The sequence below is a fragment of the Cellulomonas hominis genome, from assembly GCF_901521055.1.
GTDB classification, from domain to species: Bacteria; Actinomycetota; Actinomycetes; order Actinomycetales; family Cellulomonadaceae; genus Cellulomonas; species Cellulomonas endometrii.
Genome location: NZ_CABEGA010000035.1, coordinates 1 through 47,772, shown reverse-complemented (window position 1 = coordinate 47,772; position 47,772 = coordinate 1). Strand labels below are relative to the sequence as shown.

Here is a 47,772-nt window from a genome sequence, read left to right as displayed (position 1 = left end):
GCCGCCGCCCGTCCCAGGGTCCGTCCCACCGCCGTCGGCGCCCTCGCCGCCGCCCGACCCGTTCCGCACCTCGTGGACGGTGCGCGAGAACCGGCTGGTCCCGCGGGCCAGGTCGTGCCCGACGGAGTCCGCGGTGAGCTCCGCCGTGGTGCGCGTGTGCCCGTCGGCCGCCACCCAGTCCTCCAGCCGCAGCCGCCCGTGCACGACCACGGGATCGCCGCGCCGCAGGCTCTCCGCGACGTTCTGCGCGAGCTGCCGGAACACCTTGACCGTGAACCAGCTGGTGTCCGCGTCGACGTACATGTCGCGTTCCCGGTCGTAGACCCGCGGGGTGCTCGCCAGCCGGAACTTCGTGAAGGGCACCTGCCCCTCGTCGCCCCGGTAGACGGTGGGCTCGTTGCCGACCCAGCCGACCACCGTGAGGTCGAGCTCGTTGACCGCCATTGCGTCCTCCTCGTCCGTGCCGGCACCCGGTCGGGCCGGCCGTGGACGACACGCTGGCCGACCCGCCAGACCCCGCGCTCCCGGCCCGGCTCCGCCCTGGGGACCACGCGACCGCGCCAGCGCTGTGGACGGCTCGGCGCGCCGTGATCGTGCGGTCAGCCCTGCCGCGCACCCGCCGCGAGCTCGCGCACCCGCCGGTGGTCGGCGAGCACGGCCCGGGTCGGCGCGGCGAGGCACTGCTCCGCCACGCCCTCCAGCGCCCGGCGGCCGTCCTGCCGCACCCGCTCCGCCCGGCGCACCGCGGCCGACCGCCGCGCCCGCACCGCGAGCACGGCGCACAGCACCGTGAGCACCACGAGCCCGGCGGCCACGGGCCACAGCAGCCGCACCGCCTCGGACGGACCGCCGCTCCCGAGCGCGACCCCGCCGCCCACGGCCGCCACCACCACGGCGGCGACGCCGAGCACGAACGCCAGCACGGACAGGGCCGCCGCGAGCCCCGAGCGCCGGGCGACGACCGCCACGTGGGACAGCGCCTCGTCCGCGGCGGACCGGATCTGCTCGGTCTCCGCCAGCCCGGTGCGCACGGACTCCGCCCACCGGCGCGGGAGCCGCGCCGTGACGGCGTCCGCCCACTGCCCGCGGGCCAGCGCGACCGTGCCGGGCTGCACCGAGACGAACGAGGGCAGCGGGTCCTCGCTGCCCCGCACCACGGCGGCGACGGCGTCGGCGATGGCGGGCAGCCCCGCGGCCTGGGCGAGCGTCACGGCCACGGGAGACACGTCGAGGGCGTCGGCGGGCGGCTCGGCATCGGCGACCTCGCCCTCCAGCAGCCGGGCCGAGTCCACGATCTCGGCGGACGCGCGCCGCGCGGCGAGGCTCTGCCGGCCGACCACCTCGGCGAGCGCGTCCCGCATCTCCGCGATGCCCTCCCCGGTGCGGGCGGAGGTGGTGCGGACCGGCACGCCGGTGAGGCCGTCCTCGACGAGCAGGCGGGCCACGTCGGCGACCAGGGCGTCGCGCTGCTCCGGCGGCACGGTGTCGACCTGGTTGAGGACGACGAGCATCGCGCCCTCGTGCCCGACGAGCCGGCGCAGGTACCCCGAGTGCAGCGCGTCGTCGGCGTACTTCTGGGGGTCGACGACCCACACCAGGAGGTCCGCCATCGGCAGCAGGCGGTCGACGGCGGCGCGGTGCGCGGGCTCGATGGAGTCGTGGTCGGGCAGGTCGAGCAGCACGAGGCCGCGCAGCGGCGCCTCGGTCTCGCCGTCCAGGGCGCTCTCGCGTTCGATGCGCCGGTCCGGGTCCACCTCGAGCCAGTCGAGCAGCGCGTCCCCGCCGGTGCCCCACACGCAGGCCGTGGCCTCCGCGGTGGTGGGCCGCTTGACGCCGACCTCCGCGAAGTCGAGGCCGCAGATCTCGTTGAACAGGCTGGACTTGCCCGAGCCCGTGCCGCCGAGCAGCGCGACGACGGTGTGGTCGACGCCGAGCGCGAGCCGGGACCGCACCTGGTCGCCGATCGACCGGACGCGGGCGGCGGTCGCGGGGTCCACGCGGTCGCCGGCGACGACGAGCGCCTCGTCCAGGCGCGCGAGGCGCCGGGTGAGCGCGGCGGTGTCGCTCCGGGCGTCCTGCTCGGGGGCGACGCCGGTGGAGCGGGACGTCGGGCTGGCGGGGTCGACGACGGTCGCCGCGGCCTGGCCCTCGGGCGCGGGTCCGTCGGTCGTCGGCCCGGTCACGTCAGCCCCTTGATCACGGCGAGGCGGAGCCGCAGCAGCGACGCGGCGTCCGGGGCGAGCTCCGGCCGGTCGAGCACCGCGGCGGCCGCGGCGCCCTCGCGGTCGGCCTGGGCGGCGGCGTGCTCGACGAGCCCGCCCCGCAGCGTCCCGACGGCCCGGGTGCCGCGCTCCCCCAGCAGGTCCACGAGCATCCGCTCGGCGGCCTCCAGCCCCGCGGCGGCCGCGAGCGCCAGCGCCGCGAGACCCTCGTCGCCGAGCGCGCGCTGGGCAGCGGCCGCACGCTTCGCGGCCGTGGCGGCGGCGCGTCGGGCCGCCCGGTCGGCACCGGCCTGCACGGGGCTCGGCGTGGTCCCGGTCAGCACCTCGACGGCGCCCCCGACCCAGTCCCGCGCGGCGCGCTCGACCTCTCGCGGCCGGTCGGCGGCGCGGTCGGTCGCCGACCACAGCGACGCCGCGGAGGGAGCGCCCGCGGGCCCGGCCGCGAGGGCGTCCCGGAGCGCCCGCTCGGTGGCGGCACCCACGGCGGCGAGGGTGGAGGACGCCGACGACACGAGGTCCTGCACGAGCGGCAGCACGGCGGCGCCACGGTCCCGGCCCGCGCGCCGCGAGCGGTCCACCCGGCCGGAGCCGCGCACGACCCCGGCCAGCGGGCCGCCGGGGGCGGTGAGCTCGGCCCACCGCGCCTGCGCGGCGCCCTGGGCGACGGCGCCGCGGCGGACGGTCCGGCGGGCGTCCTCGGCGGGCTCGCGCGTGGCGTCGGCCAGCAGCGAGCGGATGGTCGCGGCGGCGGCGGCCTGCCGCTCGACGGCCTCGGCGAGCTCGTCCACCCAGGGCCGCAGCGCGGCCAGCGAACCGCGCAGGGTGCGGGCGACGACGGTCCGCGCGCGGTCCGGGCCGGCGAGCATCGTCAGCCACCGGGTGATCGGTGCGATCAGCGCGGCGTCCAGCGGCCCCTCGTGCGGGCCCAGGTCGGGGACCACGAACAGCGGCGAGCCCTGCATGTCGTGCCCGCGCAGCCGCTCCAGCAGGTCGCCCCGCACGGTCGGCAGCGACGCCGGGTCGACCCGGTTGAGGACCATCGCGACCGACGCGCCGCGCTCCCGCGCCCCGCTCAGCACCCGCCACGGCAGCGCGTCGCCGTACCGGGCGGCGGTCGTCACGAACAGCCACAGGTCCGCGGCCTCGAGCAGCCGGTGCGCGGCCCGGCGGTTGCCCTCCTCGACGGAGTCCAGGTCCGGGGCGTCCATCAGCGCGATGCCGCGCGGCACCCGGTCGGACTCGACGACCGCGACCGCGTCGGTGACGGGGTGCTCCCGGACCAGCTCCGCGTCCTCGGGGTGGTGCACCAGCACCGGCCGGCGGGTGGTCGGGCGCAGCACCCCGGCGACGCTCACCTCCGTGCCGACCAGGGAGTTCACGAGGGTCGACTTGCCCGCCCCCGTGGAGCCGGCCACCACGACGATCGCGGGTGCGGACAGCCGGCGCAGCCGCGGCACCAGGTGGTCGGCGAGCTGGTCCACCAGGCGGGTCCGCGAAGCGCGGTCCGCCGTGACCCCGGGCACCTCCAGCGGGAAGCCGGTGGCCCGCACGTCACGCAGCAGGTCGGTGAGCGCGTCCAGCAGGGACGTGGCGGCGAGCGGCCGGTCGAGGACCTCCCTCGCGGCCGTGCTCTCCGCCTGCGCGCTCACGGCCTCATCCTCGCCCGTCCGGGGGACGGCGGCCAAACCTACGCGCCGTGTGACCTGCGCGGGAATCCGGCCGGGCAGCGCGCGGGCCGGCCGGGCAGGGCGGCACCGGGGAGCCCCGGCCGCGTAGGCTGGTGCGCCGGACGGGCACCGTGCCGCGCGAGGCCGCCCCGGACGCGCCTCCATAGCTCAATGGATAGAGCAACGGCCTTCTAATCCGTCGGTTGCAGGTTCGAGTCCTGCTGGGGGCACCCACCGCGCGAGGCCCGACCCTGCGCCGGAGCACCACGGGGCCGGCCCCTGGCCCTGCCGCGGCTCGACCGGTGCGACACCCGGCTGGGGCTACCTCGGGGTGATGGTCACGTCGACGGTGTCGCCGACGTCCTTGCCGAGCGCCTTTCGGACCTTGGCGCTGAGCGACACCATGTGCCCGCCGGTCCCGGTCACCATCGCGCCGACGTCCTCCAGCAGCACGTCGTCGACGGCGGCGTCGACCCGGACCGTCCGCCCGGTGCCGAAGAACTCCGCGGAGTCGGGGATCGCGACACAGCTCCAGGTCTCGCCCTTGACCTCGACACCGATCGTCGTCCGGAAGCTCAGCTGCTCTGCGCCCATGACCGCAGCGTATGCGGGGCCTCGCCCTCGACCACGGTTTGCAGGAACCGGCTCGCTGCCGTGCAGGATCGACCGCCTGCCGCTAGACGAACCGGATCTCCTCGACGAGGTGCTGGACGCTCGCCGCACGGTCGGCGGCCGCGGACTCGCGCACGACGGCCTCGGCGTCGTCCCGGCCGCGCTGCTCTCTCAGGTCGCCGTCGATGTCGCCGAGCAGGGCGACGAGCTCGTGAGCCAGGCCGTCACGCAGCTGGCCCAGGGTGGTGTTCCCGATCAGCAGGCGCCGGTCGGAGACCTTGAGCGTCACCCGCGGGTAGCCGCGCTCGGCGAGCCGGTGCGTGCTGTCGCGCCCCTCGATCGCCGTCTTCTCGGGGTGGGTCACCTGGCGGGTGAACACGACCGGAACCGTGTACGTCGTCGGCTCGTCGTCGGTCCCCAGCATCGCGGGCAGCCCGCTGACCAGGATCGACGCGAGCCGCAGCGTGTCGTCGCCGGTGGCGGCCGCATCGGCTGCGGCACGAGCCCCGGGCACGACCGGTTCACCGGTGCGTACGGAGGTGGAGGGGGAAACGGGCTGGACGGGCATGATGCCCTCCGATGCTGGATCCGGGTCGTCGCCTCACGGAGAGGTCCTCGATACCGGGCTGCTGCCAGTCTACGTCCGGCACCTGGCCACTCACCCCGCCACCGCCGCACGCACCCGCCCGCCGGGGATCGCCGCGACGAGCTCCCGCGTGTACTCCTCCTGCGGGTCGAGCAGGATCTGCTCCGCGGTGCCCTGCTCCACGAGCCGCCCGTGGTGCAGAACCCCGACCTCGTCGGCGACCTGCCGGACCACCGCGAGGTCGTGCGAGATGAACAGGTACGTCAGGCCGTGCTCGGCCTGCAGCCGCACCAGGAGCTGGAGGATCTGCGCCTGGACGGACACGTCGAGCGCGGACACCGGCTCGTCGAGCACGACCAGGTCCGGCCGCAGCGCCAGCGCCCGGGCGATCGCGACGCGCTGCCGCTGCCCGCCGGAGAGCTCGCGGGGGCTGCGCCGCAGCACGTCGGGGGGCAGCGCGACGTCCTCGACGAGCTCGCGTGCCCGCGCGGACCGCTCGGCGCGGGCGCCGATCCCGTAGGCGCGCAGGGGCTCGGTGATCACCTGCTCGACGGTGAACCGCGGGTCGAGCGACGCGTACGGGCTCTGGTAGACGACCTGGAACCCGCGCCGGAGCCGCCGCAGGGCCTCGCCGCGCGTCGCGGTGATGTCCTGGCCCCGGAACAGCACGCGGCCGGACGACGGGTGCTCCAGGCGGAGCGCGAGCCGCGCGGTGGTGCTCTTGCCCGACCCGGACTCGCCGACGAGGGCGTAGGTGCGGCCGCGCTGGACGCGCAGGCTGACGCCGTCGACCGCGAGCACCTCGCGGGACGCGGCGCCGCGCGGCAGCGGGAACGCCTTGCGCACGTCGGCGAGCTCGAGCACCGGGACGCCGTCCCCGGGTGCCGCCGCGGGCACGGGCACCGCCGCGGGCACGGGCACCGACGCCGGCGCGACGAGCCGCTCGCTCGCGAGGCTCGGGGCCGCCGCGATGAGCGCCTGCGTGTACGGGTGCTGCGGCGCGTGCAGCACCTCCTCCGCGGTGCCCTCCTCCACCACCACGCCCTGCTCGAGCACGACGATCCGGTCGGCGCGGTCGGCCGCGACGCCGAGGTCGTGCGTGATGAGCAGCAGCGCCGTGCCCTGCTCGCGGACCAGCTGCTCCAGGTGGTCGAGGATCCGCCGCTGCACCGTGACGTCGAGGGCGCTGGTGGGCTCGTCGGCGACGAGCAGGCGCGGCCCGGCGGCGATCGCGACGGCGATGAGCACCCGCTGGCGCATCCCCCCGGACAGCTGGTGCGGGTACTGGCGGGCGCGGGCGGCGGGGTCGTCGATGCCGGCGCGCCGCAGCAGCTCGACCGCGCGGCGGCGCGCCTCGGCCCGCCGGGCGAGCCCGTGGATCACGAGCACCTCCGCGACCTGGTCGCCGACGCGCTGCACCGGGTTGAGCGAGACGGTCGGGTCCTGGGGCACCAGCCCGACCTCGCGGCCGCGCACCGCCTGCAGCTCCTTGTCGGTCAGCCGCGAGACGACCCGGCCGGCGAGCCCCACGGTGCCGCCGGTGACGGCGCCGCCCCGGGCCAGCAGGTGCAGCGCCGCGTGCGCGGTGGTGCTCTTGCCGGACCCGGACTCCCCCACCAGCGCGACGACCTCGCCGGCGCGGACCGTGAGGTCGACCCCCCGCACGGCGCGGTAGGTCCCGCCGCCGGCCGTCCGGTACGCGACCTCCAGCCCGCGCACCTCGAGCACGGGCTCCGTGCCCCGGTCCTCCTGCGTCACTGGTCGTCTCCCGTCGTCTCGAGGGCCCGCGCCACGCGGTTGGCGGCCAGCACCACCGCGACGATCACGAGCCCGGGCAGGGTGGTCAGCCACCAGGCGGTGGCGAGGAAGTCGCGGCCGCCGGAGACCAGCGACCCCCACTCCGGGGTGGGCGGCGGCGTGCCGTAGCCGAGAAAGCTCAGCGCGGACACGGCGAGCACCGCCGCGCCGAGCTCCAGCGCGACGAGCGCCAGCACCGGCCCGGACGAGTTCGGCAGCACGTGCCGGAGCAGCACCGCGTACCACCGCGACCCGGACGCCCGCGCCGCCTCGACGTAGACCGAGGTGGACGTGCGCAGCACCTCGGCGCGCATCACCCGCGCGAACGTCGCGACCGCGCCGATGCCGACCGCGACGGCAATCTTCGCGGCCCCGGTGCCCAGCGCCGTGATGATCGCCAGCGACAGCAGGATGCTGGGCACCGCGAGCAGGACGTCGACCAGCCGGCCCACCACGTCGTCCACCCACCCCCGCAGGAACCCCGCGAGCAGCCCGAGCAGCGAGCCCACGACCAGGCCGACCGCGACCGCGAGCGTCGTCGTCCGCAGGGACAGCGAGGCGCCGTGCACGACGCGGGTCCAGACGTCGCGACCGAGGTGGTCGGTGCCGAGCAGGTGCGCGGCGGACGGCGGCTGCAACCGGTCCTCGGGCACCCCCGTCAGGGGGTCGCCGGACGCGAACACCCCGGGTGCGACCGCCCACGCGGCGACGAGCAGCAGCACCAGGCCGGCGAGCACCAGCCCGGGCCGTCGGACCAGGTACCGGGCGGCCCGCGCGACCCGCGGGCCGGTGGACCCGGCCCCGCGCACCCGGCCGTGGCGCAGGATCGACCGGGCGTCCTCGCGGTCGGTGATCTCGATCTCGTCCGGCGTCCGCGCGAGCGGGCCGGACACGGCGGCGCTCACGCGGCCACCGCCCCGACGCGACCGCGGGACTGGATCCGCGGGTCGAGCAGCGGGTACAGCAGGTCGACGAGGAGGGTGGTGACCACGAACACCAGCGCGGACAGCACCACGACGGCGAGGACCACCGGCACGTCCTGCTGGTCGACCGACTGCACGGTGAGCCGCCCCAGCCCGACGCGCGAGAACACCGTCTCCGTGACGACCGCCCCGCCGAGCAGGGAGCCGACCACCACGCCGAGCATCGTGAAGGCGGGGACGGCCGCGTTGCGCAGGGCGTGCCCGAGGTGCACGCGCAGCCGCCCGGCGCCCTTCGCCCGTGCGGTCTCCACGTACGGCTCGCCGAGGGTGCTGCGCAGGCTGCGGGACAGCACCTGGGCGAGCTGCGCGCCCGGCGGGACGGCCAGCGTGACGGCGGGCAGCACCAGGCTGCGCCACCCGTCGTTGCCGATCGCCGGCAGCAGCCCCGCCCGGAACGACACCAGCTGCAGCAGCACGAGGCCCACGAAGAACGTGGGCAGCGCGACCCCGAGCGGCGGCAGCGCCGACAGCGCCTGGCGCAGCGCCCGGCTGCGCGGCAGCACCGAGGCGACGGCGAGCACGGTGCCGCCGATCACCGCGAGCGCCAGCGCGGCACCCGTCAGCTTCAGGGTCTCCGGCAGCGCCTGGGCGACGAGCGTCCCCGCCGGTGCGCCCGACTGGTACGAGGCCCCGAAGTCCAGCCGCAGGGCCCGCCACAGCGCGTCGGCGTACTGCACGAGCACGGGCCGGTCCAGGCCGTACTGCGCGCGCAGGTCGTCGAGCAGCGCCGGGTCGACGTCCTGCACCTCGCCGCCGGCGCCGGCCGCGAGCGCGGCGGGGTCGCTGGGCAGCAGGTAGAGGACGAAGAACGCGAGGGTGAACGCCGCCCAGAGCACGAGCAGGCCCTGGGCGGCGCGCCGCAGGAGGTACCGGGCCATCAGCGGGCGTCGACCCACGCGTCGTAGAAGTCCAGCCGGCTGGAGCCCTCGAACGTCAGGCCGTGCACATGCTCCGCGGCGGCGATCGTGGTCGACAGCTCGTACACCGGGATGGCGTGGCCGTGCTCGATCAGCAGCCGCGACGCCTCGGTGACCAGCTCCTCGCGCTCGGCGGGGTCGGTGGCGGCGGCGGACCGGTCGAGCAGGTCGTCGACCTCCTCCGGAGCCCGCTTGTTGATGTTGCGGGCGTTCGCGGAGAACACGGTCCGGAGCACGTCCGGGTCGGACCGGGTGAGGTTGTAGTAGTCGAAGTCGAAGTCCCCGTCGGCCTTGATCGCCGTGGACTCCGCGATCTCCACGTGCTGGAGCTGCAGGTCGACGCCGATCTGCCGGAGCTGCTGCTGCACCAGCTCGAGCGGCGCGGGGTCCTGCCAGAACGTCACCGTGGTGGACAGCCGCTGGCCGTCCTTCTCGCGGACGCCGTCGTCGCCGACCTCCCAGCCGGCGTCGTCCAGCAGCTGCTCGGCACCCTCGGGGTCGTAGGCGAGGTCGTCGGCGAGGGACTCGAACAGCGGCGTGGAGTGGGACAGCACGCCGGACGCGGCCTGGTCGCGCTCGGTCAGGACGGTGTCGACGATCTGCTGCCGGTCGATGCCCTTCGAGATGGCGACGCGGACGGCCTCGTCGGACGCCAGCGGGCTCGACTCGTTCGGGAACAGCTGGTACGCGACGCCCGGGTTGGCGCGCTGCTCGAGCCAGAACCCGTTGCCGTCGAACTGCGCCTGGTCGACGGGGTTGATCGCCGCCGTCGCGTCGATCTGGCCGGACTGCAGGCTGCCCGCGCGGACGGAGGCCTCGGGGATGACCTGGAACGTCACGGTGTCCAGGTAGGCCTCGCCGGTGTGGTCGTTCGCGGCCGAGCCCCAGGCGTAGCCGTCGACCTTGGACAGCACGACCTCCTGGTCCTGCGTGTACGACTCGACCGCGAACGGCCCGGAGCCCACGTAGTCGCCGGCGCACCGCTGCTCGGGCGTCAGCGTCGCCGACGCGGGCGACAGCAGGCCGAGCGAGAACGTCGAGCTCGCCTGCAGGAACTGCGCGCTCGGGGCGGCGAAGTCCACGGTCACGGTCCGCTCGTCGACGACCGTCGTGCCCTCGTACCCGACCAGGTACTGCGAGCCGAGCGACGCCGTGGCGCCCAGGGCGACGATCGTGTCGAAGTTCGTCTTCACCGACGCGGCGTCGACGGGCGTGCCGTCGGCGTACACGGCGTCGTCCCGCAGGTGGAACGTGTAGCTCGACGCGTCGTCGCCGACCTCCCAGCTCTCGGCGAGCCACGGCACGATCTCGCCGGACTCCGGGTCCTGGGCGGTCAGGGACGCGACGGTCTGGCGGGCGACGGCGATCGCGTCGTTGTTGCCGACCTGCTGCGGGTCGATGCAGCGGGAGTCGACGGTGATCGCGAACCGGAGGTCGCCGCCCTCGACGGGCTCGGCCGACGCGGCGGCGTCCGTGGGGCCGTCACCGCCGGAGCCGCCCGCGCCGCCGGAGCACGCGCCGAGCAGCAGGGTCGTGGCGGCGAGGGCGGCCGCGGCGCCCGAGCGGGCGTCCCGCCGGCGGGGAGGTGTGGTCATGCTGAGCTCCTGGTGGTCGCCGGCAGGGGCCGGCCGGCGCGGGGCCGGAGCGCGCGGGGGCGCGGTCCGGCGGCCGTTGCCGTGCTTACCCGTCCCGCGGTCGCGGTCGGGTCAGGTCGTTCCCGGAGCACCCCGTCACGTCGAAGGGTTGCTGGCCAGCGAGCCGGGCCTTGGTGCTGGCGCTCGTCACCCGGGGGTGAGGGAACCCGCGGCGGCGGGGCCGGTCAAGGAGCCGCCGCGGGGTTCTCACATGCCGGATCCGGGTGTCGCCGCGGTGAACCCGGCCGCCCGCCGCGGGTCCGCCGCGCTCCACAGGTCGGTCGTCACCTCGGCCCTCACGAGCGGCGCGACCTCCTCGGCGAACCGGCGCAGCACGTCCTCCTGCTCCGCCGGGTCGAGCAGGTGGTTCACCGAGACGGACTGCAGCACGTGCCCGTAGGACGCGTGGTAGTCGAGGATCTTCTCGGCCACCCGCTCCGGGGACCCGACCAGGGCCGGCCCGCGCTCCACCGCGTCCTCCAGCGTGCGGAAGCTCGGCGCCCTCCCGACGGCGTCCGCCCCGTACCCGCGGCGCGCGGCGGCGTCCACCTGCCCCTGGTACAGCGGCCGGTACTGGGCGACCGCCGCCTCGGTGGTGTCGGCCAGGAACAGGCCGCCGGACCCGGCGCCGACGAACGCCGCCGCCGGGTCGTGCCCGTGCGCGGCGTACCGCTCGCGGTAGTGGTCGATCAGCACCTGGTAGTTCTCCCGCGGCTGCAGCGCGTTCGCCGTGACGACCGGGTCGCCCCACCGCGCCGCGAGCTCGACCGCGAACCGGGACGTCGCCGACCCGTGCCAGATCCGGAACGGGCCCGCGTACGGGCGGGGCAGGGTGGTGGCGTGCTCGAGCCGGTGCCGGTGCCGGCCCTCCCAGGTCACGTCCTCCTCGGACAGCAGCAGCCGGAGCAGCTCGTAGTTCTCCTCCAGGTACTCGTACTGCCTGCCGACGTCGAGCCCCAGCAGCGGGTACTGCAGCACCTCGTTGCCCTTGCCGATGACGATCTCCAGCCGCCCGCGGGACAGCTGGTCGACGGTGGCGAGGTCCTCCGCGACCCGCACGGGGTCGAGCAGCGCCAGGACCGTGACGCCGGTCGACAGCAGGATGCGGCTGGTCGACACCGCGACCGCCCCGAGGATCACCGTGGGGGCGGACGACAGCACGTCGCCGGCGTGCCGCTCCCCCACGGCGAAGGAGTCGAACCCCAGCTGCTCGGCCAGCACGGCGTGCCGGACCGTGCGCGCGAGCCGGTCCGCCGGCGGCACCGCCCTCCCGGTCACCGGGTGCGGCGGGTTGAAGACGATGTCGAGCAGCTGGAACCGCACGCCGCGTCCCGCTCAGGCCGCGGCGGCGGCAGCGGCGGCGTCGCGGGCGGCGACCCCCTCGCGCACGAGCGGGATGACGTACCGGCCGAAGTCCACGGCGTCGTCGAGCAAGTCGTACCCGCGGGCCGAGATGATCCGGACGCCGCGGTCGTAGTACGCCAGCAGCGCCTCCGCGACCTGCTCCGGCGTGCCGACGAGCGCGTTGGAGTTGCCCGCGCCGCCCGTGGCCCGGGCCGTCGCGGTCCACAGCACGGAGTCGAACCGGTCGCCCTGCGCCGCGATCTCCAGGAGCCGCTGCGACCCCGCGTTCTCCGGCTTGTCGACCGGGTGCCGGGGGCTCAGCACGCCGCCGAGGGCCGCCTTGCGCGCCTCGATCCGGTCCAGCACCCGGTGCGCCTTCTCCCAGGCGAGCTCCTCGGTGGGGGCGATGATCGGCCGGAAGGCGGCGTGGATCCGGGGCGGGGTCGCGCGCCCGGCTGCGGCGGCCTCGGCGTGCACCCGGTCGATCTGCTCCCGCGTGCGGTCCAGCGGCTCGCCCCACACCGCGAAGATGTCGGCCTCGGCCGCGCCGACCCGGAACGCCGCGTCGGAGGACCCCCCGAACGAGATGGTCGGCACGTGCCCGTCCACCGGCCGGGTGTCGAGGCGGAAGTCGTCGAAGTCGTAGAACCGGCCGTGGTGGTCGAACGGCTCGGCGGACGTCCACGCCTGCCGGACGATCTGGATGTACTCCTGGGTGCGCGCGTACCGCTCGTCCTTGGTGAGGGTGTCGCCCTCGCGCTGCTGCTCGTGGTCGTTGCCGCCGGTGATGAAGTGCACCGACAGCCGCCCGCCCGACAGCTGGTCGAGCGTGGCGAACGTCTTGGCGGCGTAGGTCGGGTACGAGACGTTCGGCCGGTGCGCGAGCAGCAGCTCGATCGACTGCAGCCGGGCGGCGGTGTAGGCCGCGAGCGCCGCCGGCTCCGGGCCGGACGACCCGTAGGCGAACAGCACGCGCGTCCAGCCGTTGTCCTCGTGGGCGCGCACGATGCGCTCCAGGAACGCCGGGTCGAACGGGCGGGTGGTGGCGGCGCGGGTCTCCGAGCCGTCGTTGGCGGTGGCGATGCCGAGGAACTCGACGGGCATGGTGGTGCCTTCCTGCGGGTGCGGGGGGATGTGCCGGGCGTTCAGGCCTGGTCGGCCGGGGCGGCCGGCTCCGTGGCGGGCAGGCCGGCGGCCTTCCAGGCGGGGAAGCCGCCGTCGACGTGCGACACGGTGTACCCGCGCGCGGCGAGCTCCTCGGCGACCGGTCCGGAGCCGGCGTTCGAGCCGCAGACCACGACCACCGGGGTGTCGATCGAGATCACCGGCGTGCCCACGGGCCCGAAGAGGGCGTCCAGGTCGGTGCGGTCCGCGAGGGTCGCGCCCGGGATGTCGCCGTGCGCCGCGCGGCCGCCGGCGGACCGGACGTCGATCAGCAGGGCGCCGCGCTCGATCTCGGCGGCGGCCTCGGACGCGGGCCTCAGGGGCGGGGTGCTGGTCATGGGTGCTCCTTCATCAACGGACTGGCGTGTCAGGGGTCGGGTGTGTCAGGGGTCGGGCGTGTCAGGGGGACGGGCTCGTCAGGGCGTCGGGCGTGTCAGGGGACGAGGACCGGCACCGCGCCGGCCGTGGGGGTGGGCGAGACGGGGCGCCGCCACGCGTCGGCGAGCAGCGCGAACGACCGGCGCGCGTCGGCGGGGTCGTGCGTGGCGGTGGTGACCAGGAGCTCGTCGGCGCCGGTCACGCGCTGCAGCGTCTCCAGGCGGGCGACGACCGTCGCGGGGTCCCCGACCACGCGGGTGTCGACGCGGTCGGCCACGAGCGCCCGCTCGCCGGCGTCCCGCGCCTCCCACGGCACGGCGTCCCCGGGCCGCGGGTAGGCGACGGCACCCGAGGCGCCGCGCCGGATGGACAGCACCCAGTCGGTGAACGGGGTCGCCAGCTCCCGGGCGCGCTCGACGGTGTCCGCCACCAGCACGTCCGCCGACACGACGACGTACGGCTCGGCCAGGACGCCGGGCCGGAACGCCGCGCGGTAGGCGGCGATCGTGTCGAGCGTCGTGGCGGGACTGACGTGGAAGTTCGCGGCGATCGGCAGCCCGAGCTCCCCGGCCACCCGGGCGCTCTCCCCCGCGGACGACGCGAGCACCCACAGGTCGAACGCCGCGCCCTCGACCGGCGGGGACACGTGCCGGGTGCCGTCCGCCTCGGCGTACGTCCCGGCCCGCAGGCCCAGCACCAGCTCGAGCTCGTCCCGGAACGCCGCCGGCGTCCGGGACGCCCCGACCACGCGCTTCTGGGCGAGCAGCCGCTCCCGCTGCACGGAGTCCGACGCGTCGAACGGGGGCGCCGCGGGGACGTACAGCCCGTCGACGACCCGCGCCCCGACGCGGGGGCGCTCCGGGGCGGGCACGGCCGCGGGGGCGACGGCGTCGCCCTCCCGCTGCGGCGGCGGCGTGAACGCCCGCCCCAGCCCGAGGTCCACGCGCCCCGGGTGCAGCGCGGCGATCGTGCCGAACTGCTCCGCCGCGACGAGCGGGCTCGTGGTGCTGAGCAGCACGGCGCCGGACCCGACGCGGATCCGCTCCGTGCGGGCCGCGACGGCGGCCGCCAGCACCGCGGGGGCGGCGGACCCGACGCCGGGCGACAGGTGGTGCTCGGCGTACCAGACCCGGTGGTAGCCGAGCCGGTCGAGGTCGACCGCGAGGTCGACGGCCGCGCGCACCGCCTGCGCGCCGGTGGCGCCCTCGGGCACGACGGCCAGGTCGAGCACGGACAGCGGGACCCGCTGGAGGTCGTCGGACATGGTTCCTCCTGGAGGACGGGGGTGCGGGGGCGGCGGTGTCAGGACGTCTTCGGCAGGCCCGGGGGGTTGGTCTCGGGCGCCTCGATGGCCTCGTCCTCCAGGCCCCAGCGCTCCAGGACCTGCTGGTAGGTGCCGTCGTCGAACGCGCCCTGCAGCGCGGCGGTCACGGCCTCGGCCGCGCCGGAGCCCTTCACCGTCGCGACGGCGATCTGCGCGGTGTCCGGCCAGCCGCCGTTGAGGGTGCCGACCACGGCGAAGTCCTGCGGCGAGACCTTGGCCTTGTAGGACGCGCTGGCGTTCGGGCCGAACGACGCGTCGATCCGCCCGGACTGGAGCGCGAGGATCGTGTCGCCGTCGTTCTCGAAGTACTCGACCTGCACGGGGTCCAGGCCGGCGTCCTGGTTCTCCTGGTCCCAGGCGAGCAGGATCTTCTCCTGGTTGGTGCCGGACCCGACGGCGACCGTGAGCCCGGCGATGTCCGACGGCTCGTCGACCTCGGTGATGTCGCTGTCGGCCTGCACCAGCCAGCCGAGCTGGTCGTTCCGGTAGGACGAGAAGTCGTACTTCTCCTTGCGCTCCTCGGTGACGGTGACGTTCGCGATCACGGCGTCGACGTCGCCGGACTCCAGCGCGAGCGGCCAGTCGGCCCACGCCTTGACCTGCAGGTCGAGCTCCTTGCCGAGGGCGTCGGCGACGAGCTGCGCGATGTCCGTCTCGTTGCCGATCGGGGTGGCCTCGTCGTCGGCGAGGAACGACAGCGGCGCGGTGAACGCGCCGACCGCGACCGTGAGGGTGTCCTTCGCGGCGAGCTCCGGCGGGAGCAGGGCGATCGCGTCCGGGTTCTCCTGGGTGTGGATGCGGTCCTGGTCGGGCGAGGTGTTCACCTCCAGGCCGGCGGCCTCGGCGGCGGCCTGGAGGTCACCCCCGGCCTCGCCCCCCTCGGCGGCGTCGGACGTCCCGCCGCAGGCGGCGAGCAGGGCGAGCACGGGGGCGACGGCCAGGGCGGCGGCGGCGGTTGCGGACCGGCGGCGGCGCGGCCGGCTCGGGGTGGTCGTGGGCATGGTGGTGCCTCTCGGTGGTGGGGAGGTGCAGGCAGACGGGTGCGGACGGGTGCGGACGGGGGTCAGCGGACCTTGTCGAGGAACGCGCGGGTGCGGGGGTGGGCCGGTGCGCCGAGCACCTGGGCCGCGGGGCCGTGCTCGACCACGACGCCGCCGTCCATGAAGACGACGGTGTCGGCGACGTCGCGGGCGAAGCCGACCTCGTGGGTGACGACCACGAGCGTCGTGCCGCCGTGCGCGAGACCGCGGATGACCTCGAGCACCTCGCCGACCAGCTCCGGGTCGAGCGCCGACGTCGGCTCGTCGAACAGCAGCAGTGCGGGCCGCATCGCGAGCGCCCGGGCGATCGCGACGCGCTGCTGCTGCCCGCCGGACAGCTGCCGGGGCCGGGCGTCGGCCTTGTCCGCCAGGCCGACCCGGGCGAGCAGGGCCCGGGCCTCGGGCTCGACCTCCGACCGCGGCCGGCCCTGCGCGGACACCGGGGCCTCGACGACGTTCTCCAGCGCGGTGAGGTGCGGGAACAGGTGGAAGTTCTGGAACACGAAGCCGATGCGCGTGCGCTGGCGCAGCACGTCCCGCTCCGTCAGCTCGCGCAGCACCTCCGTCCCGCCGGTGCGGCGCCGGGACGGGCGGATGCGACGCGTGTACCCGATCACCTCGCCGTCCAGCGCGACGAACCCGCGGTCCGGCCGCTCCAGGTGGTTGATCAGCCGCAGCAGGGTCGACTTGCCCGAGCCCGACGGGCCGAGGACGACGGCGACCTCCCCGGGGCGGACCTCCAGGTCGACGTCGCGCAGCACCTCGAGCGTGCCGTACGCCTTGTGCAGGCCGTGGATCTGCAGGTGCCCGCCCGCCGTGCGGTCGGCGGACCTGGCGAGGGGTGCCGCGTCGGTGGGCGTGGGGGTGCTCAGGGTCGCGGTCATGCCGGGCCTCCGGTGTCGCGGGTGGCGGCGCCGTCCCGGGCGCCGGTGCGGGTGAGGTGGCCGCGCCGGGCGGCGGCCAGGAACGACGGCGGCAGGTCCGCCGGCAGCGGCCGGCCGGTGAGCCGCCCGGCGGCGACGGCGAGCGTCCACCGCAGCCGCTGCAGGGGCGTCGGGGGCAGGGTGCGCAGGGCACCCTTCGCGTAGTGCCGCTCCAGGTAGTACTGGGCGACGGTCAGCAGGGTCGTGGTCGCGAGGTACCAGATCGCCGCGACGAGCAGCAGCGGCACCACCCGCTGGTTGCGGCCGTAGATCACGCCGACCGTGTAGAACAGCTCGCCGTACGCCAGGACGTAGACGACCGACGTGCCCTTGAGCAGGCCGATGGTCTCGTTGACCGAGGTCGGCACGATGGTGCGCATCGCCTGCGGCAGCACGATCCGCAGCTGCTGCCGGCCGCGCGGGATGCCCAGCGCCGCCGCGGCCTCGTGCTGGCCCTGGTCGACGCCGAGGATCCCCGCCCGCACGATCTCCGCGGAGTACGCGGCCTGCGACAGCCCCAGGCCGAGCACCGCGGCGCCGAACTTGTCGACGACGTCCAGCGTGTCGAACGCCACCAGCTCCGGGCCGAACGGCACCCCGAGCGACAGCTGCGGGTACAGGTACGCGAGGTTGTACCAGAGCAGCAGCTGCAGGATCAGGGGCACCGACCGGAACACCCAGGAGTACCCCCAGGAGACCGACTGCAGCAGCGGCGACCGGGACAGGCGCATGAGCGCGAGCACCGTGCCGAGGCCGAAGCCGATGACGCTGGCGACCGCGGTGAGCCGGAGGGTCGCCCACACCCCCTCGAGCACGGACGGCCACGTGAGGTACGTCGCGACGACGTCCCACTCCCACTGCGGGTTGGTCAGCAGCGAGCTGACGACCATCGCGAGCAGGACGGCGACGCCCGCGGTGGCGGTGCCGGGCGGGTCGGACGGGCAGGTCCGCGAGCGCCGGGGCGGTGGGCGCCGCGGGCGGGCGCAGGGCGAGGTCGGTCACGAGGTCACCAGCCACTTCTCGAAGGCGTGCGCGCCGACCGTCTCGGGGTCGGCGGCGGGGTCGAACAGGGGCGTGTAGCCCGCGGCGCGGTAGAGGCCGACGGCCTCGGGCTGCCGCGGGCCGGTCGTGAGGTAGATCCGCGGGTAGCCGCGCGCGGCGGCGCGCGCCTCGAGCTCCGCGAGGACGACCCGGGCCAGGCCCCGGCGCCGGTGCGCCGCGTGGGTCCAGATCCGCTTGAGCTCGGCGGTCCGGACCGCCGGCGTCCCGTCCTCGGTGCGCGCGCCGGCGCGGGTCAGGCGGGCGGGGTCCCCGAGCTCGGGCTCGTGGCGGCGACGGAACGCCCCGCCCGCCACGGGCTCGCCGTCGTCGAGCACGAGCACGAGCTCGCCGTCCGGCGGCGCGAACTCCTCGGCGCCGTAGTGCTCGAGCTCGTCGCGCAGCTGCGCCGGGGTCAGCAGCCGCTCGTACCGGGTGCCGTACTCGTGGGCGAGGCCGTCGAGCAGCGGGCGCACCAGCGGGTCGTGCAGCGCGACGGCGCGGACGGTGAGCCGGGCGGCGTCGGGGTGGGCGGCGGCGGGCTGCGCGGGCGTCGGCAGCTCGGTCGTGGTCATCGGATCACCTCGGGGTCGGTCGGGCGGAGGGCGTGGCGCCCGGTCAGGTGGTGGCGAGCGCGGCGGACGGGCGGAGCCGGAACAGCCCGGCGTGCTGCAGCGCCGGGACGACGCGGTCGACGAGCGCGTCGAGGTCGACCTCGGGCGCCGAGGGGCGGACGACGAACCCGTCGGCCGCGCTGGCGTCCACCCAGGCGGCCGCCAGCGCGGCGAGGTCGGCGCCCGTCCCGGCGAGCACCGGGACCCGCGCGCCGGCGTGGGCGGTCCCGCCGCCGTCCCCGGACCGGGCGAGCGCGAGCCGGGCGGCGGCGGTCTCCGGGTCGTCCGCGAGCGCCACGTCGACGTCGGCGAGCACCCGCACGGCGCCGGCCGGGCGCCCGGCGACGGCCGCCGCGTCCCGCACGAGCGAGCGCAGCCGCGCGCCCTGCGCGACGTCCGGGACGGCGATCCGCGCGACGTCGCCGCGCCGGCCCGCCAGCGCGGCGCCCGCCGCACCGGACACGGGGACGACCACGAGGGGCCTCCCGGCCGCGGGGCCGGGGACCGGGACGGCGGCCGCCCGGCCCCGCACCGCGAACCGCACCCCGTCGTGGTCGACGCGGAACCGGCCGTCGGGGTCGAGCAGCAGGGCGCCGGCGTCCCCGGGCCCGTCCCACTCCCCCTCGACCGCCGCCACGGCAGCCTCCGCGCGCGCCGCCCACTCGCGCTCGTCCGCACCCGACGCGGGGCCGGAGAGCAACCAGCCCGCGGGTCCCCGCCCGGCGCGCTGCACGCCCCGGACCGCCCCCGCCACGTGCGCGGGGTCGACGTGCTCGTGCGCCACCCCGGCGACGAGGGCGGTGCCGGTGCCGAGCGGCGCGACCCGGGCGGCGGCCACGGCGGCGTCGAGCCGGCCCGGGACCTGCCGGCGGCCGGGGTGCAGCAAGAACGCGTCGCCCAGCAGGACCAGGTCGAGCAGGCCGCGGTCGGCCCGGTGCACGAGCCGCGCCAGGCGCTCGCCGTCGAAGGGGCGCGGGACGACCACGCCGTGCGGGCCGTGGCCGCCGGGGCGGGCGCCCAGCGCCGTCAGGTCGACGGCGAGGACGACGTGCCGGTCCTCGGGGCGGGCGGGCTCGGGCGGCGCCGGGCGTGCGGGGGTGCTGGGCATGACGGGACTCCGTTCGCGGACGGCAGGACGGCGCGCGGCAGCGCGGACCGGGGTGCCGGACGGGGTGGGGTGCGGACCGGCGGGATGCGGACCGGCGGGCCGCGGCGCGAGGTCGCGCGCGGGGCGCTGCGCGCGCTCGGCGCGGCGGGGCGCGGGAGGTCAGCGACAGCGACAGGAGGCGGCGCGCGGGGCGACGGCGCCCGGCAGGCCGGCGGGCACGGCGCGGGGCCGTGCGGCGCGGGAGGACGGACGCGCGGTCGGCGTCGGCGTGCTCCTGTTCATACGTGCTCCTCGGTGCGCCCGCCGGGGGACGGGCTCGCGTGTTGCCCCACTGCCGGCGGCAGCGGGCCTGGTCCTCACCCGGGGCACCCACCCGCGCGGGGGGTTGCCGTCCGACGAGCCGGGGCTTGGTGTCGGAGCTCATGACCACCGGGCCTCACCGCCGGTGGTGCTCGGCGTGACTCGGTGCCGCGGAACTTATGGACCCCGCGCTCGCGAAGTCAACGAGCCGGGTGCGGCGTCTCGCATGGCGGAGCGATGTCACCGCGGGGACGACGCACGGTCCCGGATCGTGAGAACTCCCCCGCGCACCGTCGGCCCGCGCGCCCGCCGGTGCTAGACAGCCGCCCGAGGTCACGAGTCCCAGCGCCAAGCCCCGGCTTGCTGGGCAGCAACCCCACATCACGGCGGGGTGCTCCGGGAGATGACCTGGCCGTCGGCCGGGGCCCACCCCCCGATCCGCCGCGCGGCAAGCGTGATCGACCCGTCTGCGAGGCACCCCATGACGTCCCGTCCCCCTGCCGTCGTCGCCGTCTCCGGCAACCCGCGGCCCGGCTCCCGCACCCTCCAGGCCGCCCGCGCGGCCGCCGCCCGCGTCGCGGAGCACCTGACCGACGGCCCTGCGCCCGCCGTCACGACCGTCGACCTGGCGGAGCTCGCGGGCGAGGTGCTCGCCCCGGTGCACCCCGCCGCCGACGCCGCCCTGGCCCGGCTCGCCGCCGCCGACGTGGCGGTCGTCGCGACGCCGGTCTACAAGGCGTCCTACACCGGGCTGCTCAAGGCGTTCCTCGACCTGTACGGCCCCGACGGCCTCGCCGGGGTCGTCGCCGTCCCGCTGGTCGTGTCCGGCAACCCCGCGCACGCGCTGGCCGGGGAGGTGCACCTGCGGCCCGTGCTCGTCGAGCTCGGCGCCGTCGTGCCGACCCGGGCGCTCGCGGTCACGGAGGCGCAGCTGCCCGACCTCGACGCGGTGCTCGACGCCTGGCTGCTGCGGTCCGGCGCGGCCCTGCGGCGGTCGACCGGCCTGCCCGCGGCCGCGGCCATCACCCCCGAGGCCGTGGCGGTGGCCCGGTGACCGCCGAGCACACGGACCTGTCGGCGCTCGAGCGGCTGCTCGCCGAGCAGGACGAGCGGCAGCTGGACGCCCACGAGTTCAAGGCGGTGTTCCGCCGGCACCCCGCCGGCGTCGCCGTGGTGGCGCTGCGGCACGAGGGGCAGCCGGTCGGGTTCACCGCCACGTCCGTCATCTCCGTGTCCGCCGCCCCGCCTCTGCTCGCGTTCTCGCTCGCGTCCACCTCGTCGTCGTGGCCGGCCGTCTCGGGGGCCGCGACGCTGGCGGTGAGCTTCCTCGCGGACCACCAGCACGACGTCTCCGCCCGGTTCGCGACCAGCGGGATCGACCGGTTCGCCGCCGGCGGCTGGTCGTCGCTCGCGACCGGGGAGCCCGTGATCGACGGCGCGGTGTCGTGGGTGCGGGCGCGGGTGCTGCAGCGCACGCCCGTGGGCGACAGCTACCTGGTCTCGCTGCGGGCGCTGTCCGCGGGCTCCCCCGCCGCCGACGCAGCCGGGGACGCGGCCGGGCACGGAGTCCGCGCGCCGTCCCCGCTCGTCTACCACGACCGCACCTACCACCGGATCGGCGGGCACTCGGCGCTCTGACGCCCGGATCCCCGACCCCGCGAGCCCCTCGGAGGACCGCATGACCACCCCACCCCTGTTCGTCGGCGTCGACGTCGACGGCGCCGGCAGCCACCCCGCGGCCGCCGCCGTCACCGGCCTGAGCGGCGTCGACCTCGTCTCCGGCACCCGCCTGGCCGGGACGGTCCGCCGCGCGGAGAACGCCGGCTTCACCTTCGCGACCTTCGCCGACGCGGTGCTGCCCGCAGTGCCCGGGGCCACCACCTCGGCGCGGCTGGACGCGGTCACCCGGGCGGCGTTCGTGTCCCGGACCACCACCGCCCTGGGCCTGGTGCCGGAGGTGCCGACGACGTACCCGGAGCCGTTCCACGTCGCCGCGCAGCTCGCGTCGCTCGACATCGCCGCGTCCGGCCGGGGCGGCTGGCTGGCCGCCGTCACCCCGGGCGACGCGGCACCCGCGGCGTACGGCCGGCCGGCGGTGCCGGACCTGGACCGCGAGGCGCGGGACGTCGTCCAGGTCGTCCGCGACCTGTGGGACTCGTGGGAGGACGACGCGGTGATCCGGGACGTCGCCACCGGCCGGTACATCGACCGCGACCGCGTGCACCGCGTCGACTTCCGCGGTGCGACCTTCTCCGTCGTCGGCCCGCTCATCACGCCGCGGCCGCCGCAGGGCCAGCTGGTGGTGCTCGCGCGGGCGGGCGACGTCGCCGCCGGCCGGCCGGGCGAGGACCTGGTGGACGTGGCCCTCGTCGGGGGCGCGGACGTGGGTGGCGCGGACGTGGCCGGTGCGCTCGCCACCGCCCGCGAGGCCCGCGAGGCGACCCCGGGCGCACCGCTCGCCGCCGTCGAGATCGAGGTCGTCCTCGACACCGTCGACCGCACCGGGCGCGAGCGGCTCGCCGAGCTGGACGGCACGCGCCCGTGGTCGTCCCGGCCGGCGCTGCGGCACGTCGGCGACGCGGCGGGGCTGGTCCGGCTGCTCACCGAGCTCGCGGCGTCCGAGGAGTTCGCCGGCGTGCGGCTGCTCCCCGCGGTCCTCGACGTCGACCTGCCCGTGCTCGCCCGCGAGGTCCTGCCCGCCCTGCGCGCCGCCCGGCTCGCCGCGGCCCCGCGCGCCGGCGCGACCCTGCGCGACCACCTGGGCCTGCCCCGTCCCGCCCACCGCCTCGCCGGGTCCGCCCGGCAGCCCGCCTGAGGAGCCCGCCATGTCCGAGCACACCCTGACCCGCCCCGCGGCGCAGGTCCACTTCGGCGTCTTCTTCCAGGGCGTCAACCACACGACCATCTGGTCCGACCCCGAGTCCGGCTCGCAGACCGGCTTCGCGTCCTTCGAGCGCGTGGCCCGCACCGCGGAGCGCGGCCTGTTCGACGCCTTCTTCCTCGGCGAGGGCCTGCGGCTGCGGGAGAGCCGCGGCGCCCTGCACGACCTGGACGTGGTGGGCCGCCCGGACGCCATCACGCAGCTCGCGGCGCTGGCGGCGGTCACCGAGCGGATCGGCCTGGTCGCCACCCAGAACACCACCTACAACGACCCCGTCGACCTCGCCCGGCGCCTCGCCGGCCTGGACGTGCTGTCCGGCGGGCGCGCCGCGTGGAACGTCGTGACCACGGACAACGCGTGGACCGGGGAGAACTTCCGGCGGGGCGGCTACCTCGACCACGCCCGCCGGTACGACCGCGCCGAGCAGGTGCTGGCGACCGCCCGCCGGATCTGGGACGCCTGGCCCGACGGCGACGGCGACGTGGCCCGCGTGTCGGTGCACGGCGAGCTGCTGGACGCGGAGATCGACCCGACCACCCCGCGCAGCCCGCAGGGCCACCCGGTGATCTTCCAGGCCGGCGACTCACCGCAGGGCCGCGACTTCGCCGCCCGGTCGGCGGACGTGATCTTCAGCCGGCACGGGAGCGTGCTCGCCGACGCGCTGGCGTTCGCCGAGGACATCCGTGCCCGCACGGTCGCCGCCGGCCGGCCCGAGGACGACGTGAAGATCTTCCCGGGCACCGCCGTCGTGGTCGGGGACACCGCCGCCGAGGCCGAGGAGAAGGACCGCTGGGTCCGGTGGAACCAGGTCACCCCCGCCACGGCGCTGCACGTCGTCGGCACCATCTGGGGCGAGGACCTCAGCGGCTACGACCCGGACGGCCCGCTCCCGGCGCACGACCCGGTCGTCACCGAGCTCGGCGGCGAGGGCGGGACGTCGACCACCGGTGCCCGCACCCACGAGGTCGCGGCGCGGTGGCGGTCGGTCGCCGAGGCGGAGGGGCTGTCGATCCGGCAGCTCGTCGTGCGCGTCACCGGCGAGCGGGGGTTCGTCGGCACGCCGTCGGCCGTCGCGGACCGGCTGGTCCAGTTCGTCCGGACGGGCGCGGTCGACGGGTTCAACATCAGCCCCTGGATCATCCCGTCCGGGCTGGACGACATCGTCGACCGGGTCGTGCCGGAGCTGCAGGAGCGCGGGGCCTACCGCACGGCGTACACCGGCACGACGCTCCGCGAGCACCTGGGCCTGCGGGGGCCGCTGACCCGCCGCGGCCCGTCGGGCGCGCACCGCGCGGCGGACGCCCGCACCCCGGAGCTCGTCGCGCCCTGAGGCGACGGCCCGCGCCGCCCGGCGGCACGGATCTCACCCGCCGGGCCCGGGAACAATCGCGGCGTCCCGGACGTCATGCTCCCGTGGACACCTCGACCCCCGGAGGCCGCGTGCCCGACGACAGCCTGGCCGCCGAGATCGCCGCCGGCGAGCGCACGGACACCGGCGCGCACCGCGCCCTGGCCCGGTTGCGCGCGCGCCTGGACAGCAAGCCGTGGCTCCGGCTGACGTACAAGGTCGTGGTGACGGTCGTCGGCGGGTCGGTGGTGGCCGTCGGGATCGCCCTGCTCGTCCTGCCCGGCCCCGGCTGGCTGCTGATCTTCCTGGGTCTCGGCATCCTCGGCACCGAGTTCCCGGCGGTCCGCCGCCTCACGGACCGCTTCAAGGCCTTCGTGATGCGGGTGTGGCAGTCGTGGCGGGACCGCCGGGCGCGGCGCCGCGGCGAGGGCGCCGGCTAGGTCAGCTGCCCGCCTCGTTCCCGCACGCGTCGGCGGCGCCGGCGACGGGGTTCTGCGCCTCGAGCCGGTTCTCGGGGTCGAGCGCCCCGAGGACGGCCAGCGCGATCGCGTCGAGCTGGTCGACCTGCTCCGCGGTCAGGCGGTCCACCACCAGCCGCCGGACCTCCGCGACGTGCGTGGGGGCGGTCGCAACCACCTTGCGCCAGCCGTCCTCGGTGAGCGTCGCCAGCGTGGAGCGCCGGTCGTCGTCGGAGCGGGTGCGCGTGAGGTAGCCGCGCGCCTCCAGCCGGGCCGCGACGTGGGACAGCCGCGGCAGCGTGGCGTTGGTGCTGGCCGCGAGCCCGCTCATCCGCAGGGTGCGCTGCGGGGCCTCGGACAGCTTGGCGAGCACCAGGTAGTCGTAGTGGGACAGGTCGGCATCGCGCTGGAGCTGGTGGTCGAGCGCGGTCGGCAGCAGCTCGGCGACGGCCTCCAGCCGCATCCAGGCCTGCAGCTCGCGGGCGCTGAGCCAGCGCGGGTCGTCGGTCATGAGGCCATCCTACCGAAAGGTTGACGCTTCAACAGACCGCCCGGAGTCACGACGTCGCGACTCGGAGTTCACGCTGGAGCGCTGAGCGGCGAAAAACCCGTGACGGCGCGGTGCGCGCGGTGGAACCGTGAGGGTCACCGCGGTGAGTCCCGGGGGCCCGGCCAGGCCCCGTCCAGCAGCACGACGGAGACCACCACCATGCACCCCACCCTGACCTTCGACGTCCTCCAGCAGGACCTGCGCGAGCGCCGCGAGACGGTCGCGCTCGTCCGGCGTCGCACCGAGCGCGGCACTCGGTCCAGACCGTCCACCGAGACGCGCGGCCGGCCCCCGGAACGGGCCCGCCCGCACCGGTTGCGGGCGTTCCACGGCCTCGGCACCGCCGTCACGACGCTCCGCTGACCGCGCAGCAGCACCTCCATCCCGTGAGCCCGCCGGACCCCCGTCCGGCGGGCTCACCCGTACCCTGGGCGGGTGAGCACCATCAGCAACGGCAACGGCAGCGCCGACCGCATCGTCTGGATCGACTGCGAGATGACGGGGCTGTCCTCGACGGACGACGCCCTGGTCGAGGTCGCGGCCGTCGTCACCGACTCCGAGCTCAACGTGCTCGGCGAGGGCGTCGACGTCGTCATCGCCCCGCCCGCGGAGGCCCTGGAGCAGATGGGCGACTTCGTCCGGACGATGCACACCACCTCGGGCCTGCTCGACGCCCTGGCCGGGGGCACGACCCTCGCCGAGGCGCAGGCCACCGTGCTGGAGTACGTGCGCCAGTGGGTGCCGGAGCCGGGCAAGGCGCCGCTCGCCGGCAACTCGGTGGGCACCGACAAGGTCTTCCTCGACCGCGACATGCCCGAGCTCATCGGCCACCTGCACTACCGGGTGATCGACGTGTCCTCCATCAAGGAGCTGGCCCGCCGCTGGTACCCGCGCGTGTACTTCGCGTCGCCGCAGAAGCACGGCGGCCACCGGGCGCTCGCCGACATCCTGGAGAGCATCGACGAGCTGCGCTACTACCGCGCCGCCCTGCTCGTCCCCCAGCCGGGCCCGGACTCCAAGGCCGCCAAGGCCGTCGCCGCGCAGATCGAGGCGACGTCGGTGGCCGCCGCGCACCGCGCCTCGACGCCCGCGTCCTGAGGACCCCCGCGGACCCGGTACACTTTTCGTCGGCCCCGGTTCTCCGCGGGTCGTGGTGGCTATAGCTCAGGTGGTAGAGCGCCTGGTTGTGGTCCAGGAGGTCGCGGGTTCAAGTCCCGTTAGCCACCCCAGCAGAACGGGCGCCGTACCCCTCGGGTACGGCGCCCGTTCTCGTTCACAGCGCCACCCCCACCCTTGCCGTTCCACCCCACCGGGCGTACAGTTTTCTGTACAGGAGGTGCCACCGTGCGCACGATGAGCTACACCGAGTCCCGCGCCCACTACGCGGAGGTGCTCGACTCCGTCGTGAACGACCGCGAAGAGGTCGTCATCACGCGCGCCAACCGCGAGCCCGTCGTGATCGTCTCCCTCGAGGACTTCGAGTCCCTGCGCGAGACGGCCTACCTCATGCGGTCCCCCGCGAACGCGCGGCGGCTGCTCGACGCCATGGAGCGGCTCGAGGGCGGCGCCGGCGAGTCCCACGACCTCGTGGACGCCGACTGACCGTGCGGCTCGTCTGGGACCAGAACGCCTGGCAGGACTACCTCTGGTGGCAGGTGCAGGACCGCAAGGTGCTGCGGCGGATCAACCTGCTCGTGCAGGACGTCGTCCTGCACGAGAACGAGGGCATGGGCAAGCCGGAGCCCCTCAAGCACGACTTCGCCGGCTACTGGTCCCGGCGCATCACCGACGAGCACCGACTCGTGCACAAGGTGACCGACGGCGAGGTGCGCATAGCGGCGTGCCGCTACCACTACGGCCGCTGACGCCCTGGACGGGTACGGCGCCCGTCCTCGTTCCCGGCCGCCTCAGAGGCGGCGGGTGATCGCGTCCGCGAACCGCTCCACGGCCTCCGGTGCCTGCTCGAAGAAGAACGACGGCTCGATGAGCTCCAGCTCCAGCACGACGGGGTTGCCCTGGTCGTCCGGGATGAGGTCGACGCGCGTGTAGGCGAGCGGCTGCTCGACACCGGGGATGAGGTCGGGCAGGGCGTCGACGACCCGCTGACCGAGCGCGAGCTCGGCCTCGGACGCCTCGCGGGAGGTCATGACCTCGCGCTTGTAGAGGACGCCGTCCGTGGCGCCCTCGCGGTACGGGCCCTCCAGCAGCGGGGCCTTGCGGACCGTGTGGCTGAGCTTCCCGTCGAAGTAGACCAGCGCGGTCTCCCCCACGGTGTCGACCTGCTTGAGGTACCGCTGCACCATGACGTGCCGGCCGTCGTTCAGCAGGTTCTTCACGTGGGTGATGGCGAGCGCGCGCGACGGCGTCTGACCCGCGTCGTACCGGCCGGTGTCGCGGGAGCCGGCGCTGATGGTCGGCTTGATGACGAAGTCGCCGAACGCCGGGAAGCGCGTGTGGATGGCGCGGGCGTTGAAGTTGCGCGCGGGGTCCATCCAGATCGTCGGGACGATCGGCAGGCCGGCGGCCTCCATCGCGCGCTGGTACGTCTTGTCGATGTTCCAGGTGAGGACCTGCGCGGGGTTGACGAGGCGCGAGGACTGGCTGACGCGCTGCGCCCACCACCGGAAGTCGCGCGGGTGGTCGGTGTAGTCCCACGTGGACCGGACCACGACGGCGTCGTAGGACGACCAGTCGACGTCCCCGGAGTTCCACACGGGGGACTCGACCTCGAGGCCGCGCGCCCGGAGCGCCTCGACGAGCGGGGCGTCGTCCGGGTCGAGGTCGGGCAGGGCGGCGCAGGTGGCGAGTGCGAGGCGAGTGGTCACCCTCGGCAGACTACCCACGCGCCCCGGCGCTCGGCTCGGGCGCGTGCGCGGCGTGGTCGTCGGTGTCGTGCGCGTCCTGCGCCGCGTCGACCAGCCGGTGCAGCGCCGCGAGCAGCCCCGGCGCGTCGAGCTCCCCCACCACGGCCGCGCCCTCGTGCACGGCGACGCGCCCCGACGGCTCCGCGGCGAGGGCGCTGAACGCCGCGTCGAGCGGGTCGCCGACGCGGAGCCCGGCCCGCTGCGCGAGGCCGTCGTGACGGTCCTCGCGGCTCGCGGGCCGCAGGTCGGCGCGCTGCACGGTGCCGAGCGCCAACAGCCGGACGGCCGCGCCGGTGCCTACGAAGTCGGCGACCGCGGGGCTCGCCGGGGCGGCCAGCAGGCGGACCGGGTCGCACACCTGCTCCAGGTGCCCACCGCGGCTGAGCACCGCCACGCGGTCGCCCAGCCGCACCGCCTCGTCGACGTCGTGCGTGACGAGCATCACGGTCGTCCCGAGCTCCTGCTGGATCCGGCGGAACTCGCCCTGGAGCCGGCGCCGGCCCACGGGGTCGACCGCGCCGAACGGCTCGTCCATCAGCAGCACCGGCGGGTCGGTCGCGAGCGCGCGGGCGACGCCGACCCGCTGGCGCTCACCGCCGGACAGCTCGTGCGGGTACCGCCGCGCGTACCGGGACGGCTCGAGCCCCACCAGCTCCAGCAGCTCGCCCACCCGCGCGCGGGTGCGGCCGCGGTCCCAGCCGAGCAGCCGGGGCACGGTGGCGACGTTCTGCTCGACGGTCTGGTGCGGGAACAGGCCGACGTTCTGGATGACGTACCCGATGCGGCGACGCAGCGCGACGGCGTCGACCTCGGTGACGTCCTCCCCGTCCAGGAAGATCCGGCCCGACGTGGGCTCGACCAGGCGGTTCGCCATCCGCAGCGTCGTCGACTTCCCGCAGCCGGAGGGCCCGACCACGGCGAGCAGCTCGTGCTCCTGCACGTCGAGCGAGAGGTCGCCGACGGCCACCGTGCCGTCCGCGTACGCCTTGCGCACGTGCTGGAACCCGATCGCGACCGCCATGCCGACGACCCTAGCCGCGCCCCCCGACACCCGCGCCGCGCCGAAACCGCAGTGCTCGTGTCGGAGGTGCCGGGTAGCGTCCCTCCGGTGACGCGAGCCCAGCTGTCCGAGGCCGCCGCCGGCAGCCTCGCCGCGGCGTCGGACGGCGGCGCCCCCAACCCGTGGCTCTCGTGGGACTACGTCCAGCGCAACTGGGCGGACATCTCGCGCGCCCTGGAGCAGCACGCGAGCCTCACCCTGCAGGCCGTGCTCATCGCGTGCGCGATCGCGCTGCCGCTCGGGATGCTCGCGCACCTGCAGCCGCGGCTGGCCGCGCCCGTGGTCGGCGCCTCCGGGGTGCTGTACACCGTGCCCTCGCTCGCGCTGTTCACCGTCCTGGTCCCGTGGACCGGCATCGGCCGCACGCCCGTGCTGGTGGGGCTGGTGGCCTACGCGCTGCTCGTGCTGGTCCGGAACGTGCTGGTCGGCCTGGCCGGGGTGGACGAGAGCGTCCGCGACGCCGCGCGCGGGCTCGGCTACGGGCGGATCCGGCTGCTGCTGACCGTCGAGCTGCCCAACGCCCTGCCCGCCGTCGTCGCCGGGGTGCGGCTCGCGACGGTCACCACCGTCGCGCTGGTGACCGTCGGCGTCGTGGTCGGGTACGGCGGGCTCGGCAACCTCATGTTCCGCGGGTTCCGCAACAACCAGTACCACGCGGAGATCCTCACGGCGACCCTCCTCTGCCTCGCCCTGGCCCTCGTGCTGGACCTGCTGCTCTGGCTCGCCGGGCGCGCGGTGACGCCCTGGGCCCGGCGCGGACGGGAGGCCTGAGCGTGGACGTGCTGCAGGAGGCCCTGGCGTGGCTGAACGACCCGCTGAACTGGACCGGCCGCGACGGCGTGATCGCGCTGACCGTCGAGCACCTGCGCATCAGCGCGCTGGCCGTGCTGCTGGCCGCTGCCGTCGCGCTGCCGGTCGGCGTCTGGCTCGGCCACCGCGGGCGCGGCGGTGCGGTCACGGTCGTCGTCGCGAACACCTCCCGCGCCCTGCCGACGTTCGCGCTGCTGACGATCTTCGCGTCCACCGGCCTGTTCGGCGCCACGGCCACCATCCTCGCGGTCGCGGTGTTCGCCCTGCCGCCGATCCTCGGGAACACCGTGACCGGGCTGACGGAGGTCGACGCCGACGTGCGCGACGCCGCCCGAGGGGTGGGCATGTCCGGCGCGCGCTCGCTCGCCGTCGTGGAGCTCCCGCTCGCCCTGCCGCTGATCGGCGCAGGACTGCGCACCGCCACCACCCAGGTGCTCGCCACCGTGCCGCTCGCGGCGCTGGTCGGCGGCCGGAGCCTGGGCTCGATCATCGTCGAGGGCATGGCCCTGCAGCGGTACGGCCAGGTCGTGGCCGGCGCCGTGCTCGTCGCCGGGCTGTGCCTGCTCGTCGAGGGCGTGCTCGCGCTCGTGCAGCGCGCGCTCACGCCCGCACCCATGAGGGCCTCCCCCGGCCGGCGGCGACGCCGTGCCGCCCGCTCCCCGTCCCCGGAGCCCGTCGCGAGCACCTCGTGACGGCTCCCGACCGTCGGCAGGCGACCGCGCCAGGCCGACCACCCCGGACCGCCGCGCCGTCGGCGTCATCCGATCCGCGCCCCGCACCGAACACCGTGCGCACACCCCCGAGAACAGAGGACCCGCACATGAACGCACGTCGATCCACCCCTCGCCGACCCGCCCGGTCCGCTCTGCCCGCCGCCACGGCGGGCCTGCTGCTCCTGCTCGCGGCCTGCGGCGACCCCGGCTCGGGCGGCGGCACCGCCGACCCGACCGCGGGCGGCGACGCGTCGGGCACCGTCTGCGAGCCGGTGGCCGGCGACCAGCTCGTGGTGCTCGAGGACGACGAGGGCCTGCAGAACGCCGACAACGTGATCCCCGCCGTGAACGCCGCGGCGGCGCAGGCCGACCCCGGGCTCGTCCCGCTGCTCGACTCGGTGTCCGCCGCGCTCGACACGGACACGCTGATCCAGCTGAACAAGGCCGTCGACATCGACCGCCAGACGTCCTCGGAGGTCGCCGCGCAGTTCGTCGAGGACGAGGGCCTCGCGGCCGCCGACGCCTCGGCGGGCAGCGGGAAGAGCGTCGTCATCGGCGCCGCCAACTTCTCGGAGAGCGCCACGCTGTCCGAGATCTACGCCGCCGTCCTCCGCTCGGCGGGCTACACCGCCGAGGTGCAGACCATCGGCAACCGGGAGACCTACCTCCCGGCGCTCCAGAGCGGCCAGATCACCCTGACGCCCGAGTACGCCGCGACGCTCGCGGAGTTCCTCAACACCTCCGCCAACGGCGCGGACGCCGAGCCCGTCGCGAGCGGCGACCCCGACGCGACGGTGGCCGAGCTGACCACGCTCGGCGAGGCCGCCGGCCTCACGTTCGGGGCGGTGTCGGCGGCGCAGGACCAGAACGCGTTCGCGGTCACGACCGCGTTCGCCGAGGAGCACGACGTCACGACCCTGTCCGACCTCGCCACCGCCTGCGACGGCGGCGTGGTGCTGGCCGGCCCCGCGGAGTGCCCCGAGCGGCCGTTCTGCCAGATCGGCCTCGAGGAGACCTACGGGCTGACCGTCACGGAGTTCCGCTCGTACGACTTCGGCCTGATCGGCGACGCCGTCCGGCAGGGCGAGGCCTCGATCGGCCTGGTGCTGTCGAGCGACGGCTCGCTCGCGAGCTGACGCCACCGCAGCACCCCGCAGCACGCACGCACGAGGGGCAGGCCCGTCCGCGGGCCTGCCCCTCGTGTCGTCGCGGCCGCCGAGGCTCAGAGCCCCGCGGTCTCCAGCAGCCGCAGCCACACCTCGCTGACCGTCGGGTACGCCGGCACCGCGTGCCACAGCCGGTCGAGCGGGACCTCGCCGACGATCGCGATCGTCGCCGCCTGCAGCAGCTCCGCGGCGTCCGGGCCGGTGAAGGTGGCGCCGACGATCACGCTGCGCGCCCGGTCGACCACGATCTGCGCGGTGCCGGAGTAGCCGTCGGCCGCGACGGACGCCCCCGCGACCGACCCGATCGCGTACTGCACCGCCCGCACGTCCAGCCCCGCGTCCCGTGCCTGCTGCTCGGTGCGCCCGACCCACGACACCTCGGGCCGCGTGAACACGACCTGCGGCACGGCCACGTCGTCCGCGGACGCGCGGTAGCGGCTCCACGGCGCCGCGTCCCGCTCCGCCGCGGCGTGCCCGGTGCCGTCGTCGTCCGGCGAGAACCGCGCCGCGACGACGTCCCCCGCCACGCGGGCGTCGTACTTGCCCTGGTGCGTCGTGGCGGTGCGCCCGGTGACGTCGCCGGTCGCGAACAGCCAGCCGTCCGGCACCCCCGTCACCTGCAGCGACGCGTCGACCTCCAGCGGCCCGCCGGGCTCCAGCCCGATCGCCTCCAGGCCCAGGTCGACGGTGCGCGGCCGGCGGCCGGTGGCGACGAGGACCTCGTCCGCGTGCACCTCGCCGGCGCCCTGCGGTCCCTCGACCGTGAGGTGCACGCCGTCCTCGTCGCGCACCACCCGGGTCGCGGACGTGCCGAACCGCAGGTCCACCCCGAGGTCCCGCAGCCCGGCGGCGACCTCGTCCGCGGCGAACGGCTCCGCGCCGGCCAGGACCCGGTCGCCGCGCACCAGCAGCGTCACCTCCGCCCCGAGGTCCCGGTACGCCAAGGCCATCTCGACGCCCACGACGCCGCCGCCGAGGATCGCGAGCCGGCCGGGCACCTCCTTGACCGCCGTCGCCTCGCGCGACGTCCACGGCTGCGCCTCCGCCAGGCCGGGGACCCCCGGGATCACCGGCTCGCTGCCCGTGGCCACGACGACGGCGTGCCGCGCGATGACCCGGACGTCACCCTCGTCGGTCTCCAGGGCCAGCTGGCGGGGACCGGTGAACCGTGCTGTCCCCCGCAGCAGCGCGATGCCGGCGGAGTCGAGCCACTCCACCTGCCCGTGGTCGTCCCAGTGCGACGTGAACTCGTCCCGGCGCGCGAGCACTGCCGCGGGGTCCAGGGTCCCGCCGACGAGCTCCGCGGCACCCGGCACGGCCCGCGCGGCGGCGAGCACGGACCCGGGCCGCAGCAGGGCCTTCGACGGCATGCACGCCCAGTACGAGCACTCGCCGCCGACCAGCTCGTGCTCGACCACGGCGACGGACAGCCCGAGCCGCCCGGCACGGTCGGCGACGTTCTCGCCCACGGCGCCCGCACCGATCACCACGACGTCGTACGTGACGGTCTGCGACGCGCCGTCCCCGGTGTCCTGCTGGGTCCGCTCGGTCATGTGCTCGCTCCGTTCCTCGGGTGCGCCGCGTCGGGCGGCGGACCCATCGTCGCCCCTCCGGCCGGGGTCCGACAGGTGCGGGGGCGGAGCGCCGCTGTCACTCCAGCGGTCCTTGAGGGATCGACGCCCGGCGGGCTATCAGGTGAATCCGGGGCTCCGAACCCCCACGATGCGGGTGAAACCGCCCTTTTCGCCTGTCGCAGGGCGGCCCCTGGTGGGACGTTTGACCCATGACCGAGGACGAGTGGCGCATCGACGTGACGGACGCGGACATCCGCGCCGCCAAGCGCGCGTGGATCGTCACTCGGGACAGCGACGCGTGCGACGCCGAGGTCGACCGCCGCTACGACGACCTGCGCCTGCTGGTCCACGCGCAGGCCCAGCAGATCGCCGATGCCGTGCGGGCCCACGCTGCCGCACCCCGTCCGGGCACCGACCCGAGCTGACGCGTCGGCACGAGGTCGTCACGTCGGCACGAGGTCGTCACCGCGGCACGAGGTCGTCACGTCGGCACGAGGTCGTCACTCCTGACGGACGACCTCGTCCGTCGATGACGACCTCGGCGGCCCGTGACACCCGGAGCGCCCCGCGTCCCGCACGCCCCGCGACGACGAAGGCCCCCGCTCGACGTCTCCGCCGATCGGGGGCCTTCTGCTGTGCGCCATCAGGGACTCGAACCCCGAACCCGCTGATTAAGAGTCAGCTGCTCTGCCAATTGAGCTAATGGCGCGCGGTTGAGAACGTTAGCACCCTCCCGCGGTGGGACGCGAACCAGATCCGGCTCTACGCCCCAACAGTGGCGCAGGTCACGCCGGGTGCGGGTCCTCGACGGCGTCCGGGTCGACCGGCAGGTCGTCCTCCGGGCCCCGCGCACCGGCGCCCGTGCCGGCAGAACCGGTCGGCGCGCCCTCGCCCGGGGACTCGTCGTCCTCCCACCAGGCGTCGTCCGGCAGCCCCTCGGCCGCCAGGATCGCCTCGGAGCGCGGCTCCGCCACCGCCAGGTCCGCCAGCAGCGTCAGCGGCACGTGCTCCGCCAGCAGGTCCATCACGACCTCGGTCGCGCCCTCCTGCGTGCCACGCGCCTCGCCCTGCTCGGCCGTCTTCATCTCGTCATCCACCACGGCCACTCCCCCGGGTCGTTCCTGCGACCATGGGAACACCCGCACGAGACGCTGCGCAACAGAGCACGCCGAGGGCGAACGCCGGCGTGGGAAAGCGCCTTCGCCGCAGGTCCGGGGTAGGGCGGCGTCAGAGCGTCAGAGGTAGAGGCCGGTGCCCTGGCCGCCCTCGTGGGGCGTGGCCACGGCGTGCACGTCCTTCTCGCGGAGCAGCAGGTACGTCCGGGCGGCGAGCTCGACCTCCGCGCGCTCCTCCGGGTCGAACAGCACGCGGTCGCCGACGGTCACCTGGCGCACGTGCTGCCCGACGGCGACCACCGCACCCCACGCGAGGCGCTTCCCGACGACCGCCGTCGCCGGGATGACGATGCCGGCGTTCGACCGGCGCTCGGCGGCGTCCTCGTCCAGCTGCACGAGCAGCCGGTCGTTCAGCATCCGGATGGGGAGCTCCGGGCGGGCGGCGGGGGTCTCGGGGCGCGGTGCGGTCACAGGCCCGACGGTACCGTCGTACGCTGACCGCGCCGGGCGCGCGCGCCCGCGAACCGCCCCCGCACCTCAGCAGACGCAGGAGACGCCATGCCCCGCCTCGCCGCCGGCGACACCGCCCCGGACTTCACGCTGCCCACGGCCGACGGCGGCTCCGTGACGCTGTCGGACCTGCGCGGCGAGCACGTCGTCGTGTACTTCTACCCGGCCGCCGGCACCCCCGGCTGCACGAAGCAGGCGTGCGACTTCCGGGACTCCCTCGCGTCGCTGCAGGGCCGGGGCTACCGCGTCGTGGGCGTCTCCCCCGACCCGGTCGCCAAGCTGGCCGCGTTCGCCGAGGCCGAGGCGCTCACGTTCCCGCTGGCGTCCGACCCGGACAAGGCCGTGCTGGAGGCCTGGGGCGCGTGGGGCGAGAAGTCCCTGTACGGGAAGACGGTCACCGGCGTGATCCGGTCGACGGTGGTCGTCGACCCCGAGGGCACCGTCGAGCTCGCGCAGTACAACGTCAAGGCCACGGGCCACGTCGCGAAGCTGCGCCGCGACCTCGGCATCGACTGAGCGCCGCCCGCCCGCCGCTCCTGGCAGAGTGACGGGCACGAGCGGGAGTGGTGAAACGGCAGCCACGCCAGGTTTAGGTCCTGGTGCCCGAGAGGGCGTGCGGGTTCGACTCCCGCCTCCCGCACCGCCCGTGCGGCGTCACTCGACGACCGCGCCCCCACCGACCGCCGTGAACGTCCGCGGACGCACGGTGATGATCACGCGCACCTCCGCGTCAGTGATGTCGTAGACGTTGCCGTAGCGCTCCTGCAACGACCGGTAGAACGACGCCTCGGCGTCGTCCTGCTCGACGCTCTCGACGGTGCCGCGGATCTCCAGGTAGCGGTACTCGTCGTCGGGGTCGGCCACGGAGAGCGCGACGCGGGGCTCGTGCTGGATGTTGCGGAACTTCTGCCGAGTGCTGGTGTGCGTGAACCGCAGCACCTCCCCGTCCCAGACGAACCACATGACGGACGACTGCGGCGACCCGTCCGGCCGCACGGTCGCGAGGTGGGCGAACAGCGGGCGCTCGAGCAGGTCGGCGTAGCCGGCGGGCAGCGTGGAGGTCGGCATGCCGCGACTCTAGGACGCACGTCGCCCCTGCGCAGGCCGTCCGCCCGCGGGGTGTCGACGCCCGGACGCGACGACGCCCCCGCACGCGGTGGCGTGCGGGGGCGTCGCGAGTGTGGTGCGGGGGTCAGTTCTGCGTGGCCCCGGCCGCCGCGATCTGCGCGCGGACGTCGTCCATGTCGAGCGCCTTCACCGCGTCGACGACCTGCTCCAGCGCCGGGCCCGGCAGGGCACCCGCCTGGTTGAACACGAGGATGCCCTCGCGGAAGGCCATCAGCGTCGGGATCGACGTGATCTGGAGCTCGGCAGCGAGCTGCTGCTCGGCCTCGGTGTCGACCTTCGCGTGCACGATGTCGGGGTGCGCCTCCGAGGACTGCTCGAAGATCGGGCCGAAACGCTTGCACGGACCGCACCAGTCGGCCCAGAAGTCCACCAGCACGATGTCGTTCTCGGTGATCGTCTGCTGGATGCTGTCGGCCGTCAGCTCGGTCGTCGCCATCTGTCGCCTCCTGTTGTCTGGATTGACGCCAGTAGAGCGTCCGGACCTGTTCCAGTATTCCCGGGCCCGCGCCTGCCCGCGCGCCGCCGGCGTCCGACCCGCGAGTCGGGGTGGGCCACGAGGGCCCGTGCGGGGTACAACTGCCAGGTGACCGACACGGCTGACCTGCCCCGCGAGCCCGAGCGTCCCTCCGGGTGGCTGAGTCCCGAGGGCATCGCGGCGGCCCGCCGCTCCCTGCCCCTGCTCTACGTGGACGCCGTGCCCGTGCGGGTGGACGACTCCGGCGACGTGGTGGCGGTCGGCCTGCTGCTGCGGGTCACCCCCGAGGGCGTGATGTCCCGGGCACTGGTCTCCGGCCGCGTGATGTACCACGAGCGGGTGCGCGACGCGCTGCTGCGGCACATCGAGAAGGACCTGGGGCCCGTCGCGCTGCCGCAGGTCCCGCCGACCCCGCAGCCGTTCACCGTCGCGGAGTACTTCCCGACCCCGGGTGTCACGCCGTACCACGACCCCCGCCAGCACGCCGTGTCCCTCGCCTACGTCGTCCCGGTCACGGGCGACTGCCGGCCGCAGCAGGACGCGCTCGACCTCGCGTGGCTGACGCCGGAGGAGGCGTGCAGCGAGCAGGTGCAGGTCGAGATGAACGGCGGGCAGGGCGTGCTCCTGCGGCAGGCGATGGCGCACGTCGGCCGGATGCCCTGACCCGTGGCCGCCGCCGCGCCGACGACGCGCTCCCTGACGGTCACCCGGGTGCTGCACGCGCTGCTGGCGCTGGCGGCGACCGCGGGGGTGCTCCTGGAGCTCGGGCGCGCGCTGGCGGACGGGCCGGGCGACGCGGGGACCATGGCGGAGCGGCTGACCCGGCTGTTCTCGTACTTCACCATCCAGTCGAACATCCTCGTGGCCGTGGCCTCGGGGCTGCTCGCCGCGCAGCCGCTCCGGACGGGGCGGGTGCGGGCCGTCCTGCACCTCGACGCGCTTCTGTGCATCGGGGTGACGGGCGTGGTCTACCACGCGGTGCTCGCCGACTCCGCGGCGGTGCTCACCCCCAGCGGCCGACTGGCGAACCTCCTGCTGCACACCGTGACCCCCGTCGGGGCGTGGCTGGTGTGGCTGCTCGTCGGGCCGCGGCCTCGGTTCGGCGGCTCCACCGTCGCGTGGGCCGTCGCCTACCCGCTGGCGTGGATCGCGTACACGTTCGTGCGGGGCGCCGTCGTGGGCTGGTACCCGTACCCGTTCCTCGACGCGGGGGCGATCGGCCTGTCCACCGCGGTGCGGAACACGGCAGCCGTCGCGGTCGGCTTCCTGGTCCTCGCGGTGCTGGTGCGGCTGCTGGAGCGGGTGCTGCCGGGCACACCGGGGGCGGTCGCCGCGGCGCCGGGGCCGGACGCGGTCGACGCACCCCGCTGACAGCGCCGCATCGCCGAGCAGCCCGTCGTCAGAGCTCGATCGACGGCCAGTCCGACAGGTCCGCGCGCATCGCGCGGTCGTGGGTCGCGACGACGACCGCCGCCGACGTCATCCGCAGCGCCTCGGTGAGCTCGTCGACGAGCGCGATCGACAGGTGGTTCGTGGGCTCGTCGAGCACCAGGACGTGCGGCGCGGCGACGAGGGCGGCCGCCAGCTCGAACCGCCGGCGCTGCCCGACCGAGAGCTCGCCGAGGGGGCGGTCGAGGTCCTCCTCCTCCAGCAGCCCGAGCGCCGCGACCGGCAGCACGTGCGCCGGGTCCAGCGCGCCGGACGCGAGCAGGTCCAGCGCGCGGCGGGCCGCGGCCTCGAACCCCGTCATCCGGAGCCGCGCCGGGCTGTCGTCGTCCTGCACGAGCACGCCGAGGCGGACGCCGTGCGCCACCGAGCGCTGCCCGCGGTCGAGCGGCGCCTGGCCCGTGAGCGCGGCCAGCAGCGTCGACTTGCCCGCACCGTTCGGGCCGGTGACCAGCAGCCGGCCGGCGGGCGGCAGGTCGACGCGCACGCCCGGGAGGTCGAGCCGACCGGCGACGCGCGGCGCCCGGAGCTCGAGCAGCGGCCCGCCCTCGTACCCGACGGGCAGCGACGGCAGGTCCGGGAACGCCAGCGCGGGCGGCGGCACGGGCACCTCGACCGCCTCGGCCTCGAGCTTCTGCACCAGCCGGTCGGCGGCCTTCACGTGGATGCGCGCGCGGGTGGCCCGACGGTGCTTCTGCGAGCCCTTCGGGGGCCGCCACTCGTCCGAGAGGCCCTCGTACGACTCGTCGAGCCGGCGGGCGAGCTTCTCGGCGCGCTTGCGCTCCTGCGCGTAGCGGGCGCGCCACCGCCGCAGCGCCTGGTCCTTGGCGAACCGGTAGGTGGCGTAGCGGGTCGCGCCGTACAGCACGGGCCGGCCGTCCATCGACGGGTCGAGGTCGAGGATCGCGGTCATCACGTCGTCCAGCAGGCGCCGGTCGTGCGTGACGATGACGACGACCCCCGGCCACTGCTGCAGCTGGGCGGTCAGGTAGTCGATGCCGCCGACGTCGAGGTGGTTCGTGGGCTCGTCGAGCAGCAGGATGTCCGCACGCTCAGCGATGTGGCAGGCGAGCCGCGCCCGGTACCCCTCGCCCACGCTGAGCGTGTCGAGCCGGCGCGCGGGGTCGCGGGGGGCGCCGAACCGGGTGAGCGCCTCGTCCACGCGCCGGTCGACGTCCCACGCGGCGAGCCGCTCGACGGCGGCCAGGGCGTCCGTCAGCGCCGCGAGGTCCCCGCCCTCGTGGTCGAAGCCGGCGATGACCTGGTCCAGCCGGGCCGCCGCCGCACGCACGTGCCCCGCGGTGCGGCGGATCAGGTCCCCGACGGTCGACCCCGGCGGGACGTCGAGCTCCTGCTGGACCACCGAGACGGACCCGGTGCGCCGGACCTCCCCCGCGGTCGGCACGAGGTCACCCGCCAGCAGCCGCAGCAGGGTGGTCTTGCCGGCCCCGTTCTCCCCGACGACGCCGACGCGGTCGCCGGCGGACGCCGACATGCCGACGGCGTTGAGGACCGGTCGTCCCGGGTAGCCGAAGGTGAGGGCGTCCGCGACGAGGTGGACGTCAGCCACGCGCGCCCTCAGCCGCCCGCGGGCCGGTCGGCGGCGGACCGCTCGGCAGCGGACCGCTCGCCGAGCGCCGCGACGATCGCCGGCACGAGCGCGCGGAACGCCTGGCCGCGGTGCGAGATGCGGTTCTTCTCCTCCGGGGACAGCTCCGCGCACGTGCGCGTGCCGCCCTCGGGGACCAGCACCGGGTCGTACCCGAAGCCGTGGTCCCCGCGCGGCGCCCGGGCGAGCGTGCCGGGCAGGTGGCCGATCTCCACGTGCTCGGTGCCGTCCGGCGTGACCAGCGCGGCCGCGCAGGTGAACCGGGCGGCGCGGTGCTCGGGCGCGATGTCCGCGAGCTGGGCCAGGAGCAGGTCGAGGTTGGCGCGGTCGTCGCCGTGCCGCCCGGACCAGCGGGCGGAGAAGATCCCGGGGGCGCCGCCGAGCACGTCGACGGACAGGCCGGAGTCGTCGGCCACGGCCGGCAGGCCGGTGTGCCGGGCGAGGGCGCGGGCCTTGATCAGCGCGTTCTCGGCGAACGTCACCCCGTCCTCGACGGGCTCCGGGGCGCCGACGTCGCGGGCGCCGACCACGGACGCCGGGTCCAGGCCGGGGAGCGCCGGGACGAGGATCGCGCGGAGCTCGCCGACCTTGTGGGCGTTGTGGGTCGCGAGGACCAGGCGGGCCGGTCCGGTCATGCGCGCACCGCCGAGCCGCCGCGGACCGTGACGGTGCCCTCGGACGCCGGCACCGCCAGCACCTCGGCCTGCACCCGCGCGAGCTCCGTCGTCCCGACCAGCGCGAGGTCGAGCAGGGAGTCCAGCTCCCGGCGGTTGAACGGCGCGTGCTCGGCCGTGCCCTGCACCTCGACGAAGTCGCCCGAGCCGGTGACGACCACGTTCATGTCCGTCTCGGCGCGCACGTCCTCGACGTACGGCAGGTCGAGCACGGGCAGGCCGTCGACGATGCCGACGCTCACCGCGGACACGGAGTCCCGCAACACCGTCTTCTTCGGGTTCACCGAGCCCTGGGCGATGCCCCACGCCACGGCGTCCGCGAGCGCCACGTACGCCCCGGTGACGGATGCGGTGCGGGTGCCGCCGTCGGCCTGCAGGACGTCGCAGTCCAGGACGATGGTGTTCTCGCCGAGCGCGGCGACGTCGATGATCGCGCGCAGCGAGCGGCCGATCAGGCGGGAGATCTCGTGCGTGCGGCCGCCGATCTTCCCGCGCACGGACTCCCGGTCCGAGCGGGTGGTGGTCGAGCGGGGCAGCATCGCGTACTCGGCGGTCACCCAGCCCTCGCCGGAGCCCTTGCGCCAGCGCGGCACCCCGGCGGTGAAGGACGCGACGCACAGCACCTTGGTGCCGCCGAACTCGACCAGCACGCTGCCCTCACCGGCGTCGAGGTACCGACGGGTGATCGAGACGGGCCGCAGCTCGTCGGCGGCGCGGCCGTCCGCGCGGGGGCCCCCGGTCGAGGGCACGGCGGGGCTGGTGGAGGAGTCCGAGGTCATGCCCACGAGGGTAGCCCGGACCACCCACGAGCCCGGTCGGCCCCGGTCGGGACGCCGGGCACGCGTCAGAGCTCGACGACCATCCCGGGGCGCGCGACGTCGACCGGCCCGTCGTACACGCCCGTCGCCTCCGCGAGGCTGGCGGACGGGTCGTTCCAGGCCACCAGGTGCGTGAGGACCAGCCGCCGCGCACCGCCGCGCTGCGCCGCCCGCCCGGCGCGCAGGCCGGTGAGGTGGACGCCACGCGGCGCGCGCGGGGTCGACTCCAGGTAGGCCGCCTCGGCGAGCAGCAGGTCGGCGCCGCGGGCGAGCTCGTCCAGCCCGGCGCACTCGTCGGTGTCCCCGGTGTACGCGAGGGTCACCGTGCGCCCCGGGTCGGCGGCCGAGGGGCCGGTCACCCGGAACCCGAACGCCGGCACCGGGTGCTCGACGGGCACCGGCTCGATGGTGAGCGGCCCGATCTGCACCGGCTCCCCGGCACGCCAGGTGCCGAGCGTCAGGTGGTCCGTCGTGTCGGTCGCCGGGTCGTGCCCCGACAGCTGCGCGAGCCGCTCCCGGACGCCCTCGGGCCCGAACAGCGGCAGCGGCTCCGGGCGCAGCCCGCGCGGGTCGTAGCGCAGCATCACGCCGAGCACCACGACGTCGGCGACGTGGTCGGCGTGCAGGTGGCTGATCGCGACCGCGTCGAGCGAGGCGGGCGCGATGTGCCGCTGCAGGGGCCCCAGCGCCCCGTTGCCCAGGTCCAGCAGGACGCTCCACGTGCGGGTCCCGCCCGCCCCGTCCGGGCCCTCGGCCTGGACCAGGTAGCAGGACGCTGCCGCGTCCGGGCCCGGGAACGACCCCGCACTGCCCACGACCACGAGCCTCATCGGCAACCACTCCCCGTCGACGGGCCGCCAGTCCGACGTCCGGTGGCGGCCCGAGAGCCATGATGCCGTGCGGCGCGGGGTCGCGTCCGGGCAACGGTGCGGCGGGGTCCGTGTCCCTCGTCACGCCCCTCGTGCACCGGACGGACGTCGCGGGCCGTCAGCGCAGGGCCTGGCGCTCCTCGACGTGCCGGACCTCGGGGCCCAGGAACCGGCGCGCGAGGTGCGCGAAGGGCTCCGGGTCGCCCGTCGCCAGGAACCGGTGCTCCGGGGGGCCGGCGGCCGGGTCGCGCTCGAGGTCGTGCGCCACGAGCGTGCGGTAGACGTCCTTCGCGGTCTCCTCGGCGCTGGACACGAGCGTGACGTCCTCGCCCATCACGTACGAGATGACGCCGGTGAGCAGCGGGTAGTGCGTGCAGCCGAGCACCAGGGTGTCGACACCGGCGTCCCGGACGGGCCCGAGGTACTCCTCGGCGACGCTCAGCAGCTCCGGCCCCGACGTCACGCCCGCCTCGACGAACTCCACGAACCGCGGGCACGCCTGCGTGGTCAGCCGGACCCCGGGGGCGACGGCGAACGCGTCGTCGTACGCGCGCGACTCCACCGTCGCCTTGGTGCCGATCACGCCGATCCGGCCGGTGCGGGTCGCGGCGACCGCCCGGCGGGCCGCCGGCAGGATCACCTCGACCACGGGGATGCCCTTGCGCAGCGTGTACCGCTCCCGCGCGTCCCGGAGCACGGCGGACGACGCCGTGTTGCACGCGATGACCAGGATCTTGACGCCCGCGTCGACCAGGTCGTCCATCACCTCGAGGGCGTGCGCGCGGACCGCGGCCAGCGGCTTGGGGCCGTACGGGGTGTTGAGGGTGTCGCCGATGTAGAGCACCGACTCGTGCGGCAGCTGGTCGATGATCGACCGCGCGTTGGTGAGGCCACCCACCCCGGAGTCGAAGATCCCGATGGGAGCGTCGTTCACGCCTCCGAGCCTAACGCCGTCCGCGCGCGGACCCGGCCCCGCCGCCGTCGGGCACGTCCGGCAGGTCCGCCAGCAGGCACGCCATCAGGGTCTCCTGCCACCACCCGAGCGCCAGGAACACCGAGCCGAGGTACTGCCGCGCCTGCGCGGCGCGGTCGTCGGTGGCCGGGTCGGCGCGGACCACGTCCCGCTCCAGGCGGTCGCTCTCCTCCTCGTCCGTGACGCCCAGGCGCTCGCCGAGCACCAGCCGGATGTCGGTCAGCGTCGCGGCCAGGGCGGGCGCCCGGTCCTTCGGGACCCGGACGACGGTGGCGGCGGCGTGCCGGCCGCGCGCGCGGTGCCGGCGGCGGGACGAGGCCCGGGCGGGCTCGTCGTCGTCCGCGGCGTCCGGGTCCTCGTCGGCCGTCAGCCGGTCGAACAGGTCCGCCAGCCGGTCGATCTTCTGCTGCCGCAGGTCGTCCTCGGTCAGGCGCCGGAACTCCGCGGCGACCTCGGGCTCGTCGCGCGACGCGTCGGGCAGCAGCCGGAGCACCGCGGGGTCGTCGGGTGCGGGCAGGGGGTCCAGCCGCAGCCGCAGCCCGACGGACCCCGCGTCCTGGTCGCCGACCAGCGGGGTGCGCTCCTCGAGCCGCCCGCCGCCCAGCAGCTCGGCGACGTCCGCGACGACGGTCGCCAGCACCTCGCGCTCACCGGGCTCGACCTCCGCGACCAGCGCGTCGCCCTCCCGCCGGAACGCCCGCACCTACGCGTCGCTCCGCTGCAGCGTGGCCCACAGGCCGAAGGAGTGCATGGCCTGCACGTCCACCTCCATCTGCTCCCGGCCGCCCGAGGACACCGCCGAGCGCCCCTGCTCGTGCACCTCGCGCATCAGCTTCTCCGCCTTCGCCTGCGGGTAGCCGAAGTAGGACCGGAACACGTAGGTGACGTAGGACATCAGGTTGACCGGGTCGTTCCACACGATCGTCACCCAGGTGTCGGCGAGGGCGCCCTCGACGTGGGCGGTCTCCTCGGGTGCGATCTCCACGGACACCCGTCCACTGTAGGTGCCCTGACCCGGCGCACTGCGGCGCACCGGCGCTTACGGTGTCGTCATGAGCACCGCGCTGCTGACCGACCGCTACGAGCTCACGATGCTCCAGGGAGCCCTCGCCGACGGCACCGCCGGGCGCCGTTGCGTCTTCGAGGTGTTCACCCGCCGCCTCCCGCACGGGCGTCGGTACGGGGTCCTCGCGGGCACCGGCCGGGTGCTCGAGGCCCTGGACGACTTCCGGTTCGGGCCCGAGGAGCTCGACTGGCTGGCCGCCGAGGGGGTCGTCGACGACCCCACGCTGGAGTTCCTCGCCGGGTACCGGTTCACCGGGACGGTCCGGGGGTACGCGGAGGGCGAGATGTTCTTCCCGCACTCCCCCGTGCTCACGGTCGAGGGCACGTTCGCCGAGGCGGTGCTGCTCGAGACGCTCGTGCTGTCGATCCTCAACTACGACTCCGCGATCGCCTCGGCGGCGTCCCGCATGACCAGCGCCGCGATCGGCCGCCCGTGCCTGGAGATGGGCGCGCGCCGGGCGCACGAGCAGGCCGCCGTCGCCGCCGCCCGGGCCGCGGCCGTCGCGGGGTTCGCGGGGACGTCGAACCTCGAGGCCGGGCGCCGGTACGGGCTGCCGACGATCGGCACCGCGGCGCACGCGTTCACGCTGCTGCACGACGACGAGGAGGCCGCCTTCGCCGCGCAGGTCGCGTCCGCCGGGCCGGGGACGACGCTGCTCGTCGACACCTACGACGTGCGCCGCGGGGTCGAGCGGGCGGTCAAGGCCGCCGGGCCGGGGCTCGGCGCCGTGCGGCTCGACTCCGGCGACCTCGGGGTGCTCGCCCAGGAGGTGCGGGCCCAGCTCGACGGCCTCGGCGCGCGCGACACGAAGATCGTCGTGACGTCCGACCTGGACGAGTTCGCCATCGCCGCGCTCGCCGTCGCGCCGGTCGACTCCTACGGCGTCGGCACGTCGCTCGTCACCGGGTCCGGCGCCCCGACGTGCGGCATGGTCTACAAGCTCGTGGCCCGGGAGGGCGCCGACGGCCGGCTCGCACCCGTCGCGAAGGCGTCGTTCGCCAAGGAGTCCGTCGGGGGCCGCAAGACCGCCGCCCGCCGCCTGGACGGCGACGGCCGCGCGGTCGAGGAGGTCGTGGTCGGCGGGGCCGACGAGGCCGTGCGGGACTGGGTGCCCGACGGCGACGACCTGCGGGGCCTCGTGGTGCCGCTCGTCGTCGACGGCGCCGTGCAGCCCGGCTGGACCGGCCCGGAGGGTGTGGCGGCGGCGACCGCACGCCACGCGGCGTCCCGTGAGGAGCTGCCCCGCGGCGCCCGGCGCCTGTCCGCCGACGAGGCCGCGCTGCCGACGGTCACCCGGACCCTCTGACGCGGGCCCCCGGCTCCCGCAGACGACAGCGCCCGCGCCCCCTGTCACCAGGGAGCGCGGGCGCTGTCGTGCTCGGTGCGCGTCGTCAGACGCGGGCCTTGCCCCGGCGCAGCAGGCCGAGGATCAGGCTGACGACCAGCACGGCGATTCCGATCCAGAGGAGGAACTTCGCCGCCTCCACGGCCACGCCGAGGACCAGCAGCACGACACCGATGATGACGAGGATCAGCCACGTAGGCATTCCAGCGCTCCTTCCGTCCCCCTGCTCCATGGTCCGCCGGGTCTGATTCCCGGCGAACGCCCTGTTCACGGGAATGACACTGGCAGGGATCCCACGGTTCGGCACGTCGAACGCCCGGCTTGCGCCGGCGGCGGTCCCTGGTATGCGCGCCGCGCTGACCTGGGACATCGCCCCGGGTGTGACGTGCGTCAGCGCTTGCCGACGAACCAGCCGCGGAGCATCTTCACCCGCGCCTCGAGCTGCGCCGGGTCGGCCAGCGCGACCTCCGGGCCCCCGCACCGGCGCCGCAGCTCGGTGTGCACCGCGCCGTGCGGCTGGCCGCTGCGCCGGGCCCACGCGCCCACCAGCTGGGCGAGCTCCTTGCGCAGCTCGGCCTGCTTGCGGTGGTCCATCTCGGCGCGGTCCTCGGCGGCCTGCGCGCGGCCCTTCTTCGCGCTCTGCTGGCTCGCCTGGCGCTGCCGCAGCAGGGTCGTCACCTGGTCGGGGTCCAGCAGACCGGGCAGCCCGAGGAAGTCGAGCTCCTCCTCCGAGCCGACGTCCGCGCCCGTCCCGAACTCGCCGCCGTCGAACAGCACACGGTCGAACGACGCCTGCGCCTCCAGCGCCTCGAACGTGCCCTGCAGCGCGTCGGAGCCCTTCTCGGACCGGTTCGCCTCGGCGACCAGCGCGTCCTCGGGGTGGTAGTCCTCGCCCTGCTCCTCCGCGGTGAGCGGGCGGTCGAGGGCGTGGTCCCGCTCGACCTCGAGGGCGTTGGCGAGCGCCAGCAGCGGGGCGACGCTCGGCAGGAACACCGACGCCGTCTCACCGCGCTTGCGGGCGCGCACGAACCGCCCGATGGCCTGCGCGAAGAACAGCGGCGTGGCCGCGCTGGTGGCGTACACGCCGACGGCGAGCCGCGGGACGTCGACGCCCTCGGACACCATGCGCACGGCGACCAGCCACCGGTCGTCGGAGTCCGAGAACTCGTCGATCCGGGCGCTGGCCCCCTCGTCGTCCGACAGCACCACCGTGGGCGACTTCCCGGTGATCCGGGCGAGGTGCCCGGCGTACGCGCGGGCGTCCGTCTGGTCCGTCGCGATGACCATCGCGCCGGCGTCGGGCACCGAGCGGCGGACCTCGGTCAGGCGGCGGTCCGCGGCGGCCAGCACCGACGGGATCCACTCGCCGTCCGGGTTGAGCGCCGTGCGCCACGCCTGCGCGGTCATGTCCTTGGTCAGCGGCTCCCCCAGGCGGGCGCTGATCTCGTCGCCCGCCTTGGTGCGCCAGCGCATCGACCCGGAGTACGTCAGGAACAGCACGGGCCGGACCACGTGGTCCCGCAGGGCCTCGGCGTACCCGTACGTGTAGTCGGCCTTGCTGCGCCGGATGCCGTCGACGCCGCGCTCGTACTCGACGAACGGGATCGCCGCGGTGTCCGACCGGAACGGCGTGCCGGTCAGCGCGAGGCGCCGGGTCGCGCCTTCGAACGCCTCACGGACCGCGTCGCCCCAGGACAGCGCGTCGCCGCCGTGGTGCACCTCGTCCAGGATCACCAGCGTGCGCGCGGCCGTGGTGCGCGCGGCGTGCAGGGCCGGCTTCGACGCGACGCCCGCGTACGTCAGCGCGACGCCGTCGAACCCGTGGCCGTGCCGGCCCTGCGAGTTCTTGAAGTTCGGGTCGAGCTTGATGCCCACCCGCGCGGCGGCGTCGGCCCACTGGTGCTTGAGGTGCTCGGTCGGCGCGACGACGGTCACCCGGCGCACGATCCCGGCCTGCAGCAGCTCCGTGGCGATCCGCAGGGCGAACGTCGTCTTGCCGGCGCCCGGCGTCGCGACCGCGAGGAAGTCCCGCGGGCCGGTGGCCATGTACTGCTCGAGCGCCTCGGCCTGCCAGGCGCGCAGCTTCCCCGCCGTCCCCCACGGCGCACGCCCCGGGAACGCCGGCGGCAGGTGCGAGGCGGCCGACGTGGACGCGTGCGTGGCGGGTGCGGACGACGGGCGGTCCGCGGCGGTCACTGTCCGCCGGAGGAGTCGCCCGAGCCCTTGCCGCGGCCGAAACCGCCCCAGCGGCGACCGCCGGACCCCGAGCCGGAGCCGCCGTCACCGCCGTCCTGCGGCTCGCGGAGACCCTCGAAGATCTCCTTGCACACGGGGCACACCGGGAACTTGTTCGGGTCCCGGCCCGGCACCCAGACCTTCCCGCACAGCGCGACCACGGGCTTGCCGGACAGCGCCGACTCCATGATCTTCTCCTTGCGCACATAGTGCGCGAAGCGCTCGTGGTCCCCCGGCTCGGCGAGCTGCTCCTCCGGGCGCTCCAGCAGCCCGGTGCCGGTGCCGGTGCTGGGGTCCGAAAGTCGGTCCGGCTCGGTGCTCGGCGGCAGTCCGGCCCTTGCGAGGTGCCACCGCGTCAGCGACTCCCCCGGCGACTCCGCCCGGCCGTCGGCGAACGCGAGCACCTCCCGAGCAGCCGCGACACCCCGTCGCCC

At 75.8% G+C, this 47,772-nt stretch carries 53 protein-coding genes, 4 tRNA genes and 3 riboswitches; of the genes, 20 read left to right on the top strand and 37 right to left on the bottom strand.

Features of this window, described 5'->3' with window-relative positions:
* The 3 genes from KJP73_RS10485 to KJP73_RS10475 all read right to left on the bottom strand — a co-directional run.
* Positions 1–444 (bottom strand): single-stranded DNA-binding protein (locus KJP73_RS10485; protein WP_213282799.1); only part of this gene is annotated, 444 nt, incomplete at its 3' end.
* Between the two features lie 155 nt (positions 445–599).
* The gene (locus KJP73_RS10480) at positions 600–2,183 is read right to left on the bottom strand and encodes a GTPase (RefSeq protein WP_249669291.1); all 1,584 of its coding nucleotides are present in this window, start codon (positions 2,181–2,183) and stop codon (positions 600–602) included.
* Positions 2,180–3,871 carry a dynamin family protein gene (locus KJP73_RS10475; RefSeq protein WP_249669290.1) on the bottom strand — a complete coding sequence of 564 codons (1,692 nt, stop codon included), beginning with the start codon at positions 3,869–3,871 and terminating at the stop codon, positions 2,180–2,182. The genes KJP73_RS10480 and KJP73_RS10475 overlap by 4 nt, the downstream gene beginning before the upstream one ends.
* A gap of 175 nt (positions 3,872–4,046) precedes the next feature.
* Here KJP73_RS10475 and KJP73_RS10470 point away from each other — a divergent pair.
* A tRNA-Arg gene (locus KJP73_RS10470) sits at positions 4,047–4,119 on the top strand.
* 91 nt (positions 4,120–4,210) lie between these two features.
* Here KJP73_RS10470 and KJP73_RS10465 read toward each other — a convergent pair.
* From KJP73_RS10465 to KJP73_RS10395, 15 genes are all read right to left on the bottom strand, one after another.
* On the bottom strand, positions 4,211–4,483 hold the full coding sequence (locus tag KJP73_RS10465; RefSeq protein ID WP_213282797.1) for a DUF1905 domain-containing protein: 273 nt from the start codon (positions 4,481–4,483) through the stop codon (positions 4,211–4,213).
* 82 nt (positions 4,484–4,565) lie between these two features.
* The gene (locus tag KJP73_RS10460; RefSeq protein WP_213282796.1) at positions 4,566–5,015 is read right to left on the bottom strand and encodes a hypothetical protein; all 450 of its coding nucleotides are present in this window, start codon (positions 5,013–5,015) and stop codon (positions 4,566–4,568) included.
* Between the two features lie 144 nt (positions 5,016–5,159).
* Complete coding sequence (locus KJP73_RS10455; protein ID WP_213282795.1) at positions 5,160–6,845, bottom strand: dipeptide ABC transporter ATP-binding protein; 1,686 nt, start codon at positions 6,843–6,845, stop codon at positions 5,160–5,162.
* Positions 6,842–7,789, bottom strand: coding sequence for an ABC transporter permease (locus tag KJP73_RS10450; protein ID WP_433995167.1), 948 nt, complete (start codon positions 7,787–7,789; stop codon positions 6,842–6,844). Before KJP73_RS10450 ends, KJP73_RS10455 begins: the two co-directional genes overlap by 4 nt.
* Positions 7,786–8,745: an ABC transporter permease gene (locus KJP73_RS10445; protein ID WP_213282794.1), complete on the bottom strand. Its 960-nt coding sequence runs from the start codon at positions 8,743–8,745 to the stop codon at positions 7,786–7,788. The genes KJP73_RS10450 and KJP73_RS10445 overlap by 4 nt, the downstream gene beginning before the upstream one ends.
* Positions 8,745–10,379 carry an ABC transporter substrate-binding protein gene (locus tag KJP73_RS10440; RefSeq protein WP_213282793.1) on the bottom strand — a complete coding sequence of 545 codons (1,635 nt, stop codon included), beginning with the start codon at positions 10,377–10,379 and terminating at the stop codon, positions 8,745–8,747. Before KJP73_RS10440 ends, KJP73_RS10445 begins: the two co-directional genes overlap by 1 nt.
* Before the next feature lie 76 nt (positions 10,380–10,455).
* Positions 10,456–10,570, bottom strand: a riboswitch (SAM riboswitch).
* Between the two features lie 55 nt (positions 10,571–10,625).
* Entirely contained in the window at positions 10,626–11,741 is a 1,116-nt protein-coding gene (locus KJP73_RS10435; protein WP_213282792.1) for an LLM class flavin-dependent oxidoreductase, read from the bottom strand.
* Positions 11,742–11,753: 12 nt separating this feature from the next.
* On the bottom strand, positions 11,754–12,866 hold the full coding sequence (locus KJP73_RS10430; protein WP_213282791.1) for an LLM class flavin-dependent oxidoreductase: 1,113 nt from the start codon (positions 12,864–12,866) through the stop codon (positions 11,754–11,756).
* Between the two features lie 41 nt (positions 12,867–12,907).
* On the bottom strand, positions 12,908–13,264 hold the full coding sequence (locus KJP73_RS10425) for a rhodanese-like domain-containing protein (RefSeq protein ID WP_213282790.1): 357 nt from the start codon (positions 13,262–13,264) through the stop codon (positions 12,908–12,910).
* A 95-nt stretch (positions 13,265–13,359) separates the two neighbouring features.
* A complete protein-coding gene (locus KJP73_RS10420; RefSeq protein WP_213282789.1) occupies positions 13,360–14,568 on the bottom strand; it encodes an LLM class flavin-dependent oxidoreductase in 1,209 nt (402 codons plus the stop codon).
* 38 nt (positions 14,569–14,606) lie between these two features.
* Positions 14,607–15,629: an ABC transporter substrate-binding protein gene (locus KJP73_RS10415; protein WP_213282788.1), complete on the bottom strand. Its 1,023-nt coding sequence runs from the start codon at positions 15,627–15,629 to the stop codon at positions 14,607–14,609.
* Between the two features lie 62 nt (positions 15,630–15,691).
* On the bottom strand, positions 15,692–16,552 hold the full coding sequence (locus KJP73_RS10410; RefSeq protein WP_213282787.1) for an amino acid ABC transporter ATP-binding protein: 861 nt from the start codon (positions 16,550–16,552) through the stop codon (positions 15,692–15,694).
* Positions 16,549–17,481 (bottom strand): amino acid ABC transporter permease, encoded by a 933-nt coding sequence (locus KJP73_RS10405; RefSeq protein ID WP_213282786.1) that lies wholly within the window; start codon positions 17,479–17,481, stop codon positions 16,549–16,551. The genes KJP73_RS10410 and KJP73_RS10405 overlap by 4 nt, the downstream gene beginning before the upstream one ends.
* Before the next feature lie 108 nt (positions 17,482–17,589).
* On the bottom strand, positions 17,590–18,204 hold the full coding sequence (locus KJP73_RS10400) for a GNAT family N-acetyltransferase (protein WP_213282785.1): 615 nt from the start codon (positions 18,202–18,204) through the stop codon (positions 17,590–17,592).
* 43 nt (positions 18,205–18,247) lie between these two features.
* On the bottom strand, positions 18,248–19,351 hold the full coding sequence (locus tag KJP73_RS10395) for an LLM class flavin-dependent oxidoreductase (RefSeq protein WP_213282784.1): 1,104 nt from the start codon (positions 19,349–19,351) through the stop codon (positions 18,248–18,250).
* Between the two features lie 315 nt (positions 19,352–19,666).
* A riboswitch (SAM riboswitch) is annotated at positions 19,667–19,779 on the bottom strand.
* Between the two features lie 203 nt (positions 19,780–19,982).
* A riboswitch (SAM riboswitch) is annotated at positions 19,983–20,112 on the top strand.
* A gap of 20 nt (positions 20,113–20,132) precedes the next feature.
* On the opposite strand from KJP73_RS10395, the gene KJP73_RS10390 reads away from it, so the two are divergent.
* From KJP73_RS10390 to KJP73_RS10370, 5 genes are all read left to right on the top strand, one after another.
* The gene (locus KJP73_RS10390) at positions 20,133–20,705 is read left to right on the top strand and encodes an NADPH-dependent FMN reductase (RefSeq protein ID WP_213282783.1); all 573 of its coding nucleotides are present in this window, start codon (positions 20,133–20,135) and stop codon (positions 20,703–20,705) included.
* Complete coding sequence (locus tag KJP73_RS10385) at positions 20,702–21,289, top strand: flavin reductase family protein (protein WP_213282782.1); 588 nt, start codon at positions 20,702–20,704, stop codon at positions 21,287–21,289. The genes KJP73_RS10390 and KJP73_RS10385 overlap by 4 nt, the downstream gene beginning before the upstream one ends.
* 40 nt (positions 21,290–21,329) lie before the next feature.
* Positions 21,330–22,466 (top strand): LLM class flavin-dependent oxidoreductase, encoded by a 1,137-nt coding sequence (locus KJP73_RS10380; RefSeq protein WP_213282781.1) that lies wholly within the window; start codon positions 21,330–21,332, stop codon positions 22,464–22,466.
* Positions 22,467–22,476: 10 nt separating this feature from the next.
* Complete coding sequence (locus KJP73_RS10375) at positions 22,477–23,862, top strand: NtaA/DmoA family FMN-dependent monooxygenase (RefSeq protein ID WP_213282780.1); 1,386 nt, start codon at positions 22,477–22,479, stop codon at positions 23,860–23,862.
* Positions 23,863–23,972: 110 nt separating this feature from the next.
* Complete coding sequence (locus KJP73_RS10370) at positions 23,973–24,320, top strand: PGPGW domain-containing protein (RefSeq protein ID WP_213282779.1); 348 nt, start codon at positions 23,973–23,975, stop codon at positions 24,318–24,320.
* A 1-nt stretch (position 24,321) separates the two neighbouring features.
* On the opposite strand, the gene KJP73_RS10365 is transcribed toward KJP73_RS10370, so the two are convergent.
* On the bottom strand, positions 24,322–24,849 hold the full coding sequence (locus KJP73_RS10365; RefSeq protein WP_213282778.1) for a MarR family winged helix-turn-helix transcriptional regulator: 528 nt from the start codon (positions 24,847–24,849) through the stop codon (positions 24,322–24,324).
* A 198-nt stretch (positions 24,850–25,047) separates the two neighbouring features.
* Here KJP73_RS10365 and KJP73_RS10360 point away from each other — a divergent pair, with 198 nt between their 5' ends.
* The 5 genes from KJP73_RS10360 to KJP73_RS10340 all read left to right on the top strand — a co-directional run bounded on the left by KJP73_RS10360 (position 25,048) and on the right by KJP73_RS10340 (position 26,753).
* On the top strand, positions 25,048–25,251 hold the full coding sequence (locus KJP73_RS10360; RefSeq protein ID WP_213282777.1) for a hypothetical protein: 204 nt from the start codon (positions 25,048–25,050) through the stop codon (positions 25,249–25,251).
* A 132-nt stretch (positions 25,252–25,383) separates the two neighbouring features.
* The gene (gene orn, locus KJP73_RS10355) at positions 25,384–25,986 is read left to right on the top strand and encodes an oligoribonuclease (protein WP_249669294.1); all 603 of its coding nucleotides are present in this window, start codon (positions 25,384–25,386) and stop codon (positions 25,984–25,986) included.
* Between the two features lie 55 nt (positions 25,987–26,041).
* Positions 26,042–26,117 (top strand) — tRNA-His (locus tag KJP73_RS10350).
* 115 nt (positions 26,118–26,232) lie between these two features.
* The gene (locus KJP73_RS10345) at positions 26,233–26,490 is read left to right on the top strand and encodes a type II toxin-antitoxin system Phd/YefM family antitoxin (protein ID WP_213282776.1); all 258 of its coding nucleotides are present in this window, start codon (positions 26,233–26,235) and stop codon (positions 26,488–26,490) included.
* 2 nt (positions 26,491–26,492) lie between these two features.
* The gene (locus KJP73_RS10340) at positions 26,493–26,753 is read left to right on the top strand and encodes a Txe/YoeB family addiction module toxin (RefSeq protein ID WP_213282775.1); all 261 of its coding nucleotides are present in this window, start codon (positions 26,493–26,495) and stop codon (positions 26,751–26,753) included.
* Positions 26,754–26,795: 42 nt separating this feature from the next.
* On the opposite strand, the gene KJP73_RS10335 is transcribed toward KJP73_RS10340, so the two are convergent.
* Complete coding sequence (locus KJP73_RS10335) at positions 26,796–27,713, bottom strand: ATP-grasp domain-containing protein (RefSeq protein WP_349628303.1); 918 nt, start codon at positions 27,711–27,713, stop codon at positions 26,796–26,798.
* A gap of 10 nt (positions 27,714–27,723) precedes the next feature.
* The gene (locus KJP73_RS10330; RefSeq protein WP_213282774.1) at positions 27,724–28,773 is read right to left on the bottom strand and encodes an ABC transporter ATP-binding protein; all 1,050 of its coding nucleotides are present in this window, start codon (positions 28,771–28,773) and stop codon (positions 27,724–27,726) included.
* A gap of 102 nt (positions 28,774–28,875) precedes the next feature.
* Between KJP73_RS10330 and KJP73_RS10325 the strand changes: the two genes are divergently transcribed.
* The 3 genes from KJP73_RS10325 (at position 28,876) to KJP73_RS10315 (ending at position 31,471) form a co-directional block, all read left to right on the top strand.
* Positions 28,876–29,583: an ABC transporter permease gene (locus KJP73_RS10325; RefSeq protein ID WP_249669293.1), complete on the top strand. Its 708-nt coding sequence runs from the start codon at positions 28,876–28,878 to the stop codon at positions 29,581–29,583.
* Positions 29,584–29,585: 2 nt separating this feature from the next.
* Positions 29,586–30,314, top strand: coding sequence for an ABC transporter permease (locus KJP73_RS10320; RefSeq protein WP_213282772.1), 729 nt, complete (start codon positions 29,586–29,588; stop codon positions 30,312–30,314).
* Positions 30,315–30,442: 128 nt separating this feature from the next.
* A complete protein-coding gene (locus KJP73_RS10315) occupies positions 30,443–31,471 on the top strand; it encodes a glycine betaine ABC transporter substrate-binding protein (RefSeq protein WP_213282771.1) in 1,029 nt (342 codons plus the stop codon).
* Between the two features lie 86 nt (positions 31,472–31,557).
* On the opposite strand, the gene KJP73_RS10310 is transcribed toward KJP73_RS10315, so the two are convergent.
* Positions 31,558–33,054, bottom strand: coding sequence for a dihydrolipoyl dehydrogenase family protein (locus KJP73_RS10310; protein WP_213282770.1), 1,497 nt, complete (start codon positions 33,052–33,054; stop codon positions 31,558–31,560).
* Positions 33,055–33,284: 230 nt separating this feature from the next.
* On the opposite strand from KJP73_RS10310, the gene KJP73_RS10305 reads away from it, so the two are divergent.
* A complete protein-coding gene (locus KJP73_RS10305) occupies positions 33,285–33,500 on the top strand; it encodes a hypothetical protein (protein WP_213282769.1) in 216 nt (71 codons plus the stop codon).
* Between the two features lie 211 nt (positions 33,501–33,711).
* On the opposite strand, the gene KJP73_RS10300 is transcribed toward KJP73_RS10305, so the two are convergent.
* The 3 genes from KJP73_RS10300 to KJP73_RS10290 all read right to left on the bottom strand — a co-directional run bounded on the left by KJP73_RS10300 (position 33,712) and on the right by KJP73_RS10290 (position 34,607).
* Positions 33,712–33,784: transfer RNA gene (locus KJP73_RS10300), tRNA-Lys, on the bottom strand.
* Between the two features lie 76 nt (positions 33,785–33,860).
* On the bottom strand, positions 33,861–34,175 hold the full coding sequence (locus tag KJP73_RS10295) for a hypothetical protein (protein WP_213282768.1): 315 nt from the start codon (positions 34,173–34,175) through the stop codon (positions 33,861–33,863).
* 135 nt (positions 34,176–34,310) lie between these two features.
* Entirely contained in the window at positions 34,311–34,607 is a 297-nt protein-coding gene (locus tag KJP73_RS10290) for a GroES family chaperonin (protein WP_213282802.1), read from the bottom strand.
* A 141-nt stretch (positions 34,608–34,748) separates the two neighbouring features.
* On the opposite strand from KJP73_RS10290, the gene bcp reads away from it, so the two are divergent.
* On the top strand, positions 34,749–35,216 hold the full coding sequence (bcp, locus tag KJP73_RS10285; RefSeq protein ID WP_213282767.1) for a thioredoxin-dependent thiol peroxidase: 468 nt from the start codon (positions 34,749–34,751) through the stop codon (positions 35,214–35,216).
* A gap of 41 nt (positions 35,217–35,257) precedes the next feature.
* A tRNA-Leu gene (locus KJP73_RS10280) sits at positions 35,258–35,340 on the top strand.
* A 14-nt stretch (positions 35,341–35,354) separates the two neighbouring features.
* Here the strand turns inward: KJP73_RS10280 and KJP73_RS10275 are convergent.
* A complete protein-coding gene (locus KJP73_RS10275) occupies positions 35,355–35,768 on the bottom strand; it encodes a PPOX class F420-dependent oxidoreductase (RefSeq protein ID WP_213282766.1) in 414 nt (137 codons plus the stop codon).
* 124 nt (positions 35,769–35,892) lie between these two features.
* A complete protein-coding gene (gene trxA / locus KJP73_RS10270) occupies positions 35,893–36,264 on the bottom strand; it encodes a thioredoxin (protein WP_213282765.1) in 372 nt (123 codons plus the stop codon).
* Positions 36,265–36,411: 147 nt separating this feature from the next.
* Between trxA and KJP73_RS10265 the strand changes: the two genes are divergently transcribed.
* On the top strand, positions 36,412–36,966 hold the full coding sequence (locus KJP73_RS10265) for an NUDIX hydrolase family protein (protein WP_213282764.1): 555 nt from the start codon (positions 36,412–36,414) through the stop codon (positions 36,964–36,966).
* A 3-nt stretch (positions 36,967–36,969) separates the two neighbouring features.
* Positions 36,970–37,674, top strand: coding sequence for a Pr6Pr family membrane protein (locus KJP73_RS10260; RefSeq protein WP_213282763.1), 705 nt, complete (start codon positions 36,970–36,972; stop codon positions 37,672–37,674).
* A gap of 28 nt (positions 37,675–37,702) precedes the next feature.
* Here KJP73_RS10260 and KJP73_RS10255 read toward each other — a convergent pair whose 3' ends face one another.
* The 7 genes from KJP73_RS10255 to clpS all read right to left on the bottom strand — a co-directional run bounded on the left by KJP73_RS10255 (position 37,703) and on the right by clpS (position 43,683).
* Positions 37,703–39,319: an ABC-F family ATP-binding cassette domain-containing protein gene (locus KJP73_RS10255; RefSeq protein ID WP_249669289.1), complete on the bottom strand. Its 1,617-nt coding sequence runs from the start codon at positions 39,317–39,319 to the stop codon at positions 37,703–37,705.
* Positions 39,320–39,327: 8 nt separating this feature from the next.
* Complete coding sequence (gene rdgB, locus KJP73_RS10250; protein ID WP_213282762.1) at positions 39,328–39,993, bottom strand: RdgB/HAM1 family non-canonical purine NTP pyrophosphatase; 666 nt, start codon at positions 39,991–39,993, stop codon at positions 39,328–39,330.
* Positions 39,990–40,811 (bottom strand): ribonuclease PH, encoded by an 822-nt coding sequence (gene rph / locus KJP73_RS10245; RefSeq protein ID WP_213282761.1) that lies wholly within the window; start codon positions 40,809–40,811, stop codon positions 39,990–39,992. Before rph ends, rdgB begins: the two co-directional genes overlap by 4 nt.
* A 65-nt stretch (positions 40,812–40,876) precedes the next feature.
* A complete protein-coding gene (locus KJP73_RS10240; protein WP_213282760.1) occupies positions 40,877–41,680 on the bottom strand; it encodes an MBL fold metallo-hydrolase in 804 nt (267 codons plus the stop codon).
* A gap of 157 nt (positions 41,681–41,837) precedes the next feature.
* The gene (murI, locus tag KJP73_RS10235; RefSeq protein ID WP_213282759.1) at positions 41,838–42,653 is read right to left on the bottom strand and encodes a glutamate racemase; all 816 of its coding nucleotides are present in this window, start codon (positions 42,651–42,653) and stop codon (positions 41,838–41,840) included.
* A gap of 10 nt (positions 42,654–42,663) precedes the next feature.
* The gene (locus KJP73_RS10230) at positions 42,664–43,395 is read right to left on the bottom strand and encodes a DUF2017 family protein (protein ID WP_213282758.1); all 732 of its coding nucleotides are present in this window, start codon (positions 43,393–43,395) and stop codon (positions 42,664–42,666) included.
* Entirely contained in the window at positions 43,396–43,683 is a 288-nt protein-coding gene (gene clpS / locus KJP73_RS10225) for an ATP-dependent Clp protease adapter ClpS (RefSeq protein WP_428830381.1), read from the bottom strand. It lies immediately after the preceding gene.
* 61 nt (positions 43,684–43,744) lie between these two features.
* On the opposite strand from clpS, the gene KJP73_RS10220 reads away from it, so the two are divergent.
* Positions 43,745–45,064, top strand: coding sequence for a nicotinate phosphoribosyltransferase (locus KJP73_RS10220; RefSeq protein WP_213282756.1), 1,320 nt, complete (start codon positions 43,745–43,747; stop codon positions 45,062–45,064).
* An 85-nt stretch (positions 45,065–45,149) separates the two neighbouring features.
* Here the strand turns inward: KJP73_RS10220 and KJP73_RS10215 are convergent, their stop codons facing one another.
* The 3 genes from KJP73_RS10215 to KJP73_RS10205 all read right to left on the bottom strand — a co-directional run bounded on the left by KJP73_RS10215 (position 45,150) and on the right by KJP73_RS10205 (position 47,667).
* Entirely contained in the window at positions 45,150–45,305 is a 156-nt protein-coding gene (locus KJP73_RS10215) for a hypothetical protein (protein ID WP_213282755.1), read from the bottom strand.
* 188 nt (positions 45,306–45,493) lie between these two features.
* Positions 45,494–47,299 carry a DEAD/DEAH box helicase gene (locus KJP73_RS10210; RefSeq protein WP_213282754.1) on the bottom strand — a complete coding sequence of 602 codons (1,806 nt, stop codon included), beginning with the start codon at positions 47,297–47,299 and terminating at the stop codon, positions 45,494–45,496.
* Entirely contained in the window at positions 47,296–47,667 is a 372-nt protein-coding gene (locus tag KJP73_RS10205) for a DUF3039 domain-containing protein (RefSeq protein ID WP_213282800.1), read from the bottom strand. Before KJP73_RS10205 ends, KJP73_RS10210 begins: the two co-directional genes overlap by 4 nt.
* Positions 47,668–47,772 lie beyond the last annotated feature (105 nt).

Bases quoted from the DNA above. Each gene is read 5' to 3' on its own strand.
- KJP73_RS10465 (WP_213282797.1), bottom strand. From the start codon at position 4,483: ATGGGCGCAGAGCAGCTGAGCTTCCGGACGACGATCGGTGTCGAGGTC.
- KJP73_RS10445 (WP_213282794.1), bottom strand. From the start codon at position 8,745: ATGGCCCGGTACCTCCTGCGGCGCGCCGCCCAGGGCCTGCTCGTGCTC.
- KJP73_RS10440 (WP_213282793.1), bottom strand. From the start codon at position 10,379: ATGACCACACCTCCCCGCCGGCGGGACGCCCGCTCGGGCGCCGCGGCC.
- KJP73_RS10430 (WP_213282791.1), bottom strand. From the start codon at position 12,866: ATGCCCGTCGAGTTCCTCGGCATCGCCACCGCCAACGACGGCTCGGAG.
- KJP73_RS10425 (WP_213282790.1), bottom strand. From the start codon at position 13,264: ATGACCAGCACCCCGCCCCTGAGGCCCGCGTCCGAGGCCGCCGCCGAG.
- KJP73_RS10420 (WP_213282789.1), bottom strand. From the start codon at position 14,568: ATGTCCGACGACCTCCAGCGGGTCCCGCTGTCCGTGCTCGACCTGGCC.
- KJP73_RS10415 (WP_213282788.1), bottom strand. From the start codon at position 15,629: ATGCCCACGACCACCCCGAGCCGGCCGCGCCGCCGCCGGTCCGCAACC.
- KJP73_RS10410 (WP_213282787.1), bottom strand. From the start codon at position 16,552: ATGACCGCGACCCTGAGCACCCCCACGCCCACCGACGCGGCACCCCTC.
- KJP73_RS10405 (WP_213282786.1), bottom strand. From the start codon at position 17,481: ATGGTCGTCAGCTCGCTGCTGACCAACCCGCAGTGGGAGTGGGACGTC.
- KJP73_RS10400 (WP_213282785.1), bottom strand. From the start codon at position 18,204: ATGACCACGACCGAGCTGCCGACGCCCGCGCAGCCCGCCGCCGCCCAC.
- KJP73_RS10395 (WP_213282784.1), bottom strand. From the start codon at position 19,351: ATGCCCAGCACCCCCGCACGCCCGGCGCCGCCCGAGCCCGCCCGCCCC.
- KJP73_RS10390 (WP_213282783.1), top strand. From the start codon at position 20,133: ATGACGTCCCGTCCCCCTGCCGTCGTCGCCGTCTCCGGCAACCCGCGG.
- KJP73_RS10380 (WP_213282781.1), top strand. From the start codon at position 21,330: ATGACCACCCCACCCCTGTTCGTCGGCGTCGACGTCGACGGCGCCGGC.
- KJP73_RS10375 (WP_213282780.1), top strand. From the start codon at position 22,477: ATGTCCGAGCACACCCTGACCCGCCCCGCGGCGCAGGTCCACTTCGGC.
- KJP73_RS10365 (WP_213282778.1), bottom strand. From the start codon at position 24,849: ATGACCGACGACCCGCGCTGGCTCAGCGCCCGCGAGCTGCAGGCCTGG.
- KJP73_RS10360 (WP_213282777.1), top strand. From the start codon at position 25,048: ATGCACCCCACCCTGACCTTCGACGTCCTCCAGCAGGACCTGCGCGAG.
- orn (WP_249669294.1), top strand. From the start codon at position 25,384: ATGACGGGGCTGTCCTCGACGGACGACGCCCTGGTCGAGGTCGCGGCC.
- KJP73_RS10330 (WP_213282774.1), bottom strand. From the start codon at position 28,773: ATGGCGGTCGCGATCGGGTTCCAGCACGTGCGCAAGGCGTACGCGGAC.
- KJP73_RS10315 (WP_213282771.1), top strand. From the start codon at position 30,443: ATGAACGCACGTCGATCCACCCCTCGCCGACCCGCCCGGTCCGCTCTG.
- KJP73_RS10310 (WP_213282770.1), bottom strand. From the start codon at position 33,054: ATGACCGAGCGGACCCAGCAGGACACCGGGGACGGCGCGTCGCAGACC.
- KJP73_RS10305 (WP_213282769.1), top strand. From the start codon at position 33,285: ATGACCGAGGACGAGTGGCGCATCGACGTGACGGACGCGGACATCCGC.
- KJP73_RS10290 (WP_213282802.1), bottom strand. From the start codon at position 34,607: ATGCTGAACGACCGGCTGCTCGTGCAGCTGGACGAGGACGCCGCCGAG.
- bcp (WP_213282767.1), top strand. From the start codon at position 34,749: ATGCCCCGCCTCGCCGCCGGCGACACCGCCCCGGACTTCACGCTGCCC.
- KJP73_RS10275 (WP_213282766.1), bottom strand. From the start codon at position 35,768: ATGCCGACCTCCACGCTGCCCGCCGGCTACGCCGACCTGCTCGAGCGC.
- trxA (WP_213282765.1), bottom strand. From the start codon at position 36,264: ATGGCGACGACCGAGCTGACGGCCGACAGCATCCAGCAGACGATCACC.
- rdgB (WP_213282762.1), bottom strand. From the start codon at position 39,993: ATGACCGGACCGGCCCGCCTGGTCCTCGCGACCCACAACGCCCACAAG.
- rph (WP_213282761.1), bottom strand. From the start codon at position 40,811: ATGACCTCGGACTCCTCCACCAGCCCCGCCGTGCCCTCGACCGGGGGC.
- KJP73_RS10240 (WP_213282760.1), bottom strand. From the start codon at position 41,680: ATGAGGCTCGTGGTCGTGGGCAGTGCGGGGTCGTTCCCGGGCCCGGAC.
- KJP73_RS10220 (WP_213282756.1), top strand. From the start codon at position 43,745: ATGAGCACCGCGCTGCTGACCGACCGCTACGAGCTCACGATGCTCCAG.
- KJP73_RS10215 (WP_213282755.1), bottom strand. From the start codon at position 45,305: ATGCCTACGTGGCTGATCCTCGTCATCATCGGTGTCGTGCTGCTGGTC.